Source organism: Bacillus cereus (assembly GCF_007678085.1).
In the GTDB taxonomy this organism is placed as follows: Bacteria; Bacillota; Bacilli; order Bacillales; family Bacillaceae_G; genus Bacillus_A; species Bacillus_A cereus_BE.
In genome coordinates, this window is record NZ_VEDW01000002.1 from 778,461 (window position 1) to 832,812 (window position 54,352).

Sequence of the window (54,352 nt, forward strand, 5' to 3'; positions counted from 1 at the left end):
GCAACATTTTGGTAAAATGAAAGTGAGTTTTTTGAAAGTTGGGCAAGGTGATGCAACACTTATTACATTGCCAAATGGACAAACGATGTTAATTGACGGGGGACCTTATGAAGCCGGTGAGGTTATCATTCAAAAACTAATCGAAAAAGGGATTAATCATTTAGATGTTATCGTCAGTACACATCCTGATATGGATCACATTGGAGGATTGATTCCGATTGTAGAGCAAATGCCGGTATCACTTATATTAGATAGTGGAAAAACGTATAGTTCTTTTACGTATCACACATACCGGAATCATATTAAAAAAAGAGGAATTCCTTTCGTTTCAGTAAAAGAGGGACAATACATACCATTAGATCCGCATGTTTCCATACAAGTATTAAACAATGGGAAATCAAAAGATGAAAATAATGAATCTTCAATTGTATTGAAGGTACGATACGGAAAAGCGGATTTTTTACTAATGGGTGACGCTGATGTACGGACCGAAACTGAAATATTAAAGCAATTTGATGTGCATGCAGATGTGTTAAAGGTGGGACATCATGGCTCGTATACTTCAACAAGTGAAATGTTTATAAAAAAAGTAGAGCCACAGTTCGCAATACTTTCATATGGAAGTAGAAATCCATATGGGCATCCGCACCAAAGTGTAGTGAGACGCTTAAACCGACATGGTATAATGATATATGGAACAAATAAACGTACAATAGAAATGGAAACAGATGGCGAGCATATTACAATTGGCACTAGTGGATTAATGCCATTACTTAAATGAGTAATAGGATACGAGGATATTCTCCCTTTTTGGAAAACTGAATAACATATATTATAATTGCGAGAGATGCAATAAGTTTCCTTTTTGTTAAACAAAAAGGAAATTTTATTCGAATGTCTAGACAACTACTCGTGCATATATTAAGATGGAATTAGGCGAATAAGGTAATAATAACAAGTAGGTATTTCATGGGAAAGGATCGATGAAAATGAAAACGCAAGTTGTCATCAATGCCAAAATTTATACAGGTCAAGAAGTAGTGGAAAACGGATTTATTCGTTACGCAGAAACAATTAAAGAAATTGGTTTGATGGCTCAATATGTATCACAAGAAAATGAAGCGGTTTTAGATGCGGCAGGGAAGATTGTGATTCCAGGTATGATCGATGTTCATATTCATGGTGGATACGATATTGATGCGATGGATGCAAATAGCGATGGGTTAGTAACTTTAGGTAAAGAAATGTTAAAAGAAGGAGTTACAACTTACTTCCCAACAACAATGACACAATCTCCAGAAGCAATCGAAGCGGCACTACATGCTGCGAAGGAAGCGAAAGAAAAAGGAGCACATTTTGAATATATTCACTTAGAAGGACCGTATGTTTCAAAAAAACGTGCAGGTGCACAACCACTTGAACATATTGTTCCTGCGAATATTGAACAATTTAAACAATGGCAGGAAGCAAGCGGGAATCTAATTAAATTAGTAACATATGCACCTGAAGAAGAAGGTGCGTTAGAGTTTGAGCAGTATCTTGCTGAAACTGATGTTGTTGGCACAATGGGGCATACAGATGCAATTGATGCACAACTAAAAAATAGAAACATTACACATGCGACACATTTATACAATCAAATGCGTGGATTACATCACCGTGAACCAGGAGTTGTTGGTCATGTGTTACTAAATCCAGATGTAATGGTTGAAGTAATTACAGATGGTATTCATATTCACCCTGATATGGTGAAATTAGCATATAAGTTAAAAGGACCGAAAAAAGTAAGTGTTATTACTGACGCAATGCGCGCAAAAGGTCTTGAAGATGGATTATATGAGCTTGGCGGACAGCCAGTACATGTAAAAGATGGTAGTGCTCGATTAGAAGATGGAACGTTAGCTGGTAGTATTCTAAAAATGGATCAAGCTTTCCGAAATGTAATTGAATTTACAGGTTGTTCAATCGAAGATGCAGTACTGATGACATCAGTTAACCAAGCAGAAGAGTTTGGGTTAAATAATAAAGGTGCATTAGCGGTAGGAAAAGATGCAGACTTTGTTGTGATGAATGAAGATTTACATGTATATGATACGGTTCGTTTAGGAATTCATATGAAGGAAGGGAAGTAATTAAATGAATATTCTTGTTGTAAAAACTCCAGAAGAACTAGCAGAAGCAGGTTATAAATTAATTGAAGAAGTTGTAAAAACAAAAGAAAATCCAACATTAGGAATGGCTACAGGAAGCTCTCCATTAGGTATTTATGCAGAAATGCGAAAAAATAAACTTGATACAAGCCGTGTAACCACTGTAAACTTAGATGAGTACGTAAATTTACCACATGAAGATAAAAACAGCTATCACTATTTCATGCAAGAACAGTTGTTTGATCATCTTCCATTTAAACAAACTTATGTACCAAACGGGATGGCAAGTGATTTAGAGGAAGAGTGCAAACGTTACGAGGGCATTCTAGCTGCTAACCCAGTTGACCTACAGATTCTTGGAATCGGTGAAAACGGTCACATCGGATTTAACGAGCCAGGAACACCGTTTAATTCTCCAACGAACATTGTTGAATTAACAGAATCTACACGCCAAGCAAACCTTCGCTTCTTCGAAAAAGAAGAAGATGTGCCAACTCATGCGATTACAATGGGAATTGGAAGCATTATGAAAGCGAAACAAGTTCTACTTGTTGCTATGGGTTCTAAAAAGGCAGAAGCTGTTAAGGAATTATTGCAAGGTGAATATAGTGAAGAGTGTCCGGCTACAGTTTTACAACGTCATCCGAATGTAACCGTAATCGCAGATCAAGAAGCTCTATCTTTATGCAGTGAGGCGATTGCTGATGAACATCGACAAGTATTCACCATTTCCGATCTATTATCAGATTCAAGAGTGGGTGAAACAGCTAATTGAGGACGGCGAATGGAAGCCGGGAGATAAAATCCCATCTGAGAATGAACTTTGTGATAAGTTCGAAGTGAGTCGTATGACAATCAGACAGGCGATTAATAATTTAGTGGAACAAGGCTATTTATATCGGAAGCGTGGAATTGGAACATTTGTCCAACTTCCGAAAGTGGAACAAAAATTGCAAGGAATGACGGGATTCACAGAAGATATGATTTCTCGTGGGATGAACCCAAGTAGTCAATTACTTAGTTTCCGCCTAGTTCCAGCTACTGCGAAAATAGCAGACCGGTTGAGAATACAGGAGGGAGAGTCGGTTTATGAAGTGAGGCGTATTCGCTTAGCTGATGATGAACCGATTGCTTTTGAGACGACATATTTGTCGCCAGCTCTTGTAAAAGATATTAACGAAGAAATATTGCAACAGTCTTTATATGAACATTTAGAGAAAAAACTGGGCTTTAAACTTGTTAGCGCTACTCAATCAATTGAAGCTTCAATTGCAACAGATAATGAAGCTGAACATCTGCATATTCCTAAAAAGGCGCCGGTGCTTGTAATGCGTCAATGGTCATATTCAGAAGGTGAAGTACCGTTAGAGTATGTGAAATGTATTTATCGTGGGGATCGTTATAAGTTTATTACAAACATCGCACGTAACAAATAGTATATTTCAGTTTGTGAAGTACAGTTAATGTCAAATTGTTGAACATGTAAAGAAAAAATACGACTCATCCTTATAAGGAGTGAGTCGTATTTTTATTATGAGCAATTACGTGGTTAACAGCATCTTTAACTGTATTTACTACATAGTGAGCGTGTTCTTTTACTGCGTCATCTGCTTGAGACATAGCAAAACTGTGAGGAGTTAAAGAAAACATTGGAATATCATTATAAGAATCCCCTATGCAAGCAATTTCCTCTGGTTGTATTTGAAATTCTTGTAATAAGACAGAAATAGCAGAACCTTTACTAATATTAGGTGGCATTACATCTAAACATTGTTCTGCTGAAATGAATGTACTAACTTTTCCATGGAATTTTTCATCAATTTTTTTCTGAAGGAGTTGTAAGCTTTCTTTTGTTCCGCCGACAGAGATTTTATTTGGGAAAATTGTATCATCAATTTTCTGTAATAGATGCGGTTCTTCAACAGAAGTCATCGTTACTTGTTGTTCAAGTTCATGAATGAACGGTGTCTTCTCTTCAATGTAATAATTATGCTCATCACTTACATAACGAAAATAAGGATCTTCATTTGTCATTGCTAACAGATCAGGTAGAATACTCGAATCGAATGTTGCGGATAATAGTTGCTTGTTTTCATGTGTATACACGAAAACACCATTTACACTAATACGATGGAAATTTGTATTTACAGCTTTCATTAAGTCTGCAATCTCATTATCAAGTCTTCCGGAAGCGAAGCAAAGAATAACATTTTGCTCGGCAAGGCTGCGTAGTGCCGCAACATCTTGTTCATCAATAAGACCTCCGTGTTGCATCATTGTACCATCGATATCACTTACAAACATTTTAATCATGTTGTTATCCCCTTTCTATGTACAGTTGCTCTTACATTATACGCATCATATATAAACATGTCTAAAAAATGAATTTTTATGAAATGGCAGATGTTTTACATTGACGACAAAGAAGAATATTCTGTAACATAAAAGTAGGCTATTTAAGTACGAGGGTGGTGTTATATGAGTAATTATCTAGAAATTAAAAAAGTTTTAAATAATAATGTCATCATTGCTAGCCATCCTGAACATGAGGAAGTAGTAGTGATTGGTAAAGGAATTGGATTTGGGAAAAAAGCGAAAGACGTATTGGAGCAAGAACAAATTGAAAAAATGTTTGTTTTAAAAAATGAACGTGATCGTGAACAATACAAACTGTTAGTGCCGCATGTGAGCGAAAAATTAATTGAATTAATGAATGACATTATGTTCTACATTCAAGAGAAAGCAAAATCACCATTGAACGAACATATTCATATCGCTTTAACAGACCATATTTCTTTTGCGATTAAGCGGTTAAAACAAGGACTTACAATTGATAATCCTTTTTTAGTTGAAACGAAAATGCTCTATCCAGAGGAATATGAAATTGCTGAAGGTGTTGTAGACCTTTTAAATTCTCGTTTGCAAATTACATTGCCAGAAGGGGAAGTTGGTTTTATTGCACTTCATATTTACAGCTCGCTTACAAATTCAGATTTATCTTCAGTTAATCAAAACTCACGTCTCATTGCACAACTTGTATCTTTAATTGAGACAAACTTACAAATTATATTAGACCAAGAAAGTATCCACTATTTACGCCTTATCCGTCATTTGCAATATGCGATTGAACGGGTGAAAAAAGGGGAGAAAGTAGAGGAATCACAGAGTTTTGCTGATTTATTAAAGGCGGAATATCCTGTCTGTTATAATTTAGCTTGGAAACTAGTTAAGGTCATGCAAAAAGAATTGCAACTTCCTGTGTATGAAGCAGAGAGCATATATTTAACGATGCACCTGCAGCGCTTAGTGAAAGCAGAGCATGTGTAAAAAGACATATATTTTTGTCTAAAATGAAAACGTTAAAAAAAATCATTGAATCGCTTACAATAGTTATGTATAATAACTATTGCAAAGTTATACAAATTTCGACAAACACATTAAGGTAAGTAGCGAAAACGTTTGCCTTAATTATAGTGAACTTATACGTAAACCTATTTTTGACACGTGTTACTGATTCGATCAGGCATGAGTGGAGAAAAGTAAGGAATGTAAGCTTAAGAAAGGGATATACTACCCTTTGTATAGCTATCGTTCTATCTTTTTTTCCTCATGTCTTTTTGGCGTTTGTCGGAAGGTATCAATATAGATAAGAGAGGAAGGGTTTCCATGTTTAAGAAGATCTTTGGTGTTCTTCAAAAAGTCGGAAAAGCGTTAATGCTTCCAGTAGCGATTTTACCGGCAGCAGGTATTTTACTTGGATTTGGTAATGCATTTCAAAATCCACAGTTAACAAATGTTATTCCTGCTTTAAAAGCAGACTGGTTCGTAATGGTAGCAAAAATTATGGAGCAATCTGGTGATATTATTTTCGCTAACCTTGCATTATTATTCGCAGTTGGGGTAGCGATTGGTTTAGCTGGTGGAGACGGAGTAGCTGGTTTAGCAGCATTCGTCGGCTACTTAATTATGAACAAAACGATGAGTGTGTTCTTAGAAGTAGATAAGCTAGTAAAAGTAACAAGTTCTGGAGCAGACCCAGTAAAAATTGGATTTGCTGATCCAGCATATGCAAACGTATTAGGTATTCCAACGCTACAAACAGGAGTATTTGGTGGTATTATCGTCGGTATAGTAGCGGCATATTGCTACAATAAATACTTCAACATTGAATTACCATCATACTTAGGTTTCTTTGCAGGTAAGCGTTTCGTACCAATCGCAACTGCAACATTCTCTTTAATAGTAGGTATTATCATGTGCTTCGTTTGGCCATACATTCAAGGTGGTTTAAACACGTTCTCACATCAAATGATTGATGCAAATAGAACAATCGCAGCATTTATATTCGGTTTAATTGAACGTTCATTAATTCCATTTGGACTACATCACATTTTCTATTCACCGTTCTGGTTCGAATTCGGTCAGTATACAAATGCAGCTGGCGAATTAATCCGTGGTGACCAAAAAATCTTTATGGCACAGTTAAAAGACGGTGTAGAATTAACAGCAGGTACATTTACAACTGGTAAGTATCCGTTCATGATGTTTGGTCTTCCAGCAGCAGCTTTAGCAATGTACCATGAAGCACGTCCAGAAAATAAAAAATTAGCAGCAGGTATTTTAGGTTCTGCAGCATTAACATCTTTCTTAACAGGTATTACAGAGCCACTTGAATTTTCATTCTTATTCGTAGCGCCAGTATTATTCGGAATTCACGCTGTATTTGCTGGTCTATCATTTATGACAATGCAAATTTTAGGTGTTAAAATTGGTATGACATTCTCTGGTGGTTTAATTGACTTCCTATTATTCGGTGTACTACCAGGCCGTACAGCATGGTGGTGGGTAATTATTGTTGGTCTTGTACTAGCAATTATTTACTACTTCGGATTCCGCTTTGCAATCCGTAAATGGAATCTAAAAACACCTGGTCGTGAAGAGGCAAATGCGAATGACGGTGCAGGAAAAACAGAAGCAGGCGAACTTCCTCGCGAAGTATTAGTAGCACTTGGTGGTAAAGAAAACATTGCTTCTTTAGATGCTTGTATTACTCGTTTACGTGTTCAAGTTAACGAACAAAAGAATGTAAACAAAGACCGCTTAAAAGAACTTGGAGCAGCTGGTGTACTTGAAGTTGGAAATAACATTCAAGCTATTTTCGGACCGAAATCTGACACGTTAAAATCACAAATTCATGATATTATGTCAGGTCGTACACCTCATGTTGAAAAAGAAGAGCCTGTAAAAGTAGAAGAAGCTCCTCAGCAAGTTGATGAAAACGAAACAATCGTTTCACCAATTGAAGGGAAAATATTACCGATTACAGAAGTACCTGATCAAGTATTCTCTGGAAAAATGATGGGAGACGGATTTGCAATCGAGCCAACAGAAGGAACAGTAGTTTCTCCAGTTAACGGTGAGATCGTTAATGTATTCCCTACAAAGCATGCAATTGGTATTCAATCTGAAGGCGGAAAAGAAATTTTAATCCACTTCGGTATTGATACTGTAAAATTAAATGGTGAAGGTTTTGAAGCACTTGTAGCACAAGGCGACAAAGTGAAACAAGGACAGCCATTATTAAAAGTAGATCTTGCATTTGTAAAAGAAAATGCACCATCTATCATTACACCAATTGTCTTTACGAATTTACAACAAGGACAACAAGTCGAATTGAAAAAAGATGGAAATGTTAAAAAGGGCGAAAACGCAATTATTGACATTCAGTAGGAATTTGACGCAAAATGTTTATAATTATAATAGGCGATGTGGTTGACCGAACATCGCCTATTATATACAATAGATGATGTAGTACTCACGTCTATACAACTAAAAAAATACTGTAATTTAAAGGAGATAAATTATCATGGAAAAAATCTTTAAAGTAACTAGCGACTCAGGAATTCATGCTCGTCCAGCAACTCTACTTGTAAACACTGCAAGCAAATTTGGTTCTGACATTAACTTAGAGTATAACGGAAAGAACGTTAACTTAAAATCAATCATGGGCGTTATGTCTTTAGGCATTCAACAAAACGCAGAAATTAAAATCACTGCAAATGGTGATGATGCAGCTCAAGCACTAGCAGCTATCGAAGAAACTATGAAAAACGAAGGATTAGGAGAATAATGACTCTTAACATTCAAGGGATCGCTGCATCAAGTGGGATTGCTATTGCAAAGGCTTTCAGACTTGAGAATCCTGAATTTAACATCGAAAAAAAATCAATTACAAACGAAGCTGCAGAAATTGCACGCTTAGACGCTGCGCTTGAGAAAGCAAAAACTGAATTAGAAGCTATTAAGGACCACGCTTTTGCTGAGCTAGGTGCTGATAAAGCTGCGATCTTTGAAGCTCATTTATTAGTGTTAAATGATCCAGAATTAGTAAACCCAGTAAAAGATAAAGTAAATAGCGAAAAAGTAAATGCTGAATTTGCAATGGATGAAGTTGCATCAATGTTTATTTCTATGTTTGAAAACATGGATAACGAATATATGAAAGAACGCGCTGCGGACATTCGTGACGTAACAAAACGTGTTCTTGCACATTTACTAGGCATTAACTTCTCAAATCCTGGTACAATTTCTGAAGAAGTAATCATCATTGCTGAAGATTTAACACCATCGGATACAGCTCAGTTAAACCGTAAGTATGCAAAAGGTTTTACAACTGATATCGGTGGCCGTACATCTCACTCTGCAATTATGGCTCGCTCTATGGAAATTCCAGCTGTTGTTGGTACGAAAGTTGTTATGGAGAAAATCCAAAACGGCGATATCGTAATCATCGACGGTTTAGATGGAGAAGTAATTGTAAATCCATCAGAAGAAACTCTTCGTTCTTTTGAAGAAAAGAAAGCGAAATTTGAAGAGCAAAAGACTGAATGGGCAAAATTAAAAGATCAAGCTACTGTAACAAGTGATGGACATCATGTTGAGCTTGTTGCAAATATCGGAACACCAAATGATGTACAAGGTATTATTGATAATGGCGGAGAAGGCGTTGGTTTATACCGTACAGAATTCTTATACATGGGCCGTGACAATCTTCCAACAGAAGAAGAGCAGTTCGAAGCGTATAAAGCAGTTCTTGAAGGTGTAAAAGAAGGTCAACCTGTTGTTGTTCGTACACTTGACATTGGTGGAGATAAAGAGCTTCCATACTTACATTTACCAAAAGAAATGAACCCATTCTTAGGATACCGTGCAATTCGCTTATGTCTTGATGAGCAAGATGTGTTCCGTACACAACTTCGTGCATTACTTCGTGCTAGCGTATACGGTAACTTAAAAATTATGTTCCCAATGATTGCAACTCTTGATGAGTTCCGTCAAGCTAAAGCAATCTTATTAGAAGAGAAAGCGAAACTTGTAGAAGCGGGTACAACTGTTTCTGATTCTATTGAAGTTGGTATGATGGTTGAAATCCCAGCTTCAGCAGTATTAGCAGATCAATTCGCGAAAGAAGTTGATTTCTTCTCTATTGGAACAAATGATTTAATCCAATACACAATGGCTGCAGACCGTATGAACGAACAAGTATCTTACTTATACCAACCATATAACCCATCTATTTTACGTCTTGTAAAAATGGTTATCGATGCTGCTCATAAAGAAGGCAAATGGGCTGGTATGTGTGGTGAGATGGCGGGAGATTCACTTGCTATCCCATTATTATTAGGATTAGGTTTAGATGAGTTCAGTATGAGTGCAACATCTATTCTTCCTGCAAGAACACAACTAAGCAAGTTGTCAAAAGCAGAAATGGAAACATTAGCAGAAAAAGCATTAATGATGTCAACTGCTGAAGAAGTTGTTGAACTAGTTAAAAGCATATAATCAATAAAAAAACCTGAGTCGATTTGAAATCGGTCTCAGGTTTTTTCTATGAGAAAAGTAAATCTTATTTTCTTACTATAGAGGATAAGATACAGAACTAGATAGCGATAGCAACGATATCAGTTGGGCATACACGTAAAATACCATTAAAAGTATTACGTTGACGGTTCTTATCATCTTTGTCGTTGTCTTTATCATCTTTATCATTATTGTTACGAGCTAAAGCAGAGAAAAGAGCAACACCGTTAGCGAAACCTTCAAAAATTACATTGTTGAAAGATCCAATACCTTTAATGCTTAAAAGAGAAAGCTCTGTTCCAACTGAAATGCTAGCAAGTACGTTACATACAGCTGGTTGTTGTGGCTTAACTACTTCTTTCTCTTTTTCACGACGGTCACACTCTCTTTCATGATGATGACAGTCTCTAAAGTTATCACAGCATCCAAATGATCCAAACATAATCCTCATCACCCCCTTCACACTTATAATCTATGTAAGTTCGGTAATGAGTGACTGGACAGAGAGTGGAATTTTTTCTAGGGGATTTTCTCATTTTAAAAGACTAGCTGGGTGTTTATTACGGGATGATGTTTAAAATAGGATAGATATCACAAAAAAATGTAAAGACCACCGAAATGAATGAAATAGGCAGCCTTTACACTTTTTTGCTTTTATATAAAACGATGATATATACAGGAAGAGCTAAGAGTAGTGGTACAATGGATCGTGCAGTATGTTTTTCTGATTCTAATTGGAATGCTTCTTCTTTTGGAAATTGTAAAACTGAAATATTTGCAGCATCACCAATAAAATATAGAAGCAGTACAGTTACTATGTAGCATAAAAGTGCAATAAAGCTTCCGTATGAACTCAATGAAAATCCCTCTCTTGTTATCTATTTGTTATCATTGTATCACAATTGTAACAAAAACACACGGTTATATTTCGATGCTTTAACAAAATTCGACACGAAACGCCATTTATTTGTATGGAAGTAGCATAAAATTTACTATTTTTTTATGTATAGATGTCGAATAATACATTGTAATATTACGGATGTGTGACAAAAGAAAAAGAAACGCAGGTAATGAAATTACCTGCGTTTCTTTTTTATTCCGTATTAATAGGCAGTAAGCCCCTCATATTGATTACAGCTTCACTTTATTATTTTGCCCATTCACTCACTTGTTCTACGCTCATTCGTGGTGCAGGGTGACCTTTTAAAGTTGATTCTCCAATTGTAATAAGCATAATTGGTACGTAACGAGATGAAACATTGAATTCTTCTGTAAGTGCTTGTGGGTTGAAACCACCAATCGCACAAGTATCCCAGCCAGTTGCTTTAGCTGAAAGCATAAGTTGCATTGCTGCTAAAGATGCATTTGAAAAGGCTGCATCTCTTGGGAATTGTTCACGAGCATATGCAGACTCAATATTTTTAGCCAAGCGCTCTTTTGCTTCTTCTTTCATGAATCCTTGTTCTACAATTGGACCATAAACGGGTTCAACGTTTTTATAAGCTTCTAAATCACCTAAAATAGCGACTACAGCAGAAGCATCAAGAATTTGTTGCTGGTTATAAGCGATTGGATGTAATCGTTTCTGTATATCTTCACCTTGGAATACGAGGAATTTCCAGTGCTGCAAATTCCAAGCAGAAGGTGCTTGAGCAGCTCCCTTTAAAATCTCGTGTAACTCTGTAGATGAAATTTCTTTCTCTGGGTTGAATGCACGTGTAGATGTGCGTTCATATAGAACGTTAAAAAAGTTATCGTTTGTCATTGTATATCCTCCAAATTACATATCAAATAATGAAAAAATACATGTAATATATTCTACTTACATTTTGTAAGTTATCGAATTTAAGAATATAATATATTTATTTTAATTGTCAAGTTTTAAAGTGGAAGTTAGGGCATTCATACAAACGATCCAATTCCTATAATCATACACTAAAAAAGGAATTTATAGAGTGAAAAAGCGAAGATAACATTCTCAATTAGCTTGTTAACATGTATCCCTCACTCATTAAAGTTTTTAGAGAACAGTTTTTTATAAAATGTTTGTGAGGAATTCAGTAGAACAAGATATATGAAGTGAGTGAAGACTAGTGATGAACATACTACATTTTTTATTAGAGAATACGGTTTTCCAAAATGTATTACAAGATCTTCAGTTAAATGTCCTTTATATAGAAAATGGATGTACACATCAACAAACGATAGAAAATATTCATCCCAAATGTATGTTTATAGCAAATAGTTTTGAAGAAGGAGAAGTATTGTTTCAGAGGACTAAACCACATATTGTAATTATGTATGTAACAGATTTTTCCCAAATAAAATATATAAAGAATATGTATAATCCACAGAGTACATTTATTGTCATTTGGGATCAACAAATAACAAGCGAGTTTGCAGAGGTGCTTACGTTAGGAATACGTAATATTGTGATAGCCCCTGTGACTCCACAAATGGTGTTAGAGGAAGTGAATAAAAGTTTGTATCAGCTTTCTTTAGTGCGACAAGTAAGTTTGCAACAAGAACTACTTCAAACGATGTTTGATTTTCAAAATGATCTATTATTTATAGTAGAAGACGATGAGATCGTTGATTGTAATACGAATTTTTTAGAATTTTTCGGATATGAAAATTTGTTTGCTTATCGTGAGCACCATTTAGTATTTGCTGAACACTTGATTAGAGAAAATGGATACTATTCAACAACTCATGATATAACATGGTTAGATGATACATTATCATATGATAGAAGAATTAAGATGACCAATTATGAAGGGGAAGTGTCAACTTTTTTATTACGTGCGACACCATTGCCAGAAGATTTATCAAGATTTATTGTGAAGTGTACAGAGATTACAGAATTAGATGAAATCTATCAAGAACAAGAAAGGCTCGCTATGATAGATTCATTAACAGAGATTTATAATCGCTTGAAATTCCAACAAATACTAGAGGCGGAATGGGATAATGCGATGCGTAATAATGAAAACATAGCACTTATTTTATTTGATATAGATAATTTTAAAACAGTAAATGACACGTATGGCCATGATTTTGGTGACTTAGCATTAATTCAGCTTGCAGAGCTTATGAAATCTAAAGTGGAGCAGCAACATGTATTTGCAAGGTGGGGAGGAGAAGAATTTATTATATTAGTAACGAATACAGTAGAAAAAGAAGCGTTTCAGGTTGCGGAATCATTACGATTTTTCATTGAAACAAAGCAATTTTCAGGAATCTCGAAATTAACAGCGAGTTTTGGAGTCGCATTATATGAGCAAGGGATTACAAGAGAAGAATTAATGCAACGAGCGGATATTGCATTATATGAAGCGAAAAAAAATGGGAAAAATCAAGTGTGTGTATATAGAAAAGAAAAAAAGTAATTTTTCGCAACAAATTGTTGCGATTTTTTTTTATTGTTTGATAATAGAATGTGGGGGGATTTTGAACGAAGGAATTATGGAGGAACAACATGATAAAAAATAATGATGATGACTGTGCTGTCTGCTGTAGTTTGTGGTGGAGTATACTATTTTCTCTATAACCCCAATATAAAGGAAAGCACTGTATTAACAACTAAGGTGAATCCTACTATTGAATCAGAGGTACAAGAGAATATAGAAGAAAAAGAGGAACAATAAATTGATTATGCTAGTATATCTCAAAAGTTAGATCAATATTTAATAGGAAAGCAATTTAATGGAACGGTTTTAGTGACAGATAAAGAGCATGTTATATTGAATAAAGGATATGGGTATGCTGATGTTCAAAAGAAGATAGAGAATACGCCTCAAACAAAATATCGTATCGGTTCCATTACGAAAACAGTCGTGGCCACATCTATTTTACAGCTGCAGGAACAAGGGAAGCTAAATATTCAAGACAATGTAAATAAATATATTCCCTCTTTTCCAGTAGATAAAAATATTACTTTATATCATTTGTTAACACATACATCAGGTTTACCAGAAAGCGGAAAAGGGAAAGTGAATGCCGCTTCTCGTATAAACTTAGTAAATTGGATTGGAAGCCAAAAATTAGAGTTTCCACCAGGCACTGGTTGGAGATATACAGATTATAATTATATGGTGCTTGCCTATATTATAGAAAGTATATCAAAAAAGCCTTTAGGAGATTACATAAAAGAAAATATATTTACTAAAGCAGAAATGCATGAATCTGGTATGGGAAATACGCCTAAGGGAGAGCAGCATTTTACTAAAGGATATGTAAAGAAAGAGAATGTATTTGAACCTGCACAAAAATTGTTAATGGAGTGGTTATACGGATGCGGTGAGATGTATACGACAGTTGGCGATATGAAGAAGTTAGACGAAGCGATTATAAATGGGAAACTTCTTTCTGAACAAAGTATACAAGCGATGTTTTCACCTTCAGCAGAACGAAAATATGCATTTAGTTTTTATATTTATCCGGATTATTTTCATAATCATGGTGTACTATCTGGTTGGAACACTTTCAATAATTTTAATAAAGAAAAAGGGATTTTTGTTATTTTATTTTCAAATGTGAAAAATAGTATAGATGATGATTTTAATAATGAGTTTCGAAAGATGGTAAGTGATTTATTAGAACAAAGGGGATGAGAAAATGGAACGTAAAAATGTATCAATAGGTTTCATCGGAATTGGTGTAATGGGAAAAAGTATGGTGCGTCATTTAATGGAAGATGGTCATAAAGTATATGTATATAATAGAACAAAAGCGAAGACAGACTCTTTAGTGCAAGATGGTGCCAATTGGTGCGATACACCGAAAGAGTTAGTAAAGCAAGTTGATGTTGTAATGACTATGGTTGGATATCCACATGATGTAGAAGAAGTATACTTTGGTATAGATGGAATTTTGGAGAATGCAAATGAAGGCGCGATAGCAATTGATTTCACGACATCTACACCAACATTGGCAAAACGTATTAATGAAACGGGTAAAAGTAAGAATGTATATACGTTAGATGCACCTGTATCTGGAGGAGACGTTGGTGCGAAAGAAGCAAGACTCGCAATTATGGTCGGTGGCGAGAAAGAAATATATGAAAAATGTTTACCTTTATTTGAAAAGCTAGGAACAAATATTCAGTTGCAAGGGCCAGCTGGAAGTGGACAACATACAAAAATGTGCAATCAAATTGCGATTGCTTCTAACATGATTGGAGTATGTGAAGCTGTTGCTTATGCGAAAAAGGCTGGACTAGACCCAGATAAAGTATTAGAGAGTATTTCAACGGGAGCAGCAGGTAGCTGGTCATTGAGTAACTTAGCTCCTCGAATGTTAAAGGGAGATTTTGAACCAGGGTTTTATGTAAAGCATTTTATGAAAGATATGAAGATAGCTTTAGATGAGGCTGAAAAATTACAATTACCAGTACCAGGTTTAAGATTGGCGAAGGAATTGTATGAAGAGTTAATGAAAGATGGGGAAGAGAATAGCGGTACACAAGTGTTATACAAAAAATACATAAGGGGGTAAATGGGGTGGATCTTCAAAGATTTGATGATATGATTGATACTGTACAACGAGCAACTTGTATACAAATTAGTGCAAAGCAGAAAGAAGCTTTTAAACAAAAATATGACTTTGAGCCGAAATTCGAATATGGAAGAGATGAGAAGGGGCATTATGTTATTCGAACTTCAAAAAAGATGTTAGAAGAAATGGAGTTTTATTTGGCATTGAAATATGATCGAGAGGGAGTTGAGCTTTATATGCAAGCAGAGATTGACGATATATGTCACGTATCTGTTAGCTATAGTGAAGAGGCCCTACATTTACAAGAATTGTTTCAATTTCTAGAAGAAAATAAATAAAAGTCCTCATTTGAGGACTTTTATTTATTTAGGTATATATAATTTTTATAATTATAAGCTAGAAGCTCTGCGGCATCGTTCAACTGGGAATGGAATAACTTGCGCGATGTGATTAGGAGCAAATTGTTTTGCACGAGCATGGCGTACTATATAAAATGCACACAGAATTGAAACAGGAATAGCGCCGAACAAACCAAAAAGTAAAGCGCTTACACAAGATGCAACAAAACCTAAAACCCCAACTTCTAACTCTTCCATAATAGCTCCTAAAATAACAGGAAGTGCTCCACACGTAACCCCTAGTATAAGTGCGATAAGTAAACTCATGATTATCCCCCTCTGTTTGCGATATTCTTTTCCTTCTTATTTAATTGTAGTATATCATACGTAAAACAGAATTTTCAGAAAAAATTCAAAAAAAGTTCAATAAATGTTCAAAAAGTGTTAAGAAATACACTTGAAAAATAGAAGGAGAAAATTGTTTTAGTATGGAATGACTCGTGCATTTGAGAAAATAAAAAATCAGGCTTATTTCATTTTTTGAAATAAGCCTGTTCCATAGGAGGATGTATATATGTAGAGTGAATAAAAGGTTGGAAAAGGGGATCCAAGTCCTTTTATTCAACTAACTACCTTAATAGATTGGAACCCAGCCTTCAGATGTAACAAAAATGCGAATAGCTACAACTTGACGATCATCTTGCAAGGTAAAATAATGTCTTGCATTTTCAGGTACAGATATGAGATCGCCTGGCTCAAGTTCAACGTCAAAGAACTTCCCATCTTTGCCTTCAATAGCAAAGATGCCATGCCCACTAACAATAAAGCGAACTTCATCATCAGTATGATGGTGTTCTTTTTGGAAATTAATTAACAATTCATCGAGGTTAGGTGTGCTATCAGAAAGTGAAATGACATCATGTGCTTTATAACCTCGGCGCGCTGAAACATCAGCGATTTCCTTTGAAAACACAGCTAATATTTCAGCCTTGTTTTCATCTGTTAACGAATAATTTTCACTTAAATGAGTAGGAAGCTTAGAGATGTTCCATTTCTCATATAAAACACCTTCCTCTTGTAGAAATTTAGATACTTCCACCTCATTTTCAATGCGAGTATTTATTTCATGAATACGAATTTGCGCCATTAGAAACGCCTCCTTGAATTGATAATAGTTTTATATGAAATTGGAATAAAAACTCATAAGCTTCTAATCTTTTCTTTGCATCAAAGCTATCTCGGCCCCATACGGTAATACCGTGGTTACGGATTAATACTGCTCCCGAATCACCTTGTATATGCTTTCGGAAGTTTTCTCCAAGCGTTGGGATATGGGCATGGTTTTCGATAATAGGAATGTTAATTGTTGCGCCTTCTTCCCAAATATCGAGAGCTTTAATAATTTCTTGGTTTTGAAAGGTGACTGTATCATTATATAAATTTGTGATGACATTGTTATCAGTTGTATGAACATGAAGTACGCACCCGGCATTTGTATTGTTATAAATATGTGTATGCAATATTGTTTCTGCTGACGGGCGTAATTCAGTCTCTAATACGGGAACCCCTAGATAATCTACTAATAGAAAATCATCTGGAGTAGTTTTTGTTTTATCTTTACCACTTGCTGTAATAAGAAAAGTAAGTGGCTCATGACTAACCTTTATAGAAATATTACCACTCGTTGCTGGAAACCAATTTCGTGTTGTTAATTCTTTTTTTATCTCGCTTAAGTCATACCATTGACGAAAAAGTTGTTTCATGATTTCACCTCCAACAAATGTTTTAATTCATTTTGAATATCATGGAATGTTTGAAACGGTGTATAAGCAATATAATTCTCTTCACACTTTGTAATAAGGAAGTCACGAGCAAATACTTTATCTGCTTGTTTCGCAGCTTGTAAATCAGTAATTGAATCTCCAATCACAATATGGAAGTCATTCGTATCACTTAATTTACGGATTAAAGATGATTTACATAAACCGCAATGATTTTGACAATGATGATCACAAGGATGAGGCCACTTAACGGTAATGAATTCCCTTGAAAAGTCTGTTTCATTACAGTAAATTTGCTTTTTTGGAATGATTCCTTGTAAGAGTGGATAGACGAAGAAATCCATTCCGCCTGATATAACATAAAAAGAAATGTTATTTTCATTTGCAAATTGTATAAATTCCTGAAAACCACTACGTATTTCAGCAGTTTCGATTAAAAATTGAATTATATCATCGTGTAGACTAGTAGGTATTAATTGAAATAATTGAGAAACACCTTCTTGAATAGACAGCTCTTGTGATAAAATTCTATTCTTTACTTCCTCAGCTTCTGGTGGTGCGAATTTTTCCATAATGGACATAATGTTATCATTATTTGTAATCGTGCCATCAAAATCACAAAATACTTGAATACTCATAATTTCACCTCATGAGAGGGATTTCCCCATATTTGTAGTGCACTATGCAAATTTATGTCATCTACTTCATGGAGTGGTGTATTTTGCAAAGTAGCATCAATTGCAGTACGGAAAGCTTTACCGCCGCCTTGCGCGCCGCTCGGATGTCCATGTATCCCGCCGCCAGCATTAATAACAACATCTTTACCGAAGTCTCGTACAATAAAGGGAACGAAACCAGGGTGAATACCAGCAGACGGAACAGAAAAACTCTTTTTGAAAAATGCATCGTCTTCAGTTAAATGTTTTGAGATGGCAAGAGCCTCCTCTTTTTCTAGCGCAACACTTCCGTATGGAGATGGGAATAATGAGAAGTCAGCCCCAGCATAACGTAGTAGCTTTCCGAGTAATAATGGAGATGAAACTCCATATAACTTGGATGCTGAATAAGCACCACTTACAGCAGGGTGTGCCATAATAGGAACTGGGATTTCATCATCTTCTGCAAGTGATTGTAGTACATCCAGTCCGTAAGCAAATACGTTAAATAATAGAATGTCAGCCCCAGCGTGCACTGCGCGTTTCGCATTTTCTTTTAAATCGAAAGTTCGTCCTGTTAAATTTACGGCATATAACGTTTTATGTCCGTATGTTTCATATACGGATTGTAAAACTTCTTTTCCAGATACAATGCGTTTCGTAAGTGGTGTTAATGCATTCTCAAATAATATTTCATCATCTTTTACTATATCTACACCACCAATTGCTTGATCGCGTAATTGCGTTTTTAAATACCCAATATTTCGTCCAATCATTCCTTTAAAGATACTCATTAAAAGGGGACGATCATACACTTGTAAAAGATTTCGAATACCATCTATGCCAAACTTTGGACCAGGAAAATATTTTTTTAACTCATCTGAAAAAGTTAAGTCAATTAATTTCACTTCGCCATCAAGTGATAGCTTTCCGAATGTAGTTGTTAAAATTGCCGGTAAGTCTGGACTGAAGTTTAATAATGGATATTCGATTTTAATAATCCCGCGTTTTACTTTTTTACGTAAATACAAATTGGTATGCTCTTGTTCAGCTAATTCCTCGACATGAATGACGTTTCCTTTATGCTGTTTTAATTGTTCCTGCAATAAATGCGGCAAATGTGTCCAAGAGCCAATTGTTAAACCGAATGCAATTTGCTCAGCCTTTTTTTCTAAGTTATGTGAATCATCATGGATTAAATACGTCGCTATAATTCCGCTCATTGTTATAACCTCCTAGTTAAATAAAAAAACCTCTCAGCTAAGGAGAGGTTTTTTTACAACCAGCTCCTTATCTGTCAGCGTAATGCTGCGAGAATTAGCACCGTGTCTACAATTGTAGATCGGTTGCCGGGTTTCGTCGGGCTCGTCCCTCCACCTGCTCTTGATAAGAAGTATTTAGAAATGTTTAAATTTTTAAGATAACTGAATTTTGTCAGATATTTTTCATGTTGTCAATTACTTTTTGAAAAAATTTAATTTATCAATTCGATTAATGGCTTCTCGTAATCTATCTTCTGTATGCAAGAGACCAACACGGACATACCCTTCGCCATGTTCACCAAATCCAACACCAGGAGCAACTGCAACATGTGCTTTTTCTAGTAAAATATCAGCAAATTGCTCAGAGGTATATCCTTTTGGAACAGGAAGCCATGCAAAGAATGACCCTGTTGGAATGTCTACATTCCAACCAATTGAGTGACAAGCTGAAATAAGAGCGTTTCGTCGAGATTCGTAACTATTTACAAGGTCTATTACGCAAGACTGTGAACTTAATAGTGCTTCGCGGGCAGCATCTTGAACTGCACCAAAAATACTAACATACATATGATCTTGTAATAAGTTAATTGTTTCAATCACACTTTCATTTCCCACAGCAAAAGCAATACGCCATCCAGCCATATTGAAAGTTTTTGATAGAGTGTAAATTTCAATACCTGTATTTTTAGCACCGTCTGCTTGCAAGAAACTAACAGGTTTTTGACCATCGAACCCAATCGCACCGTAAGCAAAATCATGAACGACTAATATATTATGTTTATTAGCAAAATGAATGGTTTCATCAAAGAAATCTTTTGATGCAGTAGCACCGGTCGGATTATTTGGATAGTTTAAAAACATTAATTTTGCACGCTCGGCAATAGAGTCATCAATTTTCGTATAATCGGGTAAAAAATTATTTTCTGCAATAAGCGGCATTGTTTCAAATTGTGCTTTTGCTAAAGCAACTCCTGATAAATAATCTGGATAGCCTGGATCTGGAACGAGAATAGTATCACCAGGGTTTGTAAAACAAACTGGTAATTCTACTAATCCAGCCTTTCCGCCAAACAAAATAGCAACTTCTGTTTTTGGATTTACTACTACATCATATTCACGTTGATAGAATGTTGCCACGGCTTCTTTTAAACTTTCATGTCCGCGAAATGGCGGATATTTATGATGAATGGTCTTTTCTGCAGCATCTTGTAACGCTTTTACGATATGCTGCGGTGTTGGTTGATCTGGATTACCTTGACCTAGATTAATAACATCGTGACCAGCTGCTACGACTTTGTTAACTTTTGCAACAAGTGAAGCGAAAAATTGTGTTGGCAATGATGTTACTATCTCAGAAGGTTGAAATAATTTCATACTTTCCACCTCTTTTGAAAGTTGTTACAATTCTAGTGACAAATGATATAATCTTTCCAGTATTTTGTAAAGAAAAAATTATGAATGGGGCTGACAAAATGAAAGTCGCATGTATTCAAATGGACATTGTCTTTGGAGATGTAGAAAAAAATATTGAGAATGCTAAAAATAAAATAAGCGAAGCGATGAAGGAAAGACCAGATGTTATTGTCTTACCAGAACTATGGACAACAGGATATGATTTAACGAGACTTTCTGAAATTGCAGATAGGGATGGATTGGAAACGAAAGAAAAGCTGAAAGAATGGTCGAAACAATATGGTGTACATATTGTCGGTGGTTCTATTGCGAAGCAAACAGAGCAAGGTGTTACAAATACAATGTATGTGGTAAACAAGGAAGGAGAACTAGTCAAAGAATATAGTAAAGTGCATTTATTTCAGCTTATGGATGAACATAAATATTTAATAGCTGGAAATAGTACAGGTGAATTTAAGCTAGATGATGTAGAGTGCGCCGGCACAATTTGTTATGACATTCGTTTTCCAGAATGGATGCGCGTTCATACTGCGAAAGGTGCAAAAGTTTTATTTGTTGTAGCAGAATGGCCATTAGTTCGTTTAGCACATTGGCGTTTGCTATTACAAGCAAGAGCGGTTGAAAATCAATGTTATGTTGTTGCATGTAATAGGGCAGGAAAGGATCCGAATAATGAGTTTGCCGGTCATTCTTTAATTGTCGATCCTTGGGGCGAAGTTGTTGTAGAAGCGAATGAAGAAGAATCAATTTTATTTGGAGAGCTTCATTTTGAAAAAATTAAAGAAGTACGAAAAGGAATTCCAGTTTTTGCAGATCGTCGTCCAGAATTATACAAATAAAATGTTGACAAGTGATTTTTATTCTTGGTATAGTCTTCAACATAAAGTTAAAAATTCAAAAAAAATATACAACTCTTATCAAGAGCAGGTGGAGGGATTTGGCCCGATGAAGCCCAGCAACCGACCGTAATACCATTGTGAAATGGGGCGTTTATTTACGCCAAAAGGCACGGTGCTAATTCCAGCAGAAAGTTTACTTTCTGGCAGATAAGAGGGGAGAAGATAAACTTCAAACCTCTTTCTTAGTGGAAAGAGGTTTTTCTACGTCAGAAAAACCTCTGAATTAAAAAAGGGGGAGAAGACGATGGGATATTATTCATTAACTGAAACGACAGCTATACAATATGCGAAAGAACATGGTTATTTTGAAAAGAAAGCAAATGTAGTTTGTCATGAAATTGGAGATGGAAATTTAAATTACGTGTTCAAATTAGGTGATGGAGAGAAGTCTATTATAATAAAACAAGCATTGCCATATGCGAAAGTAGTTGGTGAGAGCTGGCCATTATCTATAAAAAGAGCGACGATTGAAAGTAAAGCATTACAAATTTTTGCGAAGTATGTGCCGGAATACGTGCCGGTAGTGTACAGTCATGATGAAGAGTTAGCGGTAACAGTAATAGAAGACTTATCAAGGCTAACAATTGCTAGAAAAGGACTAATAGATGGAGAAGAGTACCCACTTTTATCCCAACATATTGGTCGTTTTCTAGCACATGTGTTGTTTTATACTTCAGACTTCGGGTTAGAGTCGGAAGAGAAAAGGGTACTAGAAGGTACATTTGTAAACCCAGACCTTTGCAAAATCACAGAAGATTTAGTGTTTACAGATCCATTTGGTCATTACGATACGAATGATTATGAGCCAGAGTTACAACTAGTGGTGGATGAACTGTGGAGTGACAAAACTTTGAAATTAAAAGTAGCGCAGTATAAATATAAGTTCTTAACGAGAAAAGAAGCGCTTATTCATGGTGATTTACATACTGGTAGTATTTTTTCATCACCTGCTGAAACGAAAGTGATTGATCCAGAATTTGCAACATATGGCCCATTTGGATTTGATCTTGGTCAATTTATTGCAAATTTATTATTAAATGCGTTATCACGGGAAGAGGAAAAAAGAAATGTGCTATTTTTCCATATTGAGAAAACATGGAGCTATTTTGTAGAAGCTTTTACGAAGTTATGGATTGGAGAAGGTGTAGAAGCATATACGAAAGAGAAACAATGGTTGCCGATTATTTTGCAAAATATTTTTACGGATGCCGTTGGATTTGCTGGATGTGAGCTTATCCGTAGAACAATTGGTTTAGCGCATGTAGCTGATTTAGATGGAATAGCAAATAAAGAAACGAGAATTCAAGCGAAGAAACAAGCACTATCCTTAGGGAAAGAACTAATAAAATATGAATCTAAGAGTGCTGATATTCAACTGTTTCGAACATTATTTCAACAGACAGTTTCTGGAGGGATAAAAGCATGAGTACAATTGTTACTGTTCCAAGATCTGTCAGTTGGAAAGGTGATGCCATTGCAGTATTGAATCAAACAAAGTTGCCGCATAGTACAGAATACAAAACATTAACGACGATTGAAGAGGTATGGAAAAGTATTGTCATGCTAGAAGTAAGAGGAGCACCTGCAATTGGAATTGTAGCTGCATTTGGTTTGGCGCTTGCATGCAAAAAATATACTACTTTACATATTGAAGAATTTCAAAAGAAGTTTAATAGAGATTGTAATTATTTAGGAACATCACGCCCGACAGCAGTCAATTTATTTTGGGCAATCGATCGTATGAGAGAATCGATTCGGGAAATTACTACAATAAAAGAAGCACAAAAAAAATTAGAAGAAGAAGCGCTTCTCATTCAGCAAGAAGATGAAGCAGTATGTCGGAGTATTGGAGAACATGGATTAACATGCTTTAAAGACGGTGATAACATTTTAACAATTTGTAACGCTGGAAGTATTGCAACTGCTAGATATGGTACTGCATTAGCACCGTTTTATATTGGGAAAGAGAAGGGCTTACATTTACATGCATACGCGTGTGAAACGAGACCGGTTTTACAAGGCGGGCGTTTAACGACTTGGGAATTGAAACAGGCAAATATTGATGTAACACTTATTACAGATAATACGGCAGCGCATGCTATTCAAACGAAGGAAATAAACGCGATTATAGTAGGAGCGGACCGAATTGTCTCAAATGGAGATACTGCAAATAAAATCGGAACAATGAATTTAGCAATATTAGCAAAGTATTTCGATATCCCGTTCTATGTTGCAGCTCCGTTATCGACATTTGATATTACGAAACAAACAGGTGCTGAAATTGTTATTGAAGAAAGAGACGAAACAGAAGTTACGAAAATTTTTGGGAAACAAGTGGCGCCAATTGGAACTGATGTTTATAATCCTGCATTTGACGTAACACCAAATGAATTAATTACAGGTATTATTACTGAAAAAGGCATTATACGTGGAGATTATAAACGGGAAATTGCATCATTATTCGAAAAACAAGCTAATACATAATAGCTTGTTTTTTTATGCCTAAATGTATGTCTCACTCTTATTTATATAATGAAAGGAGGAGAGAAAGATGGAAGAGTGGATCAAGATGGTAGGTAATGTAGGGTTTCCGATTGTTGTAACATTATATTTACTCCACCGCATTGAAAGTAAATTAGATGGCGTAATTGTTGCAATCGAGAAACTCCCTAAACAATTACTAAAGTAGAAAGGTCCTCGTGATAAAAAATAAAGTTTGCTCTTCGTGAGCAAACTTTATTTTTTATTGAGCAGTATAGCCACCATCGATAACGACAGCTTGACCAGTTATACCTTTCGCTTTTTCGCTCGCTAAAAACATAGCATAATCCGCAATTTCTTGTACTTGTAATAAGCGTTTTTGTGGTACAAGTGGATAAATCACATCTTCTAAAACATTTTCAAGTGGTACATTTCGTGTAGTAGCTAAATCTTGTAGTTGATTACGTACGAGAGGGGTATCAACATAACCAGGACAAAGCGCATTAACGGTAATTCCGTGAGTAGCGCCTTCTAAAGCAGCTACTTTTGTTAATCCAATTACGCCATGTTTCGCGCTATTATAGGCAGCTTTTCCAGCGAATCCAACGAGGCCATTAATGGAAGCTACATTAATAATTCGACCATATTTTTGCTTTTTCATAATTGGGAAGGCATGCTTAATTGCGATAAAAGAGGCGATTTGCATAATTTTAATAAGTAATTCGAACTTTTCGGTTGGAAAATCTTCAATTGGTGAAACGTGTTGCATTCCCGCGTTGTTAATTAATATATGTAATGAACCGAAATGAGTAACTGTTTGAGAAATCGCTGCTGTAATTTCTTCTTCAGATGTAACATCACATTTTAAACCGATAGCTTGATAGCCTTCTTTTTGTAATTGTTCAGCAGCTTCTTTTGCACGTTCTTCAAGACGATCGGTAATAACAACTTTTGCACCTTCTTTTGCAAAAGCGTTTCCCATTTCATAACCAATACCACTTGCAGCACCTGTTAAAAAAACAACTCGATTTGTAACCATGATGAAAACATCCCTTCGTAATAAAGTTCTCATATTGCTCTATTTAGAGAGTGGTTAATAAAATTCCTGCAAAGATTTGGAAAAATATTATTAGCTATCTTGTTTTGCAAAATAGTCTCTGCTATACTATTTTGTAAAGCAAGATACTTACGCTTATCTATCTTGTAAAACAAGATAGTGGGAGGATTTGAATTATGTCGACAAGTCAAATGCTGAAAGGGATTTTAGAAGGATGCTTACTTGCTATCATTTCTGAAGGTGAAATATACGGTTATGAAATGAGTGAAAAGCTAGCGAAGTATGGCTTTACAATGGCGAGTGAGGGAAGTATTTATCCGTTATTAATACGAATGCAAAAGGAAGGATTAATAACAAGTGTAATGAAGGAATCTCCATCTGGCCCGAAGCGAAAATATTATACATTAACAGAAAAAGGCGAGGAAGCGCTTCATGAATTTATGGATCGCTGGGAAGCAATGCAAAGTAGTGTAGAGCGTCTACTTGAGGGGAAGGGGAGAAAAAAGTAATGCTATCAAGTGAAGCACGAAATTTTTTATTAGAAATGAGATTATTTTTAGCGGCAAAGAGTGTGAAAGAAAGCGATATTGAAAATTTTATAGAAGATGCGGAACTCCATTTAATTGAGGGTGAGAGTGATGGGAAAAGTGTAGAAGATATTTTCGGAAGCTCACCGAAAGAATATGCAAATGAACTTGTAAAAGTAATGGAAAGAGATAGACAGGAAACGTGGAAGCAAATTGGTTTTACGGTAATGAATATCGTATCGTTTTGGATTATTGCTTCTATCCTAATAGTGAATAATGGAATGTTACAGATTTCACTTATTCAGTGCGTTGGGTATAGTTTGTCATTGATTTTAGTTGTTATGGGTCCTAATGTTGTACTTCGTAAAATGACATTCGTAACAAGTTTTACAAAAACGTGGTTTTCTATGTGGTTTTTAGTTATGATAGCGCCAATGTTTTTAATGGGGGCTGTTACGATATTAGATGTGATCTATCCTACCAAAATGTTTACATTCACCGAAACGCAAAGTTATATATTAGCTGGAGCTATTTTTATTATCACAGTAGCGATAAATATATATTTTGAAGGATGGTTTAAAAACTTATATTTAATCATTCCACTTTCAATTATGTTACTGTTTAAAACATTTACATCAGAAGATCTCGTGCCAATGTTATTTCAAATTATATGTTTATACGGAAGTTTGTTTATTTTAATTTTCCTTGAAATTATGATGAAGACGAATAGAAGAGAGACGGTTAAATGAGGGAGGGGTTATCATGCAGATTTCTAAAGAAGGAGAAAAGTTTTTAATTGATACGAAAGTGTATTTAATAACAAAAGGAATGAAAGAAGAAGATGTGGACGCTTTTCTAGAAGATGCAGAACTCCATTTAATAGAAGGCGAGAAAGAGGGAAAGACGGTAAGTGATATATTTGGTGAGTCACCAAAAGAATATGCGGAAGAATTAGCGAAAGAGATGGAAAAGGATAAAGGCGGGAGTATAAAGAGTATTCTTGCGATGATAATTGGTATTGGCGGATATTGGATATTAACTCATATTTTATTTAATAATCAAAATCAGCAATTTACACTAACGAATATACAGTTAATTGGCTATCCTATCGTCTTAATCATTGCGATTATTGGAACCATTGTTGCGTTTAGAATGTCTTCTTTTAAAAATAAATTTGTAGAGTTCGGGATTATTTACATAATAGTAATGGTGCCCATTTTATTATTAGTATTATTGATGTTTGTTGATAAATGGTACGGGACACCTATTTTGCAATTGTCGACAATGCAAACATATATATTAGCAGCAAGTATCTTTTTATTACTTTTCGTTGGAGAAGTGTATGTCCTTGGTTGGATGGGTGTTTTGGTGCTAATTGTTCCTTTGGCGATTATGTTTATATTTAAAGGATTAGAAGAAAAAAATGTGTTTTGGGGAATTACAAAGATATTACTTATGTATGGAAGTATATATGGATTAATGAGATGGTCTTTAAAAATTGAAGAGAGAAAAAGTGTAAACTAGTAGTTCAAAAAAAGTGGCTGCTCTGGATATACAAAAAATATTTCCAAAGAAATATTATATAAGGATTTTTAGAGGGATGCAGTTTAGGTGTATAGTGTATCCTTTACAGCCGGAAATGGGGTTGTTGATTAAATAAGTTGTTTTAAACAGTAACAGGACGTTACTGTTTTTTTCTTTGCAATAAAGAGCTTTGTAAAGAGAGCTCTTTTTGTTCGTTTGTTAATAAGGAATGAATATGGACGTTTTCAGGGCGCGGGACTATCGGATACATAAGATTTGTTGGAGAAGGATGGTGCTCCGAGCCAGTTGGGGAATGAGGATCTGCGTGAGTAAGTTTTCCGTGAACACGTCTTGTAAATAAAATATGACCGATTTCGTGAGCGAGCGTATATATATTTTTCATAGGAGCAGCTGAATTTGTTAAAACGATATAACCAGTAAGTTGCTGTTGCTTTGCTAAAGAGTAAGCGCAGGCAATTACTGCTGTTTCTTTGAAATAATCACTACCAATATAACAAATGTAAAGGTCGCATTCAGGAGCTTCATTTACACACGTTTGGAAAAAGGATGCTAATTTTTCCTGACTTTGAATAGAATTTTTATAACTAATTTCACGGTCAGAAAAACGGAAAAGTTCATTTAAAACAATTATTTCTTGAATTTGAAATGTAATCGGGTGCCAGATTGACTCTGCAACTGCTAAATCTTTTGCGATACGGTCATCAGAAATATTGGCGCCTGGAGTAATGCAAATACATATATTGACGTATGGATCCATAAGGAACACCTCAACTGAAAAAATTCTTCCTATAATATATGTTGAGAAAAGACCCTATGTATGGATAAAAGCCTTGTTTATTACAAGTCGAAAAAATTTCATAGTTCTATAACGTAGTGTGATCATCTTTTTGATATAGTAAAGAAAAGGGGGAGAATATATGTATACATTAAAAATCGTTTCAGACAGAGAAGCTCTTTATCAATTTGCAAGTTATGTAAGAGTTGTGCAAGGGGTTGAAGATGTATATGTAGAGGTGGGAGAACCTTTATATGAACATCCGTTGATGAAGTTTTTTGTACATATTACGCTGGAAGAAACATATGAGCAACATAAAGCGTTACAAGAAATAGCAAGATTAGTAGAATTAGGACGTTTTACATACGTCCATTATCGTAATGATGAAATTGAAGAAGCTTTTGAAGCTGTAAAATATGAAAGTTTTAAGAAATAAGGATGAAAAAAGGAAGCGAAAGCTTCCTTTTTTTTCTTGGAAATTACATCAACAAAAGGAGAAAAATTTTGTTATGATAAGGGAGGGTGAGGAAAGGAGAGTTTACATATTGGGGTATATTGAAGAGTTACGCAAAGTCGTTGGGACAAGGCCACTTATTCTCGTTGGGTCAGCAATAATTATATTAAATGATAATCAAGAAGTATTGCTTCAATATCGTTCAGATACATATGATTGGGGTGTACCTGGCGGCGCGATGGAACTAGGAGAAACGACGGAAGAAACTGCTCGCCGAGAATTATTCGAGGAGACGGGATTAACGGCAAAAATTATGCAATTTCTTGGTGTCTTATCAGGAAAGGAAGTATATTTCCGTTATCCTAATGGAGATGAAATTTTTAATGTTATTCATCTGTATCAGGGGCATCATGTGAGTGGAGAATTAAGTCTCGATCATGAAGGGTTGAAACTTCAATATTTTCCGGTAGATAAGTTACCGAAATTGAATGAAACGACAGAGAAAATTTTACAAAAATTTTTATACGCATTAACAGAATAGAAGGTTAATTCCTTCTATTTTTATTATATTAAATATTTTGATTTTTTAGTATGTTTATAGTATGATAGATGTAGACATACATCTTATGGAATTTCACCTAAAAACTTACTAGGGTACATAAGAGAGGGGCAAGTGCAAAATGCATAATGTTGTTATTACAGCTGCAGTTCGTTCGCCAATTGGAACTTTTGGGGGAGCGCTAAAAAATGTAACGCCAGTAGAATTAGCTGTTCCTGTACTTCAGGAAGCTGTAAAACGAGGCGGGGTAGAACCACACGAAGTTGATGAAGTAATTTTAGGTCATTGTATTCAAAGAACTGATGAAGCAAATACTGCAAGAACAGCTGCATTAGCGGCAGGATTTCCTGATACAGTTACGGGTTATACAATCCAACGCCAATGTTCTTCAGGTATGCAAGCAATTATGTCAGCTGCAATGCAAATTCAATTAGGTGTAAGTGATGTTGTAATTGCAGGTGGAGTAGAAGCAATGAGTTCAAGCCCTTATGCATTAAAACAGCACCGCTGGGGACAACGTCTACAGCACGGAGAAATTCGTGATACGGTGTGGGAAGTACTAGAAGATCCGATTCACCATATTATGATGGGTGAAACAGCTGAAAATCTAGTTGACCAATATGAAATTACAAGAGAGGAACAAGATGAAGTTGCTCTTCGCAGTCATACATTGGCACTGCAAGCAATCGAGTCTGGATACTTTGACGATCAAATTGTTCCTATTACGATAAAAGAACGTAGAAAAGAAATAGTATTTTCAAAGGATGAACATCCACGTGCTGATATTACAGCAGAAAAATTAGCAGGATTAAAACCAGCTTTCCGTAAAGATGGATCAGTAACGGCAGGGAATGCATCTGGCCTGAATGACGGAAGTGCGGTTCTAGTATTAATGAGCGAAGAAAAAGCGAAAGAAAAAGGCTTACAACCGTTAGCTAGAATTGTTGGATATTCAGTAGCTGGAGTAGATCCAAAAATTATGGGTATTGGACCAGCACCAGCAATTCGTAAAGGGTTAGAAAAAGTAGATTGGTCATTAGAAGATGCTGATTTACTGGAAATTAATGAAGCTTTCGCTGCACAATATCTAGCTGTAGAGAAAGAATTAGGTCTAGATCGTGAAAAAGTGAATGTAAACGGTAGTGGTGTAGGTCTTGGACATCCAATCGGTTGTACAGGAGCTCGTATTACGGTAAGTTTAATTCATGAATTGAAGAGACGCGGGTTAGAAAAAGGAATTGCCTCTCTATGCGTCGGCGGCGGTATTGGGGTAGCATTATTTATAGAAGCACTATAAAAAAAGAAGCAGCAATCGCTGCTTCTTTTTTTTAAGAATCAAATAGATGATGAAATAATCGATCACGATTTTCAAAGAAAAGTTTCGTTGTTTGGTAATGCTCGGTTTCTTCTAGTGTGGATTTGTGAATCCCTTCTTGTGTTAAAGAGTATATAGTGGATTCAGGGTAAGCCATTAAAATAGGAGAATGCGTCGCGATAACAAATTGTGAACCTTGTTCCGCTAGTTCGTGCATTCGAATGAGCATGGAAAGTTGTCTCATTGGTGATAGTGCTGCCTCAGGCTCATCTAAAATGTATAAACCTTGTCCTGAAAAACGGTTCATAAATAATGAAAAGAATGATTCACCGTGTGATTGTTTGTGTAGTGAGATACCACCATATGAGTCAATAACTGGATTCCCACGTGCTTCTAAATCGGCATCTATTTCATCAATATAAGAAGCAACGTTATAAAATGATTCAGCGCGAAGAAAGAAACCGTCGCTTGGTGTATTGAAACTTTTGGAAATTCGAAGGTATTCATGTAAAGATGAATGTGAATCGTTTGTGCTAAAGCGGAAATTCTTCGTTCCACCTTCTGCATTAAATCCTAAAGCGATAGCAATTGCTTCGAGTAATGTTGATTTACCGGTTCCGTTTTCTCCAATAATAAATGTTACATTTGGATGAAAAGCTAGTGATTGTAATGTTCGGATAGCGGGTAAACAGTAAGGATATGCGGAAAAACTAGGGATATTTTCTTTTTTTAATGTAACATTTTTTAAAAAAGGTACGTCAATCAATATATAAACCTCAATTCATAACGGATTTTGATTCTAAAAAAGCAGCAAATACAAGGGTAAGACAACTTGCAAATAGTATTGTATATTGAAGTGCGCCAAAGCCAAGGCCTTCCCAGCCGAAAGCTATTCTCTTCCATATGAAAATAAAAAGAACGCTTATAAAACCAACGAGAGCAGGCATATATTTTATAATTTTGTAGTGCTTCCATAGATAGAAGCCAATGTATGTAGTTAAAAAAAAGATAAACAGAACAAGAAAAAAGACAGGTGTTAATGACACGTGAATCCCTCCTTATTTTCTGAATATTTCATGTGGATTATATCATTTAAACTACCATATTCCAATGTGAAAATAAATGTTGCATCAAGATTAATTCTCTCGTTATGATAGATGTTATTCTATTGAAAATATGAAAAGGAGTCAAAACATGCCGTTTACATTTGCGCATCCAGCAGCTATCCTTCCTTTTACTAAGAGAAATTCTAGTTATATTTCAGTAACGGCTCTTATATTAGGGAGTATGGCGCCTGATTTTGAATATTTTTTACACTTTAGACCGTATGGTGTTATTGGGCATACATGGCTTGGATTCTTATATTTAAATTTACCACTTGTATTTCTGTTAGCATATATGTATCATTACATTTTAAAAAAGCCATTTATAACATATTTACCTAAACCATTTGCTGGCTACTATACATATGTAGTAGATGAGAGGTGGGGGCTTCATACATGGAAGGATTTCTTTGTATTTTGCTATTCTGCTTTATTTGGTATGCTCACGCATGTCGTTTGGGATGCATTTACTCATAATACAGGATATTTTGTTACGAAAATACCATTTTTACAAAGAGAATTACATAGTATTCCAGTGTATAAATATATGCAGCACGGGAGTACATGTGTTGGTTTATTATTACTATTATACGTACTATGGAAGTATAAAGATGAAACAGGGAAAGATATTATGATAGCTTCAGAAAAAGGGAAGTATTGGGTTTCGGCAATAATTGTGGCAGCTCTTATATTTATCGTTCACGCGTTCGCAGATCCCTATTTTCATATTTTCCAAATAGGAGGTATAATAGTATCTGGACTGACAAGTTCGTTTTGTGGACTTCTCATTGTTTCTATAGTTTACAAAGCAAGGGACTAATTTATATTAATGAATGATAGTGTTAGGAGAAATTATATGATGAAAGCATGGAAAAGTATTTTTGTTTTATGTAGTTTTCTTCTTATGTTAAGTGGTTGCTTCCATCAAGAAGAAAAGAAAGTTGAACCGAAGAAGAAAGAATCTATTCCTGAAACAAAAGAATATGGCGGGCGTGAGCTGAAAAAAGTAGGACAAAAAGTGAAAGAAACAGGTTGGGGTACTTTTAAGTTAGAACAGATTCAGTCTGTGAACCAAACATTTGAAGTAGCACCAATGAAAATTCACGTACAAGATGTAAAAGTAATTTCTTTATCGCAGATGAGTAAAGATGCAAAAAACACATTAAAAGTATATACGGCATTAACTCCTGAAGAAGTAAAGCGTAGATTAGGAGATAAAGTCAGTCAAGAAGATGCGGAGTTATATGCATCGATAAGTGGTACAGAGATTAGTGATACGATTCGTTACGTTGAAATTACATATAAGGTGGAAAATAGCGGGAATAAAAATATGCAATTTTTCTCTATGAATGATGTTACGATTAATGATAAACAAAATTTTAAAGTAGCAACTCAAAACTTTTTATATGATGAAGATACGCTCGTTGGTACAAAAAATGTATCAAGGGAAGACTATAAGCCTGGTGAAACAAGAGATGGTATTATCGGCTTAATACTTGATGATGGAAAAGAAAAGGTAAAAGATATTAAGTTTACAACAGATAATGTAGTCGCAGCAGATGCAGAAACGCAAGATGTTGTAAAAGAGCCACAAACTTTTAATATCTCACTTTCTGAGTAGGATGTTTTTAAAAACATGTAAGAAAAAACAGTCAGCGCTTAAAATATTATGCTGACTGTTTTTTCTGTTCTTTTATGTATGAATCTACACTTTGAAAAGGTACCTTAATTTTAAACGCATCTTTTTGTTCATTAAATTGTTTTTCATTATAAGGGCCAAAACGTTTATTATGCTTTACGTCAATAATCCAATAATGCTCACTTTTTTTATTTGCAATTGCTGCGTCAGGGTTATTCGGATCTGACTTTTCCTCAGTTTGTTTTGCGATAATGTATTTATCATCCCAAGCTATGTCTGTAATTTTTGCAGGGATGTATTGTGTGGCATACACAGCATCTTGCGAAGGAAAAAGCTCAAATGCATTTCCAGAAGTACGTATAAGTTCGTATTCATCGTTAATCGTATACGTTATATGATTTGTATTTCCAGCACAACCGGCTAATAGGAATGCGACGAATAGGATTATCCATTTTTTCAATATGGGAACCTCCTTTACAATGCTGTTGTAACACATTGTACAAGAAAAGTAAGAGAAACGCTAGTTTACAATGTTTTTTAGAAGTGGTACGATGAGACGGGTAAAGAAGGATATGAAGGAGTCGAAATAAAAATGAAGTTAAAGATGCATCGTCCAGCGCTTGTAATGAATCGCATAGGTGCTTCCCTAATTGACATGTTTTTAATCTCGGTTATGTACGGTGCAGTAGTAGCTGTTATGACTGGAAATTATAGTGCTATTTTTGATCGCTTTAATATTAGTTTTGGTGATTATAGATATGATCTCGCAGTAGTTTTTATATTAATGGCGATATATTTTATTTTAGTACCATTTATTTGGAACGGTGTAACACTTGGTAAAAAGGTAACAAGAATAAAATTAATTTCATTGAAGAGTGAAAAGTTAACAGTACAAACATTAACGATACGATTTTTTGTATTGTTATTACCGAACATATTACTACTTGGAATTCCGATATTATGTAACGTATATATGATGTTATTCCGCAAAGATAATTGTGGTTTTCAGGATTTAATTACAAAAACGAAAGTAATAAGTCTGGTATAAAAAAAGAGCTTTTTATGTATATCATAAAAAGCTCTTTTTTTAGAAATAATAGATTGAAAATTAAGAAAATGTTATAATAATTAAAATAATATCTTTATATAATAAGGGGGAAATTGAAATGACTGGAGGTAGTGTAATCTTTTGGGGGATTTTAATTTTCATCGGTTTAGTTTTTGATCAGCGTAATAGTAAGAAAAAAGAAGGAGTAGAAAAGTAACCGTTTACAAATAAATAAGCAACTTTTCTTGCTTGCAGACTAATCTCATAAAGGAGTATACTGAATGACGGTAAGACTTATAGAAGGGGTAATGAAAATGAAGCTTGCAGGAAAAGTTGCTATCGTAACTGGCGGTGGCATCGGTATTGGACGTAATACAGCTCTTTTGTTGGCTAAACAAGGCGCAAAAGTAATTGTGACGGACATTGATCAAGAAAGTGGACAAGCAACAGTGGAGGAAATTACGAATCTAGGCGGAGAAGCACTTTTTGTATCCTATGATATGGAAAAGCAAGGTGATTGGCAACGCGTAATCAGCATTACTTTGAATGCATTCAGTCGCATCGATATGCTTTTTCAAAATGCCGGTTTATATAAAATAGATTCTATTTTTTCACGCCAACAAGAGAACGATTCCAATGTACTTTGTATTAATGACGTTTGGATAGAGATAAAACAATTAACGTCATCTTTTATGAAACAGCAAGAAGAAGTGGTGCTGAGTGACTTACCGATTTTCGGTATTATTGGCACGAAAGGACAATCATTTCATACAGTAGAAGCCCTCGTATAATAATGAAAACCGCCCTCAAAATATGTGGACGGTTTTTTTGTATGTGATATAGGAAAAATTATTTTTTAACGAATACGTTGTTCAGTTTGACTATCAAAGAAATGCGCTTTATTCATATCAAATGCTAGTTTGATTTGATCTCCGGGTGAAAATGTATGTCTTGCATCAACACGTGCTGCAAAATCTTGATTTCCAAGTTTCATATATAAAATAGATTCAGCACCTAGTAATTCAGCAACTTCGATTTTTGTTGTGAAGGCAGTAGATTGTGAAGCTTCTAAAAATAATAGTTCATCATGCATGTCCTCAGGGCGAATACCTAAAACAATTTCCTTATTTACATAGCCTTGTTCACGTAAAATCTTCATTTTTCCTTCAGTTACTTTAATTTTTGTTGCATTGTCTATAACGAAATCGGTTTCAGTTAATTTACCACGGAAGAAATTCATCGCTGGAGAGCCAATAAATCCACCAACGAAAATGTTTTCAGGTGTTTCATATACTTCTTTTGGAGTTCCGATTTGTTGAATCTTTCCGTCTTTCATAACAACGAGACGTGAAGCCATTGTCATTGCTTCTGTTTGATCATGTGTTACGTAAATTGTTGTTGTTCCAAGACGATGGTGTAATTTAGAAATTTCTGAGCGCATTGCAACACGCAATTTAGCGTCTAAGTTAGATAAAGGCTCATCCATTAAGAACACTTTCGCGTCTCGAACAATTGCTCTACCTAACGCAACACGTTGACGTTGTCCACCGGATAATGCTTTCGGCTTTCTATCTAAATATTGTTCCAGTCCTAAAATTTTTGCTGCATCTTTCACACGACGATCGATTTCATCTTTTGGTATTTTTCTAAGTTTTAATCCAAATGCCATATTATCGTACACACTCATATGTGGATATAAAGCATAGTTTTGGAATACCATTGCGATATCGCGATCTTTTGGAGGGACATCATTCATTAGCTTACCATCAATTGAAAACTCTCCTTTTGAAATATCTTCAAGTCCAGCCACCATTCGTAATGTTGTAGATTTTCCGCATCCAGAAGGACCGACAAATACGATAAACTCTTTATCTTGAATGTGTAAATTGAAGTCTGTTACAGCTGTTACGTTATTATCATATATTTTATAAATGTTTTCTAATTTCAGTTCTGCCATGGTATTTCCTCCTAGAAATAATTATGCAAACGTTTTCTTTGAGTTCATTATAAACTAATAGATTCAAAAAATAAACAAAAAAATAAAACGTTTTCATACATGAGAGGAATATTAGTAATTTTCGTATGTTTTCTTAGAAAAATAAGAATAAAAGTTGTAAGCGCTATTTTAAATTAAGATAGAATCTGTTATCATTCATTAATGAAAACGTTTGCGCCTTAAAAAAGAGAAAATCGAATTATTAATGAAATGGGGTAGCATAATGGAAAAACAGTGGTGGAAAGAAAGTGTAGTATATCAAATTTATCCTCGTAGCTTTATGGATAGTAACGGTGATGGTATTGGGGATCTTCGTGGTATTATTTCAAAGCTAGATTACTTAAAAGAATTAGGGATTGATGTAATCTGGCTATCGCCAGTCTATGAATCTCCAAATGACGATAATGGTTATGATATAAGTGATTATTGTAAAATTATGAATGAGTTCGGAACAATGGAAGATTGGGATGAGCTATTACATGAAATGCATGAACGTAATATGAAACTTATGATGGACTTAGTTGTTAATCATACTTCTGATGAACATAATTGGTTTATTGAGTCACGTAAATCAAAAGATAATAAATATAGAGATTACTATATGTGGCGTCCTGGAAAAGAAGGAAAAGAGCCGAATAACTGGGGAGCAGCTTTTAGTGGATCAGCATGGCAGTATGATGAAATGACAGATGAATATTATTTACATCTGTTTTCTAAAAAACAGCCAGATTTAAATTGGGATAATGAAAAGGTAAGACAAGATGTTTATGAAATGATGAAGTTTTGGTTAGAAAAAGGAATTGATGGCTTCCGTATGGATGTTATTAATTTTATTTCTAAAGAAAAGGGATTACCAACTGTTGAAACAGAAGAAGAGGGATATGTTTCAGGTCATAAGCATTTTATGAACGGTCCAAACATTCATAAATATTTACATGAAATGAATGAAGAAGTATTGTCTCATTATGATATTATGACGGTTGGTGAAATGCCTGGTGTAACGACAGAAGAAGCGAAATTGTATACTGGGGAAGAACGAAAAGAACTTCAGATGGTATTCCAATTTGAACATATGGATTTAGACTCAGGAGAAGGCGGAAAATGGGATGTAAAACCATGTTCACTCCTTACTTTAAAAGAGAATTTAACGAAGTGGCAAAAAGCGTTAGAGCATACGGGCTGGAATAGTCTGTATTGGAATAACCATGATCAGCCACGTGTTGTATCTCGTTTTGGTAATGATGAAACGTATCGCATTGAATCTGCGAAAATGTTAGCGACGGTGCTTCATATGATGAAAGGGACACCGTATATTTATCAAGGGGAAGAAATCGGAATGACGAACGTTCGATTTGAATCGATTGATGAATATCGAGATATTGAAACATTAAATATGTATAAGGAAAAAGTTATCGAGCGCGGTGAAGATATAGAGAAAGTGATGCAGTCTATCTATATAAAAGGGCGAGATAATGCTAGAACACCGATGCAGTGGGATGATGAAGATCATGCTGGATTCACAATAGGTGAGCCTTGGATTACGGTAAATCCTAACTATAAAGAAATCAATGTGAAACAAGCGATCCAAAATAAAGATTCAATTTTTTATTACTATAAAAAATTAATTGAGTTACGTAAAAATAATGAGATTATTGTGTATGGATCATATGATTTAATATTAGAGAATAATCCTTCTATTTTTGCATACGTAAGAACATATGGAGAAGAAAAACTTCTTGTTATTGCAAACTTTACTGCGGAAGAATGTGTATTCGAATTGCCAGAGGACATTAGTTATAGTGAAGCAGAGCTATTCATACACAATTATGACGCCGCTAAGAATGGACCGATAGAAAGTATGCCATTACGTCCGTATGAAGCAATGGTATTCAAATTGAAATAAGAAAAATCCTTATACCACTTCGGTATAAGGATTTTTTGATTACCATTTTAATATGGAGAATCCATATGGAGGAAGTGTAACTTGTAATACACTTGCTTCCGCTGAAAATTCTTCGTTAGTATAAATATTAATGATTTTCTTTCCAGTAACATGGAGAGGGAGTGAAGCTGTAATGTCACTATTAGTCGGATTTAAAACGAAAAAGATCGTTTCATCTTCATACGTTTTCGTATAAGTAATATAATTATGTTCATCATTTGCTTCAATGAATTGGAAAGTACCATGTCCTCCAAATGCTTTATACTGCTTTCTTAATGAAATTAACGTTTGTACATGTGTAAATAATAGATGATCTTGTTCTTTCGTATCCCAAACCATACATTTGCGGCAAGCTGGGTCCATACCACCGTCCATACCAATTTCGTCTCCATAATAAATACAAGGGGAGCCGATGAAAGAAAGGTGGAATACATAAAGTAACTTTAATTTATTTTTATCTCCGTTGCATGTTGTCAATATTCTTGGTGTATCATGGCTGTCTAATAAATGAAATGCTGCTTCATTTACATTCATAGAGTAGGAATGTAGAGATTCTGTAATTTGTTTCATAAATTCATTTGCCTTAATGGAATCGTTAGCAAAGTAAGACAGTAGAGCATTTGTAACAGGATAGCTCATTACAGCATCAAATTGATCTCCTTGTAACCATGGTAGTGCATCGTGCCAAATTTCTCCTAAAATATATACTTCAGGATTTAATGCCTTTATCTCGCTTCGGAATTCTCTCCAAAAGCTATGATCGACTTCATTTGCTACATCAAGGCGCCAACCGTCTATATTGAATTCTCTTACCCAATAACGCCCTACTTCAAGTAAGTACTCTTTTACATCTGGATGTGCTGTATTTAATTTAGGCATATACGGTGTAAACGCGAAAGTATCATAATTTGGAAGTGGCTCAGTTCGAATTGGGAACTCATGAATATGGAACCATTCTTTATATGCTGAATGCTCACCATTTTCTAGGACGTCTTGAAATTTATCAAAAAAGTATCCGCTATGATTAAATACGGCATCAAGCATTACTTTTATACCGTGTGTATGACATGCCTGAACGAGTTCTTTGAACGTTTCTTTCGTACCAAATTGCGGATCGATTTCCATGTAGTCAATTGTGTCATATTTATGGTTGGAATGTGCTTTGAAAATAGGGGTGAAATAAATTCCCGAAATTCCAAGCTTCACAAGGTAATCAAGATTTTGAATAACACCAGCAAAATCTCCCCCAAAGAAATTAGTTGGAGTTGGCTCAGCGCTGCCCCAAGGAAGGGTGTTTTCTGGATTTAGTGCACGATCTCCATTAGCGAACCGTTCCGGGAAAATTTGATACCAAACGGTGTCTTTAATCCAGGAAGGTGCTTTGAATACATCATTTGCATGAATAAATGGGAAACAGAAAAAGTTACCAACGTCATCATTTGGAATGCTGGAAAAAAATCCTCGTTCTGCATAAATAAGCGTTTCTGTCTCCGCTTTTAATTCAAATCCGTAACGTAAGCGCTTAAATTTTGGTTCAATGGAAATGGACCAAAAATCAAATAATGCAGTTGAACCAGTTTTTTTCATCAGTGTACTTGATGTAACCCATTTCCCATCTTTCCAATCATAAGGATCACCATAAATAAGAGTGGCGCTTTGTACATCGTCTCTTTTCGTACGTATTCGGATGTGAATCGTTTTTTCATCGTAAGCGTATGCATAATTATCTTTTGGCCTATGATAAATGGCTTCTTTAAGCATATAGAAAATCCCCCTTTAATATCTCCATGCGTATTGTTCCCATAAGTATAATAATAAAGCATATGTTGCAAACGATTGCTTTTTGCATAGCTTTAATATTGCTTATAAGAGTAGTATTCATTTCATATAAAGTCAATGTATAAAGAGTATAGTAATAATATTTTAAAATTAATATTTGCAAAATGAATAAAAGAATGTATAATGATAGACAAATAGCGCAAACGTTTTCATAGATTGAGATATTGTTTGCGCTTCTATTAAACCATACAATGCAAACGTTTTCAATTAGTAAGGTACATATACAATTTAGGGAGGTTTTTGGGATGAAGAAAGCATTATCATTATTAACGGTTTCAGCATTATCAATTGGTATGTTATCTGCATGTGGACCGAAAGATTCAGGGACAAAAGAAGAAAGTAAAGCAAAGAAAGATTACGATCTTCTCGTTTGGGAAGATGATAAAAAAGGTGTTGGTTTAGAACCAGCAGTGAAAAGCTTTGAGGAAAAATATAAAGTAAAAGTAAAAGTTGTTGAAATGCAAATGACAGATCAAGTGAAGAAGTTACGTCTTGATGGACCAGCGGGGACGGGACCAGATGTTGTAACATTGCCGCATGATCAAATCGGAAACGCAGTAACAGAAGGTTTACTTTCTGAAGTGAAAGCTGACGATGCTATAAAGAGTAAATTTACTGAGTCATCAATACAAGCACAGACATATAACGGAAAACTATACGGTTTACCAAAAGCAATTGAGACACCAATCTTTATTTACAATAAAAAATTAATGCCAAAAGCACCAGAAACGATGGACGAGCTGTTTAACTTCTCAAAAGAATTTACGAAAGATGGCAAGTACGGATTCTTAACATTAGGAGATAACTTCTACTTTGCTAATGCATTCATGGCAGGTATGGGTGGTTATGTGTTTGGTGAAAAAGATGGAAAGCCAAATGCGAGTGACGTTGGATTAAATAATAGCGGAGCAGTACAAGGTGCTGAATATCTTCAAAAATGGTACAAAGAAAAGTTATTCCCGAAAGGTATTATCGGTGAATCTGGTGGACCTGCTGCTGATGGACTATTTAACGAAGGAAAAGCAGCATCTATCATGAATGGTCCATGGGCGTTCCAAGCAATGGAAAAGAACGGAATTGATTATGGCGTTGCTCCAATGCCAAAATTACCAAACGGTCAACCAATGAAAACATTTGTTGGGGTTAAAGGATGGCATGTAACAAGTTTCTCTAAACAAAATGATTTAGCTACAAAATTCACTGAATGGGTAACAAATGAAGAAAACGCAAAAATTCGATTTGAGAAAACAAAAGAAATTCCTCCAGTAAAAGCGGTAATGGAAGATCCAATCATTAAAGATAATGAAGCTGCAAAAGCAGTTGCAACGCAATCTGAAAATGGAATTCCAATGCCAAACATTCCAGAAATGCAAGAAGTATGGAAACCAGCTGGAGATGCGCTTCAATTAGTTGTTACGGAAAAAGAGGCACCAAAAGCAGCACTTGATAATGCAGTGAAGCAAATTAAAGGTAATATTGAGGCAAATCATAGTAAGAAAAAATAAGGTGAAATTCGTGCCTCTCATATGAGGGGCACGAATTCTCTCCCAGAAAAAAGGGGGAAGGAACATGCAAACATCTATGGAACCAGCAAACGGTTTAAACGGTTCAAAGCATAGGAAAATGGCAACCATGTTATCTATCATTCCAGGCGTGGGTCAAATGTATAATAAGCAATTTGTAAAAGGTCTTATTTTTCTAGTATTAACAGGTTCATTTATTGTAGCCTTTGCTGATTTATTAAATATGGGATTATGGGGAATTGTAACGCTTGGTACAGAAGTGCCACGTGACCACTCTGTCTTTCTATTAGTAGAAGGAATCTTGGCACTCATTGTCATCGTGTTTGGACTCGGAATATATGCATTTAATTTATATGATGCATACCAAAACGGGAAGAAACGTGATATAGGAACACCTTTAAACTCTGTAAAAGAGCAATACCGTAATTTACTAGATCAAGGTTTTCCATATTTAATGGTTTCACCAGGTTTTCTATTACTTATCTTTGTAGTTGTATTTCCAATCATCTTCGTAATTTTAATTGGATTTACAAACTATGATTTATATCATTCTCCTCCAGCTAAATTAGTAGATTGGGTAGGATTTAAAAACTTTATTGATATCTTTACATTACCGATGTGGAGAGAGACATTTTTAAGTGTATTTTCTTGGACTGTTATTTGGACATTCGTTGCAACGACATTACAAGTTGCGCTTGGTATTTTCTTAGCGATTATCGTAAATCAGCCTGGTATTAAAGGGAAGGCAATTATTCGAACAATCTTCATTTTACCGTGGGCGGTCCCAGCATTCGTATCTATTCTTGTTTTCTCTGGTATGTTTAATGAAACATTTGGAGCAATTAACAATCAAGTATTAGCTTTATTCGGAATTGAAAAGATTGCTTGGATGACAGATCCATTTTGGGCGAAGATTGCTTTAATTATGATTCAAACGTGGCTTGGATTCCCGTTCGTTTTTGCAATGACAACAGGTATACTGCAATCGATTCCAGGAGAATTATACGAAGCAGCTACAGTAGATGGAGCTACAGCTTGGCAACAATTTCGTAAAATTACATTGCCACTTGTTTTATATGCAACAGCACCAATATTAATTACGCAATATACGTTTAACTTTAATAACTTTAGTATCATCTATCTATTTAACGGCGGAGGTCCTGCTGTAGCTGGACAAGACGCGGGTGGAACAGATATTTTAATTTCATGGATTTATAAGTTAACGATGACTTCGGCGCAGTACGGGAAAGCAGCAGCTCTTACAATGATCTTATCGTTAATCGTTATTACTGTTGCGTTATGGCAATTTAAGAGAACAAAATCATTCCAAGAAGAGGATATGATGTAAATGAATATTAAAAGACAAAAGATGTTACGTCTCTCATTAAGTTATCTCGTTATTTTCGTAATGTGTGCCATCATTTTCTATCCATTATTATGGATTATTGGCTCATCGTTTAATCCGGGTGATAGTTTATCTGGATCAAGTATTATTCCACAAAATGCAACGTTAGATCATTATCGTAAGTTATTAGATTTAGAGAATAGTAATTATTTACTATGGTATAAAAACACATTAAAAGTAAGTGTTTTAACGATGATTTTCTCAGTGTTAGCAATTAGTTTTACTGCTTATGCATTTTCGAGATATCGTTTTGTTGGAAGAAAAAATGGTTTATTAACATTTTTAATTCTGCAAATGATTCCAAACTTTGCAGCGTTAATCGCTCTATACGTATTAGCACAGTTAACAGGATTAATTGATACGCACCTTGCATTAATTTTAATTTATGTCGGCGGGGCAATCCCAATGAATACATGGCTTATGAAAGGGTATTTTGATACGATTCCGAAAGAATTGGATGAGTCAGCTCGTATGGATGGAGCAGGACATTTCCGTATTTTTTGGCAAATTATTATGCCACTTGCAAAGCCAATTGTAGCAGTTGTAGCGTTATTCACTTTCATCGGTCCATTTACAGATTTCATTTTAGCGAGTATTATTTTGCGCACACCAGAAAATTATACGTTAGCAGTTGGGTTATATGAAATGGTAGCGAAGAAATTTGGTAATGAATTTACAACGTTTGCAGCGGGTTCAGTATTGATTGCAATCCCAATTTCAATTTTATTCCTATCACTACAAAAATACTTTATCTCTGGTTTAACTGCTGGAGGTACGAAAGGATGAAAAATGGGACATTACGTCCCATTTTTCTTTTCATCTCCCTATAAAAATTTTTATAGGGAGATGAAAAGAGATTTGACATCACATATGAAAAGAAGTGAAATAAATAGTATATTATAGTATAGGAAAAAAGAGCTATATCCCTTACAATACATGGAGAGGGAGAATATGATAGGTTTTGCAAGATAGAATCAATGAAAGTTTATGACTTCTCCTATTACTTGCAACGGGTGCAAGATTAAAAATATATAAAATGACAGAGAAGTGAAAGGAGGGGGATTTTTATGACAGTTACAATTAAAGATGTGGCGAAGAAGGCGAATGTAGCACCATCTACCGTTTCTCGTGTAATTGCTGATAATCCAAGTATAAGTGAAAAAACAAAGCGTCGTGTTCGGAAAGTAATGAGTGAATTAGGGTATCATCCCAATTTAAACGCAAGAAACCTAGCTAACCAAACAACAAAAACACTTGGTCTTGTTATGCCAAGTTCTGCAAGTAAAGCTTTTCAAAATCCGTTTTTCCCAGAAGTTATAAGAGGGATTAGTTCATTTGCACATGTGGAAGGGTATGCGCTTTATATGTCGACAGGTGAAACGGAAGATGAAATTTTTAATGGTGTTGTAAAGATGGTGCAGGGACGCCAAATTGGTGGCATTATACTTTTATATTCAAGAGAGAATGACCGGATTATTCAATATTTGCATAAACAAAATTTCCCGTTTGTTTTAATTGGGAAACCATATGATCGAAAAGATGAAATTACATATGTAGATAATGACAATTATACAGCTGCAAGAGAAGTAGCAGAATATTTGATTTCATTAGGTCATAAACAAATCGCGTTCATCGGTGGTGGATCCGATTTACTTGTAACGAGAGATCGTTTGGCTGGTATGAGTGATGCTTTAAAATTAGCAGATATTGTATTACCAAAAGAGTATATTTTACATTTTGATTTTTCGAGGGAAAGTGGTCAACAAGCCGTGGAGGAATTAATGGGGCTACAGCAACCACCGACAGCAATTATGGCAACGGATGATTTAATTGGACTTGGTGTGCTAAGTGCTCTTTCTAAAAAAGGATTCGTTGTACCGAAGGATGTTTCTATTGTAAGTTTTAATAATGCTTTGTTATCAGAAATTGCGAGTCCGCCACTTTCGACAGTTGATGTGAATATATATCAACTAGGATATGAGGCAGCAAAAGCTGTAGTTGATAAAGTAGAGAATACGGAGTCTACTGCAAAGTGTATTATTATTCCTCATAAATTACTGAAGCGTCAAACTTGCGATCATTATGCAACAAAAAGCTAAGAGTTTAACTCTTAGCTTTTTGCTGTAGAAAGGCTTCTAAACGGTCACAGCCTTCTTTTAAAGTTTCGATACTATACGCATAGGACAAGCGAAGGTAGCCTTCACCATATTCAGAGAATGCTGTTCCGGGAACGACGGCAAGTCCAGCTTCTTTCACAAGATCAAGTGCAAAATCAAAGGATGAAGACGTTAAATGGCCAACATATGGGAATAAGTAAAATGCACCTGTTGGCTTCTCAACTGTTAAGCCCATTTGAATGAGTCTATTATATACGTAATCACGGCGTTTTTTGTATTGATAACGCATCATTTTTGGTGCATCTTTAGCAGCTGTTAATGCTTCAATTGCAGCATATTGAGCGATTGAAGTAGCACAAGTTACGTTATATTGATGAACTTTTAATATATGTCCTGCTAAATAGCTTGGTGCGAATAATAAACCGATACGCCAGCCAGTCATAGAATGAGACTTTGATAAACCGTTAATGACGATAGTCTTTTCACGCATTTCTGGGAAATGAGCGATAGATGTATGCTTTTGTTCATATACAAGTTCGCTATAAATCTCATCAGAAAGGACGAAAATGTTTTTATCTTTTAAAACGTCTACAATATCTTGTAGTTCTTCTTTTGATAAAGTTACACCAGTTGGATTAGAAGGATACGGCAAAACGACACATCTTGTTTTTTCTGTAATGGCATTTTCGAGTGCTTCGGCTGTTAAACGGAAGCCAGTTTCACGAACATCGATAAAAATAGGTGTTGCGCCGCATAATCGAATAATTGGTTCGTATCCTGGATAAATAGGGGCAGGTAAAATGACTTCTGTTCCTGGCTCTAAAATCGTTCGGAATGCAACATCAATTGCTTCACTAGCACCGATTGTAACGATGGTTTCGTTTTCAGGTGAATACTGTAAATCGTAGTTATCTTTTACAAAGTTACAAGCTGCCTCGCGTAATTCTAGTAAACCAGCGTTATGTGTATAGCTTGTATAATTTTCTGTAATAGCCCGTTTTGCTGCTTCTTTTACGAGAGAAGGTGTAGGAAAATCAGGTTGTCCAATTGTTAAAGAGATAAGATTATCATAGTTTTGAATCATGTTAGAGAATTGACGGATTCCAGAAATTTGGATGTCCTTTACTCTAGGATTAATGAATTGTTCCATTGTATCTCCCTTTCTTCCGTTTGAAAATTAAGTTCATTTTAACATATTTTCTGTGATTTCGCTTGCGTATATGTTATGTAGAAAGGGAGGGATAATAGAAAAAAAGCCGCTGTAAGCGACTTTTAATATCCGTACTCCCAATCTATTTCATCTTCATTCCAAAGTACAGAGGATACTTTGCCGAGGTGAACAACTGATTCATTCACAGCACATGTGCAATTTTCTTCTCCGGTTTTATGCTGTAACTCTTCATATACTGATTTTTCAACATTTTCTAGAACGACCAAATTTTCTTCTTTTAAAACAAGCGTAGTACCCGCCATATTTATCTTCCTCCTACTAAAATAATGATCACTTATTTGTAAACATAGATAGTATGGATTATATGCTGTATTTTGCTATAGTTGTCCGTCTCATGAAGTATTTTTTATTTTCTTTGTAATCCGTATTCATTGTATACCGCCAGGCAGAAATTTGGTACAGGGTTTACATTCATTTCGAAAATCTGTAACAATTATTATGTGTTGTTAACAAAGAATTAACAAATATATTAAGAAAAATCAAAATTTTAAAACAAATAAACTCGTAAAATGATATAATCATATCAAAATACATATAGGGGATGAGAGGCTATGGAGCTGATCCGTGATTTAATGATCCAAATTGCCATCATTATTTTGCCGCTATTTTTATATGAAGCGATTCGTTTAAATCGTTATCAAGAAATGCCTCCGAAGCCGAACCGCTACTTTATTATGTTTTTATCCAGCATTACACTCGTTCTCTCCATGACATACTCTATTTGTTTTGGTGACATTTGTGGGTATAACTTTCACCCAATCCCGATTGTTAGTGGTTTTTTATATGGTGGGATTGTTGGTTTAATCCCGGCCATTATTTTTGTTGCATATGAATGGACGCTAAAGGGAATGAGCCTTCTTCCAGTCATAGAAGTCATATTGCTATTGATAGTTCCATTATTTTTATCAAAGAAATGGTCACTATTTTCAAGGGATAAGAAGCTAATTTTAGCATTTATGATTTCATCATTGTACGTCCTTGTTTCTTTAGTGATTGGCATGATTAACGTTCTGTTAGAAACGGGGTTTACACCGTATGTTTCCCACCTATATAGCGGATATATATTTGCTTCGCTTATTATGGTTATGACTATGGTATTTCAGGTGTACTTAACAGAATATTTAAATGAAAATGCAATACTACGTACAGAGATGCAAAAGTCAGAAAAGCTTAATATTGTAAGTGAGTTAGCAGCAAGTGTTGCACATGAGGTTCGAAATCCGCTCACTGTTGTTCGTGGTTTTATTCAATTGCTAGAAAGTACGGAAGATGTGAAGAATAAGGATTATATGCGTCTCGTATTAGCCGAACTGGACCGGGCAGAGCAAATTATTTCAGATTATTTGAATTTAGCAAGGCCGCAAATTGAGAAAAAAGAACACATTTGCTTATCCGCTCAATTAATAGAAATGACAACTCTTATGTCATCATTTGCAGCGATGCAAGGTGTATATTTGCAAGTTGAGATTTCTGAAAGTCTTTATACGATTGGTGATAAGACAAAATTGAAGCAAGCGATTATGAATGTTGTTAAAAATGGTATTGAAGCAATTCAAGGGAATAAAGGATATTTAAAAGTAACGGCTATGCAAAAAGATGAAACGATTGTAATAAGAGTTAAAGACAGTGGTGTTGGAATGACGAAAGAACAGTTAGCAAGGCTGGGACAACCGTATTATTCTTTAAAAGAAAAAGGGACAGGACTAGGGCTTATGGTAACATTTAGTATTTTACAAGCGCATAATGGTACGTTGGAATATAAAAGTGAAAGTGGGAAAGGAACTGAAGCGATTATTATATTGCCAGCTGTAAGAAATAAGGAATAAAAGTTACCGATGGAAGGTAACTTTTTATTTTATATTGTTTATTCATTTGTTTTTTCTTGTTTTGCTCGGCTAAATAAACTTTTAAATGATTGCAAGAACCCTTGCTCTTTTGAGGCAGCAACCATTCTTTTTGTTTCTTGAATTTCACGAATTACTTGCATAAGTTGTGCATCACGGTTGCTGTCTTTATTATAAATTTGATTTACGAGTTTATTCATTTTTTCTTCTTGCTTGGATTCTCGTTTATACATATGATTCATTAATAAGTCCATCTTTTCTTTTTGCAAGGCATCTGTTTGAGCGGCATGATCCACTAACTCTTGTAGCATTTTTTCTTGAGAGCCTTCTTTAACATAAACTTGTTGCATCAATTCATCAAGCTTTTCATCTTTCAAACGATTTTGGGTAATAAGGGTAGAATTTTGATGAATAATTGCTTCATTTAATTGAGCGAGCATTTCAAGTTTTAACATGAACTCCTCGAAGTTACGCCCATCTTCTTTTTCTTTCGGTTGTATTTCTTGCTTATCTTGTATAATTGGTACAGGTGGGGCCTCTTTTTCTTTTAAAATAATTGGTATCGTTTCTGAAATATCTTCTTGCAATGTAGCAGCTCTTTCATGTATAGATTTCAATAGTTTTAAATCGTCTAGTTTATAAATACGAGCATCAGCTGTTTTTGAAATGATATAACCATGTTCCTCTAACAGTTGACTATATTTGCGGACTATATGTTTTGGGATGCCTGTTTTATTCGTGACATCTTTCGTTTTATAGGTAGCTTCCATGATATTTCCTCCCCAAAAAGTATCGTATATATCATTTCAATCTTTTATGAGGACTTCCTTTGAAAAAGAATGTCGGAAGGTTATTAGTTTTCTACAGCATTAGTGAAAAGATGAAGAAAAATGAGAGTTTTTGGCGGAATGGCGAAGAAGAGCTAAAATAATGTCTGAAAACATATACAGGAGAAGTTTGTTATAATAACTGAGGAAAAGAAACTGGTAGAATCATGGAGGTATACATGAAGCAATTAAAAGGTATTATTATTTCGATTATTGCAATTCTTTCTATTGTAGTAGCGGTGTATGAAGTACTTGTTCCAGAGGAAACAAGTATCAAAAAAACAAATGCGTATGATCAAGTTCTAGAATTTCCGAAAGAGCGATATCCAGAGACAGGGAAACATATTACGGATGCGATAAAAGAAGGACATTCAGAAATTTGTACAATTGACCGTGGTGGTGCTGCGGATAGAAGAAAATTATCGTTAGCTCCATACCCATCAAAAAAAGGGTATGATCGTGATGAATGGCCAATGGCGATGTGTAAAGAAGGCGGAAAAGGAGCACATATTGAATATATAAGTCCGGCAGATAACCGCGGGGCAGGGTCTTGGGTAGGAAATAAGTTAGATAAATACCCAGATGGTACGCGTGTGAAATTTGACGTAAAGTAGTAGTTGCATATTTCATAATGAAGGAGAAGGGAAACTATGGAGTTAACAATTTCTTATTCGCAATTAATGTTGATGAACTATGATGGTGAGCAGCCTTACGTTGACTGGACGGATGAAGATTTTGAAAGAGGTTATGCGAAGGCGGATGGAACTGTTATTTTTGAAGCGCTCTCTGATTATACTTGTGAAGTAAAAGTAACCCCAGGGAAACATATTGAGAAAGAAGAAGTGATTAGAACGACTACAGTTCCTTTTACAGTTGAAAATGAATGTATCGTTGTAACAAGTATTCTTTCAAATAAATTTCAAATCCCTATTCCAAATGGTGAGTATACAGTTGTATTACAAGCAACGCCTCTTGAAGAACCAACGGATGATGAATTATATAAAATACAATATGAATTCTTTTTTGAAAGTAAAGAATAAAAAATGGGTTATCCTCAACGAGGATAACCCATTTTTGTTATGCGTTTGTTTTTAGCAGGGAACGAGCATCTTTTGCTGCTTGCACCATGTGCTCTAAAGCTGGAATAACTTCTTCTGTTCTTCTCGTTTTTAAACCACAATCAGGATTAATCCAGAAATATTTAGGATCGCATACTTGTAAAGATTGTTCTACGATCTTATACATTTCATCTTTACTCGGTACACGCGGACTATGAATATCATATACCCCTAGACCGATACCTTTTTCATATGTTGTATGTTTTAATGTATCAATAAATTCACCGTGACTTCTTGATGTTTCGATAGAAATCACATCTGCATCTAATGCACGAATCGCATCAACAATATCTTCGAAGTTACTGTAACACATATGAGTATGAATTTGTGTTTCATTTGCTACAGAAGAAGTTGCTAAAAGGAAGGATTGTACTGCCCATGTAATATAAGCATCCCAATCTTTTTCTTTTAGTGGCATTCCTTCACGAAGTGCTGGCTCATCGACCTGAATTACTCGAATTCCGGAAGATTCAAGTAGTTCAATTTCGTGACGAAGAGCTAATGCAATTTGATATGAAACTTCTTTTCTTGGAATGTCATTTCGAACGAAGGACCAATTTAAAATCGTAACAGGTCCAGTTAACATTCCTTTTACAACTTTCTCTGTTAAGCTTTGTGCATAAACAGTTTCCTTAATAGTCATTCCGTTAATAAAGGCTACATCACCATAAATAACAGGTGGTTTTACGCAGCGGGAACCGTATGATTGAACCCAACCGTTTTTAGTGAATGAGAAACCAGCAAGTCGCTCACCAAAATATTCGACCATGTCAGTTCTTTCAAATTCACCATGTACAAGGACATCAAGACCAATTTCTTCTTGGTAACGAATCCATTTTTCTGTCTCTTTTTCAATAAATTGTTCATATTGTTCATTTGAAATAACACCGTTACGCCATTCTTTTCGCGTTTGACGAACTTCAGTTGTTTGCGGGAAGCTACCGATAGTCGTTGTTGGTAACAACGGTAACTTTAGGGCAACCTGTTGTAATTCGTAACGTTTTTCAAATGGAAGCGGACGTGAAAAATCTTCTTCTTTTAGTGCTGTTCGTGCTGCTTTAACATCTTCTCGGTTACGTGCAGCAGATGAACGAATTGTATGATGTACGTTTCGATATGTTTCCAGCTCATTACTAATGCTTTCTGTACCTTGAGTCAGAGCGGAATGAATAAGAACTAACTCTTCTAATTTTTGATTTGCAAATGCTAACGCATCAAATAGTTCAGTTGATAAGTGAGTTTCTTCTGTTTTATCGATTGGTGTATGCAATAAGCTACAAGAAGGCTGAACGATGAAATCTTTCGTTTGAACTTGTTTTTGTAACGTTGTAAATAACGTAAGAACTTCATCAAGGTCAGCTCTCCAAATGTTACGGCCATCTATACAACCGACAGCTAAAGTTTTATCAGCTGGGAATTCATATTTTGAAATAGCGTGTAGATTACCTTCTTTACCATGAACGAAATCTAAGCCAATACCGGATACAGGGAATGTAATAATTTCTTCATAGTTTTCTTCTACACTATCAAAATATGTTTGTAAAAGAAGATTCGCATTTGGAACTTCTTTACGAATAGCTTCATAAATGTCTTTTGCTTGTTGAATTTCTTCGTTTGTTAGAGAAGCGAAAATCGGTTCATCAACTTGAATGACTTGTGCACCGGCTGCATGTAGTTCTGAAAGCAGTTGTACGTATGGTGCAACTAATTGTTTTAAAATAGTAGCGAATTGTGCTTGTGTATAACCTTTAGCTAATTTCAAGAAAGTATATGGTCCTAAAATAACAGGTTTTCCATCTACTCCTAATTCTTGTTTTGCCTCTTCGTATAAGCGAAGTGGACGATTATCTTTTAAAGAGATTTGTAATCCCTCTTCATATTCAGGAACGATATAATGATAGTTTGTGTTAAACCATTTCGTCATTTCGGAAGCTACGTGATCTTTAGAGCCACGCGCCATTGCAAAATATACATCAAGGTAAGATGTAAACTCAGAAAAACGTGATGGGATAAATCCTAGCATATAAGCAGTATCCAAAACGTGATCATAATATGTAAAGTCGCCAACGGGGATGAGTTCAATCCCTTTTTCTTGCTGTACTTTAACGTGTTGAAGGCGAATTTCTTTCATCGTAGTTAAAAATTGTTCTTCATCAATTTTTTTGGACCAAAAAGCTTCCAATGTTTTTTTCCACTCTCTTTGTAGTCCGATACGTGGATAACCTAAATTACTTGTTTGAATTGCCATTTCAAATTCCTCCCTAATTGAAAGTAAGCATTTCCGTTTACTAGGAAATACCTATAACAAAAAGTATAAAGGCATAAAGAATAAGCCTTCCTTTTTGTTTTAACACCTCATCATCATCCGTGAATCTATCAGTGTTGTTAAAACAGGCAGGTCTCCTGACTTATGCTTCATATAATTTCTTTTACCTTCCCGTTTTCACAGTGGCATAGAAAAGAAATCTCAGCATTTACAGTGGCGGGACCGTGTTGGAGTTTCACCAAGCTTCCCTTTTAAACACGAAACGAAATTTTCGTGTACCTATTTTCCTTTTGAAAGGAAGTTAACAAGCGATATGATATTGAAACAAATTCTAACACAATTTTTGGAATTTTGTCTACTGTTTTAAAATAAGAAAATTCTAAAGTTTTTTATTTTAATTATTCTAATTCTTCAGTTTTTATTATGGGTGAATCGCGATTATACATACAAAGAGGAATGTACTTGTACAGAGATAAGATGCTAGTTATGTTATTTAAAAATCTGTCCATATTTTGGAATAAGGAAGGGGATTGGATGGTTCGTTTTGAAATAGTAAGTTATTACAAGAAAGAACGAGGTTTCTGTATAAAGATACATAAACTAAGTTTATAGAAATGGGGTATTTCAATTGGAAAAAAGTACACAAACTATATATTCACCGCCAAAACATATAGTTTCAGCAGCGACAATTGTAATGAATGAACAAAAAGAAATCCTATTAATTAAAGGACCTAGAAGAGGATGGGAAATGCCAGGTGGACAAGTTGAAGAAGGTGAGTCTCTGAAAGATGCTGCAATAAGGGAAACGAAAGAGGAGACGGGTATTGATATTGAGGTTTTAAAATTTTGTGGAGTATTTCAAAATGTGAACCATTCAATATGTAATACGTTGTTTTTAGCTAGACCAGTTGGAGGTAAATTAACGACTACACCAGAAAGTTTGGAAGTGGGGTTCTATCCTATTGAACAGGCGTTAGAAATGGTGAATTTTATGAATTTCAGACAAAGAATTGAATACAGTTTGGATGAAAATCAACAACCTTTTTATATAGAATTTTAAGAAATAATCTTCCGTTATGGGTGCCGGTGATGAATAGATATTTGTTAAATTTTTGAGTGCATTATCTTATACCGAAAATTAAACAAGCATAACCCCGTCCTAAATTAGAATGGGGGGTGCTTGTTTTAGGTTTTAAAATGAAATAACTTTATCGTCCTTTTACCGTTTCTTCTTTATAAGCTCACTCGGCATCTATATCAATTTCTGAAAGTCGCCCTGCAACTGCATCTGTAAGGAGGGTGTTTAACCATTGTAATTCAACTGAGATATGTTCAATAACACTTTGTAAAATATATAGTTGTGCACGTGGAATTTGTCCTTTACTACAATCATAAATAGCTTGCATTTTATGTAAATAGTGAACGGTATCATTTTTCTTTTTTTCTAAAATAGGAACTAACTCTCGATCATCACCAAACTGAGCGAAAGAGAGTGCCGAATAAATTGGTTTATATATTTGATTTTTTGCCTCGAATTGTTTTAATAGTAACTTGTGAAATAATTGTTTACCATCTTCTGTTATATGAAAGATTGTTTTATCTGGTCTATTCGTATCTCGAACAATCGTGGTAATACAAATTGCACCTTGCTTTTCTAATTGCTCGAAGGCGTAGTAAAGTGATCCTTTTGCATATTTAATATAACAATCCATTTGTCTTTCTTTCATGATGTGTTGCACTTCATATGGATGTTTATCCCCTTCGAGTAGCAAACCGAGAATGACTAATTTCATGCTCATTCTGTCTCAACTGCTACTAAAAATATAGACAAATGTATATTCTTAGAGTATTCCTGCTTCTACGTGCCCTGCCTCGCTAATCACTTG

58 protein-coding genes and 3 riboswitches (1 of these 61 running past the window's edge) are annotated in these 54,352 nt (G+C 35.1%); of the genes, 36 read left to right on the forward strand and 22 right to left on the reverse strand.

Features of this window, described 5'->3' with window-relative positions; genetic code table 11:
* From FS742_RS13335 to phnF, 4 genes are all read left to right on the forward strand, one after another.
* On the forward strand, positions 1 to 781 hold the 3' portion of the coding sequence (locus tag FS742_RS13335) for a ComEC/Rec2 family competence protein (RefSeq protein WP_144612823.1). The gene continues 122 nt to the left of window position 1, outside the view; the window shows 781 of its 903 coding nt (coding positions 123-903); its start codon lies off the left edge, out of view; it ends in the stop codon at positions 779 to 781.
* 208 nt (positions 782 to 989) lie between these two features.
* Positions 990 to 2,132: an N-acetylglucosamine-6-phosphate deacetylase gene (gene nagA, locus FS742_RS13340; RefSeq protein WP_144612925.1), complete on the forward strand. Its 1,143-nt coding sequence runs from the start codon at positions 990 to 992 to the stop codon at positions 2,130 to 2,132.
* Between the two features lie 4 nt (positions 2,133 to 2,136).
* Positions 2,137 to 2,925, forward strand: coding sequence for a glucosamine-6-phosphate deaminase (gene nagB, locus FS742_RS13345; protein WP_060632138.1), 789 nt, complete (start codon positions 2,137 to 2,139; stop codon positions 2,923 to 2,925).
* Positions 2,855 to 3,586, forward strand: coding sequence for a phosphonate metabolism transcriptional regulator PhnF (gene phnF, locus FS742_RS13350; protein WP_002194085.1), 732 nt, complete (start codon positions 2,855 to 2,857; stop codon positions 3,584 to 3,586). The genes nagB and phnF overlap by 71 nt, the downstream gene beginning before the upstream one ends.
* Before the next feature lie 70 nt (positions 3,587 to 3,656).
* On the opposite strand, the gene FS742_RS13355 is transcribed toward phnF, so the two are convergent.
* Positions 3,657 to 4,463 (reverse strand): HAD family hydrolase, encoded by an 807-nt coding sequence (locus tag FS742_RS13355; RefSeq protein ID WP_144612825.1) that lies wholly within the window; start codon positions 4,461 to 4,463, stop codon positions 3,657 to 3,659.
* A 165-nt stretch (positions 4,464 to 4,628) separates the two neighbouring features.
* Between FS742_RS13355 and glcT the strand changes: the two genes are divergently transcribed.
* The 4 genes from glcT (at position 4,629) to ptsP (ending at position 9,992) form a co-directional block, all read left to right on the forward strand.
* Positions 4,629 to 5,477 (forward strand): glucose PTS transporter transcription antiterminator GlcT, encoded by an 849-nt coding sequence (gene glcT / locus FS742_RS13360; RefSeq protein ID WP_144612827.1) that lies wholly within the window; start codon positions 4,629 to 4,631, stop codon positions 5,475 to 5,477.
* A gap of 339 nt (positions 5,478 to 5,816) precedes the next feature.
* Entirely contained in the window at positions 5,817 to 7,880 is a 2,064-nt protein-coding gene (gene ptsG / locus FS742_RS13365) for a PTS glucose transporter subunit IIABC (RefSeq protein ID WP_144612828.1), read from the forward strand.
* 136 nt (positions 7,881 to 8,016) lie between these two features.
* Complete coding sequence (ptsH, locus tag FS742_RS13370) at positions 8,017 to 8,280, forward strand: phosphocarrier protein HPr (protein WP_000411080.1); 264 nt, start codon at positions 8,017 to 8,019, stop codon at positions 8,278 to 8,280.
* A complete protein-coding gene (gene ptsP, locus FS742_RS13375; RefSeq protein ID WP_000174216.1) occupies positions 8,280 to 9,992 on the forward strand; it encodes a phosphoenolpyruvate--protein phosphotransferase in 1,713 nt (570 codons plus the stop codon). Before ptsH ends, ptsP begins: the two co-directional genes overlap by 1 nt.
* Positions 9,993 to 10,089: 97 nt before the next feature.
* On the opposite strand, the gene FS742_RS13380 is transcribed toward ptsP, so the two are convergent.
* From FS742_RS13380 to FS742_RS13390, 3 genes are all read right to left on the reverse strand, one after another.
* Entirely contained in the window at positions 10,090 to 10,452 is a 363-nt protein-coding gene (locus FS742_RS13380; protein ID WP_144612830.1) for a DUF3915 domain-containing protein, read from the reverse strand.
* Positions 10,453 to 10,648: 196 nt separating this feature from the next.
* Positions 10,649 to 10,867: a hypothetical protein gene (locus tag FS742_RS13385; protein WP_000100487.1), complete on the reverse strand. Its 219-nt coding sequence runs from the start codon at positions 10,865 to 10,867 to the stop codon at positions 10,649 to 10,651.
* A gap of 290 nt (positions 10,868 to 11,157) precedes the next feature.
* Positions 11,158 to 11,775: a nitroreductase family protein gene (locus FS742_RS13390; RefSeq protein WP_144612832.1), complete on the reverse strand. Its 618-nt coding sequence runs from the start codon at positions 11,773 to 11,775 to the stop codon at positions 11,158 to 11,160.
* A 331-nt stretch (positions 11,776 to 12,106) separates the two neighbouring features.
* On the opposite strand from FS742_RS13390, the gene FS742_RS13395 reads away from it, so the two are divergent.
* The 4 genes from FS742_RS13395 (at position 12,107) to FS742_RS13410 (ending at position 15,844) form a co-directional block, all read left to right on the forward strand.
* A complete protein-coding gene (locus tag FS742_RS13395) occupies positions 12,107 to 13,399 on the forward strand; it encodes a GGDEF domain-containing protein (RefSeq protein ID WP_144612927.1) in 1,293 nt (430 codons plus the stop codon).
* A gap of 258 nt (positions 13,400 to 13,657) precedes the next feature.
* On the forward strand, positions 13,658 to 14,623 hold the full coding sequence (locus FS742_RS13400) for a serine hydrolase domain-containing protein (RefSeq protein WP_260869660.1): 966 nt from the start codon (positions 13,658 to 13,660) through the stop codon (positions 14,621 to 14,623).
* Between the two features lie 4 nt (positions 14,624 to 14,627).
* Positions 14,628 to 15,506 carry an NAD(P)-dependent oxidoreductase gene (locus FS742_RS13405; RefSeq protein WP_144612834.1) on the forward strand — a complete coding sequence of 293 codons (879 nt, stop codon included), beginning with the start codon at positions 14,628 to 14,630 and terminating at the stop codon, positions 15,504 to 15,506.
* Positions 15,507 to 15,511: 5 nt separating this feature from the next.
* Positions 15,512 to 15,844, forward strand: a complete 333-nt coding sequence (locus tag FS742_RS13410) for a DUF3909 family protein (RefSeq protein ID WP_144612836.1) — start codon at positions 15,512 to 15,514, stop codon at positions 15,842 to 15,844.
* A gap of 51 nt (positions 15,845 to 15,895) precedes the next feature.
* On the opposite strand, the gene FS742_RS13415 is transcribed toward FS742_RS13410, so the two are convergent.
* From FS742_RS13415 to FS742_RS13440, 6 genes are all read right to left on the reverse strand, one after another.
* On the reverse strand, positions 15,896 to 16,171 hold the full coding sequence (locus tag FS742_RS13415) for a hypothetical protein (protein ID WP_144612838.1): 276 nt from the start codon (positions 16,169 to 16,171) through the stop codon (positions 15,896 to 15,898).
* Between the two features lie 307 nt (positions 16,172 to 16,478).
* Entirely contained in the window at positions 16,479 to 16,991 is a 513-nt protein-coding gene (locus tag FS742_RS13420; RefSeq protein ID WP_144612840.1) for a 1,2-dihydroxy-3-keto-5-methylthiopentene dioxygenase, read from the reverse strand.
* Positions 16,969 to 17,607 (reverse strand): methylthioribulose 1-phosphate dehydratase, encoded by a 639-nt coding sequence (locus FS742_RS13425; RefSeq protein WP_144612842.1) that lies wholly within the window; start codon positions 17,605 to 17,607, stop codon positions 16,969 to 16,971. Before FS742_RS13425 ends, FS742_RS13420 begins: the two co-directional genes overlap by 23 nt.
* Positions 17,604 to 18,263 carry a 2-hydroxy-3-keto-5-methylthiopentenyl-1-phosphate phosphatase gene (locus FS742_RS13430; RefSeq protein WP_144612844.1) on the reverse strand — a complete coding sequence of 220 codons (660 nt, stop codon included), beginning with the start codon at positions 18,261 to 18,263 and terminating at the stop codon, positions 17,604 to 17,606. Before FS742_RS13430 ends, FS742_RS13425 begins: the two co-directional genes overlap by 4 nt.
* Positions 18,260 to 19,504 (reverse strand): 2,3-diketo-5-methylthiopentyl-1-phosphate enolase, encoded by a 1,245-nt coding sequence (gene mtnW / locus FS742_RS13435; RefSeq protein WP_144612846.1) that lies wholly within the window; start codon positions 19,502 to 19,504, stop codon positions 18,260 to 18,262. The genes FS742_RS13430 and mtnW overlap by 4 nt, the downstream gene beginning before the upstream one ends.
* A 64-nt stretch (positions 19,505 to 19,568) precedes the next feature.
* Positions 19,569 to 19,674, reverse strand: a riboswitch (SAM riboswitch).
* A gap of 64 nt (positions 19,675 to 19,738) precedes the next feature.
* Positions 19,739 to 20,917, reverse strand: a complete 1,179-nt coding sequence (locus FS742_RS13440) for a pyridoxal phosphate-dependent aminotransferase (RefSeq protein WP_098665355.1) — start codon at positions 20,915 to 20,917, stop codon at positions 19,739 to 19,741.
* A 14-nt stretch (positions 20,918 to 20,931) separates the two neighbouring features.
* Between FS742_RS13440 and FS742_RS13445 the strand changes: the two genes are divergently transcribed.
* The 4 genes from FS742_RS13445 to FS742_RS13460 all read left to right on the forward strand — a co-directional run bounded on the left by FS742_RS13445 (position 20,932) and on the right by FS742_RS13460 (position 24,544).
* A complete protein-coding gene (locus FS742_RS13445; RefSeq protein WP_144612929.1) occupies positions 20,932 to 21,795 on the forward strand; it encodes a carbon-nitrogen family hydrolase in 864 nt (287 codons plus the stop codon).
* A gap of 72 nt (positions 21,796 to 21,867) precedes the next feature.
* Positions 21,868 to 22,009: riboswitch (SAM riboswitch) on the forward strand.
* Positions 22,010 to 22,099: 90 nt separating this feature from the next.
* Complete coding sequence (gene mtnK / locus FS742_RS13450; RefSeq protein WP_144612848.1) at positions 22,100 to 23,281, forward strand: S-methyl-5-thioribose kinase; 1,182 nt, start codon at positions 22,100 to 22,102, stop codon at positions 23,279 to 23,281.
* On the forward strand, positions 23,278 to 24,339 hold the full coding sequence (mtnA, locus tag FS742_RS13455; protein ID WP_144612850.1) for an S-methyl-5-thioribose-1-phosphate isomerase: 1,062 nt from the start codon (positions 23,278 to 23,280) through the stop codon (positions 24,337 to 24,339). The genes mtnK and mtnA overlap by 4 nt, the downstream gene beginning before the upstream one ends.
* 67 nt (positions 24,340 to 24,406) lie before the next feature.
* Positions 24,407 to 24,544, forward strand: coding sequence for a YvrJ family protein (locus tag FS742_RS13460; protein WP_144612852.1), 138 nt, complete (start codon positions 24,407 to 24,409; stop codon positions 24,542 to 24,544).
* A 54-nt stretch (positions 24,545 to 24,598) separates the two neighbouring features.
* Here FS742_RS13460 and FS742_RS13465 read toward each other — a convergent pair whose 3' ends face one another.
* Positions 24,599 to 25,375 carry a 3-hydroxybutyrate dehydrogenase gene (locus FS742_RS13465; protein WP_144612854.1) on the reverse strand — a complete coding sequence of 259 codons (777 nt, stop codon included), beginning with the start codon at positions 25,373 to 25,375 and terminating at the stop codon, positions 24,599 to 24,601.
* 194 nt (positions 25,376 to 25,569) lie between these two features.
* On the opposite strand from FS742_RS13465, the gene FS742_RS13470 reads away from it, so the two are divergent.
* Genes FS742_RS13470 through FS742_RS13480 form a run of 3 tightly spaced genes read left to right on the forward strand, consistent with a single transcriptional unit; the run spans position 25,570 to position 27,444 of the window.
* A complete protein-coding gene (locus FS742_RS13470) occupies positions 25,570 to 25,902 on the forward strand; it encodes a PadR family transcriptional regulator (RefSeq protein WP_000107986.1) in 333 nt (110 codons plus the stop codon).
* A complete protein-coding gene (locus FS742_RS13475; RefSeq protein ID WP_144612856.1) occupies positions 25,902 to 26,669 on the forward strand; it encodes a DUF1129 domain-containing protein in 768 nt (255 codons plus the stop codon). The genes FS742_RS13470 and FS742_RS13475 overlap by 1 nt, the downstream gene beginning before the upstream one ends.
* 13 nt (positions 26,670 to 26,682) lie before the next feature.
* Positions 26,683 to 27,444 carry a DUF1129 domain-containing protein gene (locus tag FS742_RS13480; protein WP_144612858.1) on the forward strand — a complete coding sequence of 254 codons (762 nt, stop codon included), beginning with the start codon at positions 26,683 to 26,685 and terminating at the stop codon, positions 27,442 to 27,444.
* A gap of 160 nt (positions 27,445 to 27,604) precedes the next feature.
* Here FS742_RS13480 and FS742_RS13485 read toward each other — a convergent pair whose 3' ends face one another.
* Entirely contained in the window at positions 27,605 to 28,222 is a 618-nt protein-coding gene (locus FS742_RS13485; protein WP_144612860.1) for an ImmA/IrrE family metallo-endopeptidase, read from the reverse strand.
* Positions 28,223 to 28,382: 160 nt separating this feature from the next.
* On the opposite strand from FS742_RS13485, the gene FS742_RS13490 reads away from it, so the two are divergent.
* The 3 genes from FS742_RS13490 (at position 28,383) to FS742_RS13500 (ending at position 30,550) form a co-directional block, all read left to right on the forward strand.
* Positions 28,383 to 28,676, forward strand: coding sequence for a DUF3928 family protein (locus FS742_RS13490; RefSeq protein ID WP_144612862.1), 294 nt, complete (start codon positions 28,383 to 28,385; stop codon positions 28,674 to 28,676).
* Positions 28,677 to 28,785: 109 nt separating this feature from the next.
* A complete protein-coding gene (locus tag FS742_RS13495) occupies positions 28,786 to 29,235 on the forward strand; it encodes an NUDIX hydrolase (protein ID WP_144612864.1) in 450 nt (149 codons plus the stop codon).
* A gap of 139 nt (positions 29,236 to 29,374) precedes the next feature.
* Positions 29,375 to 30,550: an acetyl-CoA C-acetyltransferase gene (locus FS742_RS13500; RefSeq protein ID WP_061680446.1), complete on the forward strand. Its 1,176-nt coding sequence runs from the start codon at positions 29,375 to 29,377 to the stop codon at positions 30,548 to 30,550.
* 31 nt (positions 30,551 to 30,581) lie between these two features.
* Here the strand turns inward: FS742_RS13500 and FS742_RS13505 are convergent, their stop codons facing one another.
* Together FS742_RS13505 and FS742_RS13510 are read right to left on the reverse strand one after the other, a co-directional pair.
* The gene (locus FS742_RS13505) at positions 30,582 to 31,334 is read right to left on the reverse strand and encodes an AAA family ATPase (protein WP_144612866.1); all 753 of its coding nucleotides are present in this window, start codon (positions 31,332 to 31,334) and stop codon (positions 30,582 to 30,584) included.
* A gap of 10 nt (positions 31,335 to 31,344) precedes the next feature.
* Positions 31,345 to 31,614, reverse strand: a complete 270-nt coding sequence (locus FS742_RS13510; protein ID WP_144612868.1) for a hypothetical protein — start codon at positions 31,612 to 31,614, stop codon at positions 31,345 to 31,347.
* A 148-nt stretch (positions 31,615 to 31,762) separates the two neighbouring features.
* Between FS742_RS13510 and FS742_RS13515 the strand changes: the two genes are divergently transcribed.
* Together FS742_RS13515 and FS742_RS13520 are read left to right on the forward strand one after the other, a co-directional pair.
* Positions 31,763 to 32,491, forward strand: coding sequence for a DUF4184 family protein (locus FS742_RS13515; protein WP_144612870.1), 729 nt, complete (start codon positions 31,763 to 31,765; stop codon positions 32,489 to 32,491).
* A gap of 36 nt (positions 32,492 to 32,527) precedes the next feature.
* Positions 32,528 to 33,292, forward strand: coding sequence for a hypothetical protein (locus tag FS742_RS13520; protein ID WP_144612872.1), 765 nt, complete (start codon positions 32,528 to 32,530; stop codon positions 33,290 to 33,292).
* Between the two features lie 46 nt (positions 33,293 to 33,338).
* Here the strand turns inward: FS742_RS13520 and FS742_RS13525 are convergent, their stop codons facing one another.
* Positions 33,339 to 33,770, reverse strand: a complete 432-nt coding sequence (locus tag FS742_RS13525; RefSeq protein WP_144612874.1) for a DUF3997 domain-containing protein — start codon at positions 33,768 to 33,770, stop codon at positions 33,339 to 33,341.
* Positions 33,771 to 33,902: 132 nt separating this feature from the next.
* Between FS742_RS13525 and FS742_RS13530 the strand changes: the two genes are divergently transcribed.
* The 3 genes from FS742_RS13530 (at position 33,903) to FS742_RS13540 (ending at position 35,149) form a co-directional block, all read left to right on the forward strand.
* Positions 33,903 to 34,358, forward strand: coding sequence for an RDD family protein (locus FS742_RS13530; RefSeq protein WP_144612875.1), 456 nt, complete (start codon positions 33,903 to 33,905; stop codon positions 34,356 to 34,358).
* Positions 34,359 to 34,476: 118 nt separating this feature from the next.
* Positions 34,477 to 34,575, forward strand: coding sequence for a flagellar motor protein (locus FS742_RS13535; protein ID WP_144612877.1), 99 nt, complete (start codon positions 34,477 to 34,479; stop codon positions 34,573 to 34,575).
* Between the two features lie 64 nt (positions 34,576 to 34,639).
* A complete protein-coding gene (locus FS742_RS13540; protein ID WP_000218416.1) occupies positions 34,640 to 35,149 on the forward strand; it encodes an SDR family NAD(P)-dependent oxidoreductase in 510 nt (169 codons plus the stop codon).
* Between the two features lie 65 nt (positions 35,150 to 35,214).
* On the opposite strand, the gene FS742_RS13545 is transcribed toward FS742_RS13540, so the two are convergent.
* Complete coding sequence (locus tag FS742_RS13545) at positions 35,215 to 36,315, reverse strand: ABC transporter ATP-binding protein (protein WP_144612879.1); 1,101 nt, start codon at positions 36,313 to 36,315, stop codon at positions 35,215 to 35,217.
* Positions 36,316 to 36,577: 262 nt separating this feature from the next.
* On the opposite strand from FS742_RS13545, the gene malL reads away from it, so the two are divergent.
* On the forward strand, positions 36,578 to 38,257 hold the full coding sequence (gene malL / locus FS742_RS13550; RefSeq protein ID WP_144612881.1) for an oligo-1,6-glucosidase: 1,680 nt from the start codon (positions 36,578 to 36,580) through the stop codon (positions 38,255 to 38,257).
* A 39-nt stretch (positions 38,258 to 38,296) separates the two neighbouring features.
* Here malL and FS742_RS13555 read toward each other — a convergent pair whose 3' ends face one another.
* Complete coding sequence (locus FS742_RS13555) at positions 38,297 to 40,057, reverse strand: alpha-glycosidase (protein WP_144612883.1); 1,761 nt, start codon at positions 40,055 to 40,057, stop codon at positions 38,297 to 38,299.
* Positions 40,058 to 40,380: 323 nt separating this feature from the next.
* Here FS742_RS13555 and FS742_RS13560 point away from each other — a divergent pair, with 323 nt between their 5' ends.
* The 4 genes from FS742_RS13560 to malR all read left to right on the forward strand — a co-directional run bounded on the left by FS742_RS13560 (position 40,381) and on the right by malR (position 45,162).
* Positions 40,381 to 41,640, forward strand: coding sequence for an extracellular solute-binding protein (locus FS742_RS13560; protein WP_144612885.1), 1,260 nt, complete (start codon positions 40,381 to 40,383; stop codon positions 41,638 to 41,640).
* A gap of 64 nt (positions 41,641 to 41,704) precedes the next feature.
* Positions 41,705 to 43,006: a maltosaccharide ABC transporter permease MalC gene (malC, locus tag FS742_RS13565; protein ID WP_001194989.1), complete on the forward strand. Its 1,302-nt coding sequence runs from the start codon at positions 41,705 to 41,707 to the stop codon at positions 43,004 to 43,006.
* Positions 43,007 to 43,849 carry a maltosaccharide ABC transporter permease MalD gene (gene malD / locus FS742_RS13570; protein WP_001022608.1) on the forward strand — a complete coding sequence of 281 codons (843 nt, stop codon included), beginning with the start codon at positions 43,007 to 43,009 and terminating at the stop codon, positions 43,847 to 43,849. It begins immediately after the preceding gene.
* Between the two features lie 281 nt (positions 43,850 to 44,130).
* On the forward strand, positions 44,131 to 45,162 hold the full coding sequence (malR, locus tag FS742_RS13575; protein WP_144612886.1) for a maltose operon transcriptional repressor MalR: 1,032 nt from the start codon (positions 44,131 to 44,133) through the stop codon (positions 45,160 to 45,162).
* A gap of 4 nt (positions 45,163 to 45,166) precedes the next feature.
* Here malR and FS742_RS13580 read toward each other — a convergent pair whose 3' ends face one another.
* Together FS742_RS13580 and FS742_RS13585 are read right to left on the reverse strand one after the other, a co-directional pair.
* Positions 45,167 to 46,330, reverse strand: a complete 1,164-nt coding sequence (locus tag FS742_RS13580) for an aminotransferase A (protein ID WP_144612888.1) — start codon at positions 46,328 to 46,330, stop codon at positions 45,167 to 45,169.
* Between the two features lie 122 nt (positions 46,331 to 46,452).
* Entirely contained in the window at positions 46,453 to 46,653 is a 201-nt protein-coding gene (locus tag FS742_RS13585) for a hypothetical protein (RefSeq protein ID WP_000929285.1), read from the reverse strand.
* A 309-nt stretch (positions 46,654 to 46,962) separates the two neighbouring features.
* On the opposite strand from FS742_RS13585, the gene kinB reads away from it, so the two are divergent.
* The gene (kinB, locus tag FS742_RS13590) at positions 46,963 to 48,237 is read left to right on the forward strand and encodes a sporulation sensor histidine kinase KinB (RefSeq protein WP_144612890.1); all 1,275 of its coding nucleotides are present in this window, start codon (positions 46,963 to 46,965) and stop codon (positions 48,235 to 48,237) included.
* Positions 48,238 to 48,275: 38 nt separating this feature from the next.
* On the opposite strand, the gene FS742_RS13595 is transcribed toward kinB, so the two are convergent.
* The gene (locus FS742_RS13595) at positions 48,276 to 49,025 is read right to left on the reverse strand and encodes a DUF3967 domain-containing protein (protein ID WP_144612892.1); all 750 of its coding nucleotides are present in this window, start codon (positions 49,023 to 49,025) and stop codon (positions 48,276 to 48,278) included.
* A 236-nt stretch (positions 49,026 to 49,261) separates the two neighbouring features.
* Here FS742_RS13595 and nucA point away from each other — a divergent pair, with 236 nt between their 5' ends.
* A complete protein-coding gene (nucA, locus tag FS742_RS13600) occupies positions 49,262 to 49,696 on the forward strand; it encodes a DNA-entry nuclease (RefSeq protein WP_144612894.1) in 435 nt (144 codons plus the stop codon).
* A 36-nt stretch (positions 49,697 to 49,732) separates the two neighbouring features.
* On the forward strand, positions 49,733 to 50,122 hold the full coding sequence (comJ, locus tag FS742_RS13605; RefSeq protein WP_144612895.1) for a competence protein ComJ: 390 nt from the start codon (positions 49,733 to 49,735) through the stop codon (positions 50,120 to 50,122).
* Positions 50,123 to 50,159: 37 nt separating this feature from the next.
* Here the strand turns inward: comJ and metE are convergent, their stop codons facing one another.
* The gene (metE, locus tag FS742_RS13610; protein WP_144612897.1) at positions 50,160 to 52,448 is read right to left on the reverse strand and encodes a 5-methyltetrahydropteroyltriglutamate--homocysteine S-methyltransferase; all 2,289 of its coding nucleotides are present in this window, start codon (positions 52,446 to 52,448) and stop codon (positions 50,160 to 50,162) included.
* A 128-nt stretch (positions 52,449 to 52,576) separates the two neighbouring features.
* Positions 52,577 to 52,764: riboswitch (cobalamin riboswitch) on the reverse strand.
* A gap of 330 nt (positions 52,765 to 53,094) precedes the next feature.
* Here metE and FS742_RS13615 point away from each other — a divergent pair.
* Positions 53,095 to 53,526 carry an NUDIX hydrolase gene (locus tag FS742_RS13615; protein WP_144612899.1) on the forward strand — a complete coding sequence of 144 codons (432 nt, stop codon included), beginning with the start codon at positions 53,095 to 53,097 and terminating at the stop codon, positions 53,524 to 53,526.
* A gap of 181 nt (positions 53,527 to 53,707) precedes the next feature.
* Here the strand turns inward: FS742_RS13615 and FS742_RS13620 are convergent, their stop codons facing one another.
* Positions 53,708 to 54,265, reverse strand: a complete 558-nt coding sequence (locus tag FS742_RS13620) for a PadR family transcriptional regulator (RefSeq protein WP_033691464.1) — start codon at positions 54,263 to 54,265, stop codon at positions 53,708 to 53,710.
* Between the last annotated feature and the right edge of the window lie 87 nt (positions 54,266 to 54,352).

Bases quoted from the DNA above. Each gene is read 5' to 3' on its own strand.
- nagA (WP_144612925.1), top strand. From the start codon at position 990: ATGAAAACGCAAGTTGTCATCAATGCCAAAATTTATACAGGTCAAGAA.
- nagB (WP_060632138.1), top strand. From the start codon at position 2,137: ATGAATATTCTTGTTGTAAAAACTCCAGAAGAACTAGCAGAAGCAGGT.
- phnF (WP_002194085.1), top strand. From the start codon at position 2,855: ATGAACATCGACAAGTATTCACCATTTCCGATCTATTATCAGATTCAA.
- FS742_RS13355 (WP_144612825.1), bottom strand. From the start codon at position 4,463: ATGATTAAAATGTTTGTAAGTGATATCGATGGTACAATGATGCAACAC.
- glcT (WP_144612827.1), top strand. From the start codon at position 4,629: ATGAGTAATTATCTAGAAATTAAAAAAGTTTTAAATAATAATGTCATC.
- ptsG (WP_144612828.1), top strand. From the start codon at position 5,817: ATGTTTAAGAAGATCTTTGGTGTTCTTCAAAAAGTCGGAAAAGCGTTA.
- ptsH (WP_000411080.1), top strand. From the start codon at position 8,017: ATGGAAAAAATCTTTAAAGTAACTAGCGACTCAGGAATTCATGCTCGT.
- ptsP (WP_000174216.1), top strand. From the start codon at position 8,280: ATGACTCTTAACATTCAAGGGATCGCTGCATCAAGTGGGATTGCTATT.
- FS742_RS13380 (WP_144612830.1), bottom strand. From the start codon at position 10,452: ATGTTTGGATCATTTGGATGCTGTGATAACTTTAGAGACTGTCATCAT.
- FS742_RS13390 (WP_144612832.1), bottom strand. From the start codon at position 11,775: ATGACAAACGATAACTTTTTTAACGTTCTATATGAACGCACATCTACA.
- FS742_RS13395 (WP_144612927.1), top strand. From the start codon at position 12,107: ATGAACATACTACATTTTTTATTAGAGAATACGGTTTTCCAAAATGTA.
- FS742_RS13405 (WP_144612834.1), top strand. From the start codon at position 14,628: ATGGAACGTAAAAATGTATCAATAGGTTTCATCGGAATTGGTGTAATG.
- FS742_RS13415 (WP_144612838.1), bottom strand. From the start codon at position 16,171: ATGAGTTTACTTATCGCACTTATACTAGGGGTTACGTGTGGAGCACTT.
- FS742_RS13420 (WP_144612840.1), bottom strand. From the start codon at position 16,991: ATGGCGCAAATTCGTATTCATGAAATAAATACTCGCATTGAAAATGAG.
- FS742_RS13425 (WP_144612842.1), bottom strand. From the start codon at position 17,607: ATGAAACAACTTTTTCGTCAATGGTATGACTTAAGCGAGATAAAAAAA.
- FS742_RS13430 (WP_144612844.1), bottom strand. From the start codon at position 18,263: ATGAGTATTCAAGTATTTTGTGATTTTGATGGCACGATTACAAATAAT.
- mtnW (WP_144612846.1), bottom strand. From the start codon at position 19,504: ATGAGCGGAATTATAGCGACGTATTTAATCCATGATGATTCACATAAC.
- FS742_RS13440 (WP_098665355.1), bottom strand. From the start codon at position 20,917: ATGAAATTATTTCAACCTTCTGAGATAGTAACATCATTGCCAACACAA.
- mtnK (WP_144612848.1), top strand. From the start codon at position 22,100: ATGGGATATTATTCATTAACTGAAACGACAGCTATACAATATGCGAAA.
- mtnA (WP_144612850.1), top strand. From the start codon at position 23,278: ATGAGTACAATTGTTACTGTTCCAAGATCTGTCAGTTGGAAAGGTGAT.
- FS742_RS13460 (WP_144612852.1), top strand. From the start codon at position 24,407: ATGGAAGAGTGGATCAAGATGGTAGGTAATGTAGGGTTTCCGATTGTT.
- FS742_RS13465 (WP_144612854.1), bottom strand. From the start codon at position 25,375: ATGGTTACAAATCGAGTTGTTTTTTTAACAGGTGCTGCAAGTGGTATT.
- FS742_RS13470 (WP_000107986.1), top strand. From the start codon at position 25,570: ATGTCGACAAGTCAAATGCTGAAAGGGATTTTAGAAGGATGCTTACTT.
- FS742_RS13475 (WP_144612856.1), top strand. From the start codon at position 25,902: ATGCTATCAAGTGAAGCACGAAATTTTTTATTAGAAATGAGATTATTT.
- FS742_RS13480 (WP_144612858.1), top strand. From the start codon at position 26,683: ATGCAGATTTCTAAAGAAGGAGAAAAGTTTTTAATTGATACGAAAGTG.
- FS742_RS13485 (WP_144612860.1), bottom strand. From the start codon at position 28,222: ATGGATCCATACGTCAATATATGTATTTGCATTACTCCAGGCGCCAAT.
- FS742_RS13490 (WP_144612862.1), top strand. From the start codon at position 28,383: ATGTATACATTAAAAATCGTTTCAGACAGAGAAGCTCTTTATCAATTT.
- FS742_RS13500 (WP_061680446.1), top strand. From the start codon at position 29,375: ATGCATAATGTTGTTATTACAGCTGCAGTTCGTTCGCCAATTGGAACT.
- FS742_RS13515 (WP_144612870.1), top strand. From the start codon at position 31,763: ATGCCGTTTACATTTGCGCATCCAGCAGCTATCCTTCCTTTTACTAAG.
- FS742_RS13520 (WP_144612872.1), top strand. From the start codon at position 32,528: ATGATGAAAGCATGGAAAAGTATTTTTGTTTTATGTAGTTTTCTTCTT.
- FS742_RS13530 (WP_144612875.1), top strand. From the start codon at position 33,903: ATGAAGTTAAAGATGCATCGTCCAGCGCTTGTAATGAATCGCATAGGT.
- FS742_RS13535 (WP_144612877.1), top strand. From the start codon at position 34,477: ATGACTGGAGGTAGTGTAATCTTTTGGGGGATTTTAATTTTCATCGGT.
- FS742_RS13540 (WP_000218416.1), top strand. From the start codon at position 34,640: ATGACGGTAAGACTTATAGAAGGGGTAATGAAAATGAAGCTTGCAGGA.
- FS742_RS13545 (WP_144612879.1), bottom strand. From the start codon at position 36,315: ATGGCAGAACTGAAATTAGAAAACATTTATAAAATATATGATAATAAC.
- malL (WP_144612881.1), top strand. From the start codon at position 36,578: ATGGAAAAACAGTGGTGGAAAGAAAGTGTAGTATATCAAATTTATCCT.
- FS742_RS13555 (WP_144612883.1), bottom strand. From the start codon at position 40,057: ATGCTTAAAGAAGCCATTTATCATAGGCCAAAAGATAATTATGCATAC.
- FS742_RS13560 (WP_144612885.1), top strand. From the start codon at position 40,381: ATGAAGAAAGCATTATCATTATTAACGGTTTCAGCATTATCAATTGGT.
- malC (WP_001194989.1), top strand. From the start codon at position 41,705: ATGCAAACATCTATGGAACCAGCAAACGGTTTAAACGGTTCAAAGCAT.
- malD (WP_001022608.1), top strand. From the start codon at position 43,007: ATGAATATTAAAAGACAAAAGATGTTACGTCTCTCATTAAGTTATCTC.
- malR (WP_144612886.1), top strand. From the start codon at position 44,131: ATGACAGTTACAATTAAAGATGTGGCGAAGAAGGCGAATGTAGCACCA.
- FS742_RS13580 (WP_144612888.1), bottom strand. From the start codon at position 46,330: ATGGAACAATTCATTAATCCTAGAGTAAAGGACATCCAAATTTCTGGA.
- FS742_RS13585 (WP_000929285.1), bottom strand. From the start codon at position 46,653: ATGGCGGGTACTACGCTTGTTTTAAAAGAAGAAAATTTGGTCGTTCTA.
- kinB (WP_144612890.1), top strand. From the start codon at position 46,963: ATGGAGCTGATCCGTGATTTAATGATCCAAATTGCCATCATTATTTTG.
- FS742_RS13595 (WP_144612892.1), bottom strand. From the start codon at position 49,025: ATGGAAGCTACCTATAAAACGAAAGATGTCACGAATAAAACAGGCATC.
- nucA (WP_144612894.1), top strand. From the start codon at position 49,262: ATGAAGCAATTAAAAGGTATTATTATTTCGATTATTGCAATTCTTTCT.
- comJ (WP_144612895.1), top strand. From the start codon at position 49,733: ATGGAGTTAACAATTTCTTATTCGCAATTAATGTTGATGAACTATGAT.
- metE (WP_144612897.1), bottom strand. From the start codon at position 52,448: ATGGCAATTCAAACAAGTAATTTAGGTTATCCACGTATCGGACTACAA.
- FS742_RS13620 (WP_033691464.1), bottom strand. From the start codon at position 54,265: ATGAGCATGAAATTAGTCATTCTCGGTTTGCTACTCGAAGGGGATAAA.